This is a genomic window from Liquorilactobacillus hordei DSM 19519 (assembly GCF_019443985.1).
In the GTDB taxonomy this organism is placed as follows: domain Bacteria; phylum Bacillota; class Bacilli; order Lactobacillales; family Lactobacillaceae; genus Liquorilactobacillus; species Liquorilactobacillus hordei.
Window position 1 is genome coordinate 1,211,100 of the sequence record NZ_CP049303.1, and the last position, 57,671, is coordinate 1,268,770.

General features: G+C 36.2%; 51 protein-coding genes, 1 other RNA gene, 2 pseudogenes and 1 other annotated feature (2 of these 55 cut by a window edge). Of the genes and pseudogenes, 37 read left to right on the forward strand and 17 right to left on the reverse strand.

Features of this window, described 5'->3' with window-relative positions:
* The 4 genes in view from G6O70_RS07030 to G6O70_RS07045 are tightly spaced (at most 8 nt apart) and all read left to right on the forward strand, a layout consistent with a single transcriptional unit that may run on beyond the window.
* Positions 1–658, forward strand: the 3' portion of a protein-coding gene (locus tag G6O70_RS07030) for a Firmicu-CTERM sorting domain-containing protein (RefSeq protein WP_057869112.1). 608 nt of this gene lie to the left of the window's left edge; 658 of the gene's 1,266 nt are visible here — the last part of the coding sequence; its start codon lies off the left edge, out of view; it ends in the stop codon at positions 656–658.
* An 8-nt stretch (positions 659–666) separates the two neighbouring features.
* Positions 667–1,287, forward strand: a complete 621-nt coding sequence (xrtG, locus tag G6O70_RS07035) for an exosortase family protein XrtG (RefSeq protein ID WP_057869111.1) — start codon at positions 667–669, stop codon at positions 1,285–1,287.
* Complete coding sequence (locus G6O70_RS07040; RefSeq protein WP_057869110.1) at positions 1,280–2,632, forward strand: TIGR03111 family XrtG-associated glycosyltransferase; 1,353 nt, start codon at positions 1,280–1,282, stop codon at positions 2,630–2,632. Before xrtG ends, G6O70_RS07040 begins: the two co-directional genes overlap by 8 nt.
* Positions 2,625–3,014 (forward strand): 6-carboxytetrahydropterin synthase, encoded by a 390-nt coding sequence (locus G6O70_RS07045; RefSeq protein WP_057869109.1) that lies wholly within the window; start codon positions 2,625–2,627, stop codon positions 3,012–3,014. Before G6O70_RS07040 ends, G6O70_RS07045 begins: the two co-directional genes overlap by 8 nt.
* Before the next feature lie 112 nt (positions 3,015–3,126).
* Here G6O70_RS07045 and G6O70_RS07050 read toward each other — a convergent pair whose 3' ends face one another.
* A complete protein-coding gene (locus tag G6O70_RS07050) occupies positions 3,127–4,674 on the reverse strand; it encodes a TIGR03766 family XrtG-associated glycosyltransferase (RefSeq protein ID WP_057869108.1) in 1,548 nt (515 codons plus the stop codon).
* Positions 4,675–5,069: 395 nt separating this feature from the next.
* Between G6O70_RS07050 and G6O70_RS07055 the strand changes: the two genes are divergently transcribed.
* From G6O70_RS07055 to G6O70_RS07070, 4 genes are all read left to right on the forward strand, one after another.
* Positions 5,070–6,026, forward strand: coding sequence for a GGDEF domain-containing protein (locus tag G6O70_RS07055; RefSeq protein WP_162255353.1), 957 nt, complete (start codon positions 5,070–5,072; stop codon positions 6,024–6,026).
* Between the two features lie 131 nt (positions 6,027–6,157).
* Positions 6,158–8,446, forward strand: coding sequence for a carboxypeptidase-like regulatory domain-containing protein (locus G6O70_RS07060; protein WP_057869106.1), 2,289 nt, complete (start codon positions 6,158–6,160; stop codon positions 8,444–8,446).
* Positions 8,447–8,675: 229 nt separating this feature from the next.
* Positions 8,676–9,890 carry a GGDEF domain-containing protein gene (locus tag G6O70_RS07065; RefSeq protein ID WP_057869105.1) on the forward strand — a complete coding sequence of 405 codons (1,215 nt, stop codon included), beginning with the start codon at positions 8,676–8,678 and terminating at the stop codon, positions 9,888–9,890.
* A 109-nt stretch (positions 9,891–9,999) separates the two neighbouring features.
* Positions 10,000–10,773: a sulfite exporter TauE/SafE family protein gene (locus G6O70_RS07070; protein ID WP_057869104.1), complete on the forward strand. Its 774-nt coding sequence runs from the start codon at positions 10,000–10,002 to the stop codon at positions 10,771–10,773.
* Positions 10,774–10,947: 174 nt separating this feature from the next.
* Here the strand turns inward: G6O70_RS07070 and G6O70_RS07075 are convergent, their stop codons facing one another.
* Together G6O70_RS07075 and G6O70_RS07080 are read right to left on the reverse strand one after the other, a co-directional pair.
* Positions 10,948–11,169, reverse strand: a complete 222-nt coding sequence (locus G6O70_RS07075; protein WP_057869103.1) for a DUF2922 domain-containing protein — start codon at positions 11,167–11,169, stop codon at positions 10,948–10,950.
* A gap of 39 nt (positions 11,170–11,208) precedes the next feature.
* Positions 11,209–11,409 (reverse strand): DUF1659 domain-containing protein, encoded by a 201-nt coding sequence (locus G6O70_RS07080; protein ID WP_057869102.1) that lies wholly within the window; start codon positions 11,407–11,409, stop codon positions 11,209–11,211.
* 430 nt (positions 11,410–11,839) lie between these two features.
* Between G6O70_RS07080 and G6O70_RS07085 the strand changes: the two genes are divergently transcribed.
* The 5 genes from G6O70_RS07085 (at position 11,840) to G6O70_RS07105 (ending at position 18,326) form a co-directional block, all read left to right on the forward strand.
* The gene (locus G6O70_RS07085) at positions 11,840–13,249 is read left to right on the forward strand and encodes an amino acid permease (protein ID WP_057869101.1); all 1,410 of its coding nucleotides are present in this window, start codon (positions 11,840–11,842) and stop codon (positions 13,247–13,249) included.
* A 354-nt stretch (positions 13,250–13,603) separates the two neighbouring features.
* A complete protein-coding gene (locus G6O70_RS07090; RefSeq protein WP_057869100.1) occupies positions 13,604–14,965 on the forward strand; it encodes a cytosine permease in 1,362 nt (453 codons plus the stop codon).
* A complete protein-coding gene (codA, locus tag G6O70_RS07095) occupies positions 14,966–16,204 on the forward strand; it encodes a cytosine deaminase (protein ID WP_057869099.1) in 1,239 nt (412 codons plus the stop codon). It begins immediately after the preceding gene.
* A gap of 110 nt (positions 16,205–16,314) precedes the next feature.
* Positions 16,315–17,349, forward strand: coding sequence for a zinc-binding alcohol dehydrogenase family protein (locus G6O70_RS07100; RefSeq protein WP_057869098.1), 1,035 nt, complete (start codon positions 16,315–16,317; stop codon positions 17,347–17,349).
* A gap of 41 nt (positions 17,350–17,390) precedes the next feature.
* On the forward strand, positions 17,391–18,326 hold the full coding sequence (locus G6O70_RS07105) for an NAD(P)-dependent oxidoreductase (RefSeq protein WP_057869097.1): 936 nt from the start codon (positions 17,391–17,393) through the stop codon (positions 18,324–18,326).
* A gap of 341 nt (positions 18,327–18,667) precedes the next feature.
* Here G6O70_RS07105 and G6O70_RS07110 read toward each other — a convergent pair whose 3' ends face one another.
* A complete protein-coding gene (locus G6O70_RS07110; protein WP_057869096.1) occupies positions 18,668–19,234 on the reverse strand; it encodes an LOG family protein in 567 nt (188 codons plus the stop codon).
* A gap of 257 nt (positions 19,235–19,491) precedes the next feature.
* Between G6O70_RS07110 and G6O70_RS07115 the strand changes: the two genes are divergently transcribed.
* The 7 genes from G6O70_RS07115 to G6O70_RS07145 all read left to right on the forward strand — a co-directional run bounded on the left by G6O70_RS07115 (position 19,492) and on the right by G6O70_RS07145 (position 25,152).
* Positions 19,492–19,881: a fluoride efflux transporter FluC gene (locus G6O70_RS07115; RefSeq protein WP_057869095.1), complete on the forward strand. Its 390-nt coding sequence runs from the start codon at positions 19,492–19,494 to the stop codon at positions 19,879–19,881.
* A complete protein-coding gene (locus G6O70_RS07120; RefSeq protein ID WP_057869094.1) occupies positions 19,878–20,234 on the forward strand; it encodes a fluoride efflux transporter FluC in 357 nt (118 codons plus the stop codon). Before G6O70_RS07115 ends, G6O70_RS07120 begins: the two co-directional genes overlap by 4 nt.
* A gap of 280 nt (positions 20,235–20,514) precedes the next feature.
* Positions 20,515–21,276: an EAL domain-containing protein gene (locus G6O70_RS07125; RefSeq protein ID WP_057869093.1), complete on the forward strand. Its 762-nt coding sequence runs from the start codon at positions 20,515–20,517 to the stop codon at positions 21,274–21,276.
* A gap of 192 nt (positions 21,277–21,468) precedes the next feature.
* On the forward strand, positions 21,469–22,632 hold the full coding sequence (locus G6O70_RS07130; protein WP_057869092.1) for a hydroxymethylglutaryl-CoA synthase: 1,164 nt from the start codon (positions 21,469–21,471) through the stop codon (positions 22,630–22,632).
* A gap of 117 nt (positions 22,633–22,749) precedes the next feature.
* Positions 22,750–23,640: a hypothetical protein gene (locus G6O70_RS07135; protein ID WP_057869091.1), complete on the forward strand. Its 891-nt coding sequence runs from the start codon at positions 22,750–22,752 to the stop codon at positions 23,638–23,640.
* The gene (locus G6O70_RS07140; protein WP_057869090.1) at positions 23,633–24,634 is read left to right on the forward strand and encodes a hypothetical protein; all 1,002 of its coding nucleotides are present in this window, start codon (positions 23,633–23,635) and stop codon (positions 24,632–24,634) included. Before G6O70_RS07135 ends, G6O70_RS07140 begins: the two co-directional genes overlap by 8 nt.
* A gap of 23 nt (positions 24,635–24,657) precedes the next feature.
* On the forward strand, positions 24,658–25,152 hold the full coding sequence (locus tag G6O70_RS07145; protein WP_057869089.1) for a hypothetical protein: 495 nt from the start codon (positions 24,658–24,660) through the stop codon (positions 25,150–25,152).
* Positions 25,153–25,270: 118 nt separating this feature from the next.
* Here the strand turns inward: G6O70_RS07145 and G6O70_RS07150 are convergent, their stop codons facing one another.
* The 3 genes from G6O70_RS07150 to G6O70_RS07160 are packed head-to-tail and all read right to left on the reverse strand — an operon-like array spanning position 25,271 to position 29,866.
* On the reverse strand, positions 25,271–26,197 hold the full coding sequence (locus G6O70_RS07150; protein WP_057869088.1) for a Ppx/GppA phosphatase family protein: 927 nt from the start codon (positions 26,195–26,197) through the stop codon (positions 25,271–25,273).
* Between the two features lie 4 nt (positions 26,198–26,201).
* Positions 26,202–28,361, reverse strand: a complete 2,160-nt coding sequence (locus G6O70_RS07155; RefSeq protein WP_057869087.1) for an RNA degradosome polyphosphate kinase — start codon at positions 28,359–28,361, stop codon at positions 26,202–26,204.
* Positions 28,358–29,866: a hypothetical protein gene (locus G6O70_RS07160; RefSeq protein ID WP_057869086.1), complete on the reverse strand. Its 1,509-nt coding sequence runs from the start codon at positions 29,864–29,866 to the stop codon at positions 28,358–28,360. Before G6O70_RS07160 ends, G6O70_RS07155 begins: the two co-directional genes overlap by 4 nt.
* Positions 29,867–30,224: 358 nt before the next feature.
* Here G6O70_RS07160 and G6O70_RS07165 point away from each other — a divergent pair, with 358 nt between their 5' ends.
* A complete protein-coding gene (locus G6O70_RS07165) occupies positions 30,225–31,352 on the forward strand; it encodes a D-alanine--D-alanine ligase family protein (RefSeq protein ID WP_057869085.1) in 1,128 nt (375 codons plus the stop codon).
* 191 nt (positions 31,353–31,543) lie between these two features.
* Positions 31,544–32,104 (forward strand): DNA-3-methyladenine glycosylase I, encoded by a 561-nt coding sequence (locus tag G6O70_RS07170; RefSeq protein ID WP_057869084.1) that lies wholly within the window; start codon positions 31,544–31,546, stop codon positions 32,102–32,104.
* 137 nt (positions 32,105–32,241) lie between these two features.
* Here the strand turns inward: G6O70_RS07170 and G6O70_RS07175 are convergent, their stop codons facing one another.
* From G6O70_RS07175 to G6O70_RS07200, 6 genes are all read right to left on the reverse strand, one after another.
* Complete coding sequence (locus G6O70_RS07175; RefSeq protein WP_057869083.1) at positions 32,242–32,712, reverse strand: universal stress protein; 471 nt, start codon at positions 32,710–32,712, stop codon at positions 32,242–32,244.
* An 80-nt stretch (positions 32,713–32,792) separates the two neighbouring features.
* Entirely contained in the window at positions 32,793–33,086 is a 294-nt protein-coding gene (locus G6O70_RS07180; RefSeq protein ID WP_083481885.1) for a hypothetical protein, read from the reverse strand.
* 133 nt (positions 33,087–33,219) lie between these two features.
* Positions 33,220–33,409: non-coding RNA, 6S RNA (ssrS, locus tag G6O70_RS07185), on the reverse strand.
* A gap of 44 nt (positions 33,410–33,453) precedes the next feature.
* Positions 33,454–34,737: a replication-associated recombination protein A gene (locus tag G6O70_RS07190; RefSeq protein WP_057869081.1), complete on the reverse strand. Its 1,284-nt coding sequence runs from the start codon at positions 34,735–34,737 to the stop codon at positions 33,454–33,456.
* A gap of 128 nt (positions 34,738–34,865) precedes the next feature.
* Positions 34,866–35,474: a 30S ribosomal protein S4 gene (rpsD, locus tag G6O70_RS07195; protein WP_057829084.1), complete on the reverse strand. Its 609-nt coding sequence runs from the start codon at positions 35,472–35,474 to the stop codon at positions 34,866–34,868.
* Between the two features lie 194 nt (positions 35,475–35,668).
* Positions 35,669–36,130 (reverse strand): GAF domain-containing protein, encoded by a 462-nt coding sequence (locus G6O70_RS07200; RefSeq protein WP_057869080.1) that lies wholly within the window; start codon positions 36,128–36,130, stop codon positions 35,669–35,671.
* A 171-nt stretch (positions 36,131–36,301) separates the two neighbouring features.
* Here G6O70_RS07200 and ezrA point away from each other — a divergent pair, with 171 nt between their 5' ends.
* From ezrA to G6O70_RS07230, 6 genes are all read left to right on the forward strand, one after another.
* Positions 36,302–38,014 carry a septation ring formation regulator EzrA gene (ezrA, locus tag G6O70_RS07205; RefSeq protein ID WP_057869079.1) on the forward strand — a complete coding sequence of 571 codons (1,713 nt, stop codon included), beginning with the start codon at positions 36,302–36,304 and terminating at the stop codon, positions 38,012–38,014.
* A gap of 208 nt (positions 38,015–38,222) precedes the next feature.
* The gene (locus G6O70_RS07210; protein WP_057869078.1) at positions 38,223–39,371 is read left to right on the forward strand and encodes a cysteine desulfurase family protein; all 1,149 of its coding nucleotides are present in this window, start codon (positions 38,223–38,225) and stop codon (positions 39,369–39,371) included.
* A 19-nt stretch (positions 39,372–39,390) separates the two neighbouring features.
* Positions 39,391–40,608 carry a tRNA uracil 4-sulfurtransferase ThiI gene (gene thiI / locus G6O70_RS07215; RefSeq protein WP_057869077.1) on the forward strand — a complete coding sequence of 406 codons (1,218 nt, stop codon included), beginning with the start codon at positions 39,391–39,393 and terminating at the stop codon, positions 40,606–40,608.
* 41 nt (positions 40,609–40,649) lie between these two features.
* Positions 40,650–40,861: a binding site (T-box leader), on the forward strand.
* Positions 40,862–40,908: 47 nt separating this feature from the next.
* Positions 40,909–43,566 (forward strand): valine--tRNA ligase, encoded by a 2,658-nt coding sequence (locus G6O70_RS07220; protein WP_057869162.1) that lies wholly within the window; start codon positions 40,909–40,911, stop codon positions 43,564–43,566.
* A gap of 358 nt (positions 43,567–43,924) precedes the next feature.
* Entirely contained in the window at positions 43,925–44,878 is a 954-nt protein-coding gene (locus G6O70_RS07225) for a glycosyltransferase family 2 protein (protein ID WP_057869076.1), read from the forward strand.
* A 24-nt stretch (positions 44,879–44,902) separates the two neighbouring features.
* A complete protein-coding gene (locus G6O70_RS07230) occupies positions 44,903–46,138 on the forward strand; it encodes a nucleotide sugar dehydrogenase (protein WP_057869075.1) in 1,236 nt (411 codons plus the stop codon).
* A 99-nt stretch (positions 46,139–46,237) separates the two neighbouring features.
* On the opposite strand, the gene G6O70_RS07235 is transcribed toward G6O70_RS07230, so the two are convergent.
* The 3 genes and pseudogenes from G6O70_RS07235 to rlmD all read right to left on the reverse strand — a co-directional run bounded on the left by G6O70_RS07235 (position 46,238) and on the right by rlmD (position 49,240).
* Positions 46,238–47,167, reverse strand: a complete 930-nt coding sequence (locus G6O70_RS07235) for an IS30 family transposase (protein ID WP_219934262.1) — start codon at positions 47,165–47,167, stop codon at positions 46,238–46,240.
* Positions 47,168–47,311: 144 nt separating this feature from the next.
* Entirely contained in the window at positions 47,312–47,755 is a 444-nt protein-coding gene (locus G6O70_RS07240; protein WP_057870439.1) for a hypothetical protein, read from the reverse strand.
* 38 nt (positions 47,756–47,793) lie between these two features.
* Positions 47,794–49,240, reverse strand: a pseudogene (rlmD, locus tag G6O70_RS07245) (23S rRNA (uracil(1939)-C(5))-methyltransferase RlmD).
* Between the two features lie 148 nt (positions 49,241–49,388).
* On the opposite strand from rlmD, the gene G6O70_RS07250 reads away from it, so the two are divergent.
* The 3 genes from G6O70_RS07250 to G6O70_RS12220 all read left to right on the forward strand — a co-directional run bounded on the left by G6O70_RS07250 (position 49,389) and on the right by G6O70_RS12220 (position 51,717).
* The gene (locus G6O70_RS07250) at positions 49,389–50,039 is read left to right on the forward strand and encodes an ABC transporter ATP-binding protein (RefSeq protein WP_010383508.1); all 651 of its coding nucleotides are present in this window, start codon (positions 49,389–49,391) and stop codon (positions 50,037–50,039) included.
* Positions 50,036–50,791, forward strand: a complete 756-nt coding sequence (locus G6O70_RS07255; protein ID WP_057870438.1) for an ABC transporter permease — start codon at positions 50,036–50,038, stop codon at positions 50,789–50,791. Before G6O70_RS07250 ends, G6O70_RS07255 begins: the two co-directional genes overlap by 4 nt.
* A 752-nt stretch (positions 50,792–51,543) precedes the next feature.
* Positions 51,544–51,717: a YdcF family protein gene (locus G6O70_RS12220; RefSeq protein WP_233419204.1), complete on the forward strand. Its 174-nt coding sequence runs from the start codon at positions 51,544–51,546 to the stop codon at positions 51,715–51,717.
* Here the strand turns inward: G6O70_RS12220 and G6O70_RS07265 are convergent.
* Positions 51,714–52,647, reverse strand: a pseudogene (locus tag G6O70_RS07265) (IS30 family transposase). The gene G6O70_RS12220 and the pseudogene G6O70_RS07265 overlap by 4 nt on opposite strands.
* Positions 52,648–52,861: 214 nt before the next feature.
* Between G6O70_RS07265 and G6O70_RS07270 the strand changes: the two are divergent.
* The 6 genes from G6O70_RS07270 to mreC form a co-directional block, all read left to right on the forward strand.
* Positions 52,862–54,172: a bifunctional folylpolyglutamate synthase/dihydrofolate synthase gene (locus G6O70_RS07270; protein WP_057869572.1), complete on the forward strand. Its 1,311-nt coding sequence runs from the start codon at positions 52,862–52,864 to the stop codon at positions 54,170–54,172.
* 15 nt (positions 54,173–54,187) lie between these two features.
* Entirely contained in the window at positions 54,188–54,841 is a 654-nt protein-coding gene (locus G6O70_RS07275) for an HAD family hydrolase (RefSeq protein WP_057869571.1), read from the forward strand.
* Between the two features lie 47 nt (positions 54,842–54,888).
* On the forward strand, positions 54,889–55,560 hold the full coding sequence (gene radC / locus G6O70_RS07280; RefSeq protein ID WP_057869570.1) for a RadC family protein: 672 nt from the start codon (positions 54,889–54,891) through the stop codon (positions 55,558–55,560).
* Positions 55,561–55,649: 89 nt separating this feature from the next.
* Positions 55,650–55,856, forward strand: a complete 207-nt coding sequence (locus G6O70_RS07285) for a cold-shock protein (protein WP_057869569.1) — start codon at positions 55,650–55,652, stop codon at positions 55,854–55,856.
* Between the two features lie 180 nt (positions 55,857–56,036).
* Positions 56,037–57,041 (forward strand): rod shape-determining protein, encoded by a 1,005-nt coding sequence (locus tag G6O70_RS07290; protein ID WP_057869568.1) that lies wholly within the window; start codon positions 56,037–56,039, stop codon positions 57,039–57,041.
* Between the two features lie 94 nt (positions 57,042–57,135).
* Positions 57,136–57,671: the 5' portion of a rod shape-determining protein MreC gene (gene mreC / locus G6O70_RS07295; protein ID WP_057869567.1), read on the forward strand. 313 nt of this gene lie beyond the right edge of the window; 536 of the gene's 849 nt are visible here — the first part of the coding sequence; the start codon lies at positions 57,136–57,138; its stop codon lies beyond the right edge, outside the window.

Genomic DNA, 57,671 nt, shown 5'->3' on the forward strand with positions numbered 1-57,671 from the left:
AAGTTCTTCTGAAAGTAAGAATAGTACAGGTGAGTATACAGTTGGCAATTACAATATTGTAATTGATGGTAGTTTTTCTGATTGGAAGGATATCACTAAGACGGATATTTATTTCAACTATGATCTTTATAACATTAAAGAGGGGGCAATGGTTTCAGACGGAACCTACCTCTATATTTATATCAGGATGGATTACACTGTTACTAATGATGCGTACAGTCATTTACAAGCTTCAGGGTATGTCTTGACAGTTGGGGGGACAAAATATGATCTAACCATTGTTAATCCAGGAACAGGTACTCCAGTTACTAATAATCTGAAAAATGTTGGTGACACCCAAAAAGTGGGCATAGATTTATGGAATGGAGCAAAACAAAAAAATACAATTCCTAGTGACGTTGAAGGTATGGCTGCAAAAGTCTATGGAGATAAGAATGCACCAACTGATGCAGTAGAACTGAAAATACCGTTAAGCGATTTAACAACTTCAAGTCAATCTGGTCAGATTATAACTTTGAAAAATGGGAATTTAGGTGATCAAACTCTTACAATTTCTGGTGGGAGTACGGGCCCTATTATTTTGGCAGTTATTGGTTTGACAATTGCAATAGTAGGTGTTTGGAAGTTTAATGAACGTCGAAATAGAAAAAAGGTTTAGGTGAATAGATGAACCCATTACTTATAATTGGAACTGTCATTTGGCTATACGTCTTGACAGTTCTTAAACGAACACAATTAATGGCCTATTTCTTTATCATTGGAAGTGTAGGTCTCTTCTTTATCTTAATTACTCTTAGCAATCCTTATTGGGTGTGGTTCTTTACACATATGGTAATTCAGGGAGTAAAGGGATTTGGGCTTCTTACAGGAATGTGCACTGTAATGTCTAAATATGGTGCTGTCCATATTGTAAGCGGGGATCTTTCCAGTTTATTGATGACAATTGATTACGAATGTTCAGGCATAATTGAGACTTCTGCTTTTGCAGCATTAGTCCTCTTCTTTCCAGCGTATTCAAAGAAAGAACGACTTTTTTATGTTGTTTTAGGCACACTTTGGATATACCTTGCTAATGTAATTCGGCTCATAATTGTGGTTATTATTGTCCATTATCTTGGATATTCTGCTTTCTTCTTAGCACACACCATAATTGGCAGACTAGTTTTTTATGGGTTAGTAATTGCACTTTACTATAATATATTTACCTATTCTCAATTGTCTCAAGGACTGTACAATAGATTTAAGTCAACTTTTTTAACTAGGAAAGGAAGTGCAGCTCATGATTAGTTACTGGATGGACTTAACTTTCCTTAAAATGGGATTTTGGATTACATGGACGATAATTCCTGTTGTAGTAGAGATTATTCCAGCTTTTTTATCAAGTATTCACTTACTGTTCAGCTACTATAAAAGGCCGAAGTTAATCATGCCTACCAAGTTGCCGGTAATAACGCTAATTGTACCTGTCTATAATTCAGCAGATACACTATTTCAATGTATTGAATCAATCGCGAAGTCAACATATCCGACTGATTTGGTTCAAGTGATTGTAGCTGATAATCAAAGTACAGATGACAGTTTTTCTGTTTTCAGTCATGCTCAGAATGTTTTCAGCGATTTGAATATGCAGATTATCCATACTGACAAGGGTAAGGCACGGGCACTCAATTCAGCTATTTACGGTGCAATTGGAAAGTACGTGATTAATATTGATAGTGATGGAGTTTTAGATGCAAAGGCATTGATGAACATGGTACTTCGTTTTGAAAACAACGAAAATATTGCTGCAATGACCGGCACCATATTATCCAATCGGCAACTTATTAAAAAAATTAAGAGTCCATGGCATAAAATGGTTGCAAAAAATGAATATTATGAGTATGCACAAGCTTTTTTGTCTGGACGGACAATCGAATCATTTCGAAATGAGTTATTTACTATGTCTGGTGCTTTTTCAGCATTTAGAAGAGATGTACTACTCAGAACCTTTATGTATAATGTCTCTACAGTCGGTGAAGATACAGATATGACTTTTCAAGTCAGACAGCGGCTGGGAGAACAAGTTGTATTGTGTCCAGATGCTGTTTTCTATATTGAACCCGTATCCGGAGTGGGGGAATTGTATACACAAAGACAGCGATGGCAACGAGGTCAATTAGAAACTTCAAAGGACTTTTCTGAGAATAAAACAATTGGATTAATGTCATTTTTTAAGAACTTTGTTGTTCGTCGTTTAATTATTGATCATACATTTATGTTTCCCAAGATGATATGGTTCTTTGCGACTTTTGTATTGCTATTTTTCAGGTATTCACCAGTGATATTGCTTGTTTCATATCTATTAATTTATATCTTATATGTCCTAGTATGTATCTTGAATTATGTGTGTGTTCGAATTTTGTTACGTCCTTTTCCGGATGAACGAATCTATTATCGGAAACTCTGGTGGGTTGTTTTTACTTTTCCATGGTATAACTTGATTTGTTCGATTATTAGATTTATCGGGGCGATTAATACGATTACAAGACCAACCAATTGGAACTCTGAGAAGTTCTCTGTTGAGGCTAAACGTGTTGTTACACGAATGAAAGATGATGTTAAAAATCTGAGGAGGGATAAGAAGAATGAGTAAATTGTACAGAACCTATAGGATTCGCTCATACGTTAATGCTAGCCACGCTATGAGATGGGAGAATGGTACTGGTGAAAAGCACAATCATACATGGGAATTAATTTGTGAAATTGGAATCAATGACGAGAAAATGATTATTTTCAATGATATTGATAAGGTAATAGATGGAGTTACATCATATTTTTCGGGGAAGTTTCTCAATGATTTACCAGAATTTGAAGATAAGAATCCATCGTTAGAAAATTTAACAGAAATTCTTTTTAAGTTATTTGAAGCACCTTTACATGAAATAAATGCGAGTTTAATCAAGCTCGAAGTTGGTGAGTCACCAACCCGGTTTTATGCGATTACAAGTTCATTATTTTTCGGAGAAAAGCAATGATTCTTTATTAGGCAACACAACAGCCTTTGAGCATTAATAAATTAGGGGCTGTAACAAAACCTTGGTTTTGTAGCAGCCCCTAATTATTTTTTTTTCGTTTGTGAACAAGAGCTTATTTTCTTCTTGCCCAATCTGCAATCCTTCTTGCTCGTGCAACAGCCGGTGCAAATGATGTTGTTGCCAATAGTAATATGACAGGTAAATACTGGATGATATAGCGACTTCTTCCGCCTTCAAAAAGTAAGAGGAAGATAAATCCTCCTACAAGCGAGAGCTTCAAGAAGTCTCTAAATTTCCAATTTTCATAACCCAATGCAATAATGCTGAGGATACATATCCACCATGCTTGAGCCATGAAGCGAAAATCCGCAATATTGTTTCCATATAGATAGATGAAATTTTTTAATTTGCCACTGATTGTTTTTGTCGTTGGTTTTTGGTTTTCTCTGAAGAAATGACCTTCTTTCAACCAGCCGAAAGTCCCATCTGCAGTGTTATTGCTCTGTTTTTTAACAATGAACTTGAGATATCCAAAGGCACCAAGTTGCTTTAAGCGTCTAAAAAGCATTTTCTTTGAATACTCGGTCTTTTGTTTTTTTGTTGGTAATACAGCCATTTCAAGGGCCTGATTTGCATCATATCCACCATCACCATACACTCCCATTGACATGAAGTGAATAGCAGGAATTGAACGCCAAGCTTGAATCTTTATGTATCGCTGTTCATCGATGGCGTTACCTGTTATCTTGTAGGTTGAAAGAGCTGATCCACTAATTATACTTAATAATATAACTATTTGAACTAGTCGTAGAATGGAAAAGTGTTCTTTTCGAACTGTCAAACTTAATAGTTCAATCAGGATCATTGCAATCACAGGAATTATTGCTGAAGGTTTTATGAAATAGGCGCAAATAATTGTTAAACCAAATAGTATAGCAGCAAGTGTTTTAAAAATAAAGTGTAGATTTTTCTTTATCATGATGCAATAGCATAGAATGAATAAAGAAACCAAGGGCAATGACCAAGCATCAGTATACGGCATGATGATGCTTGGGAAGAATAAAAGCCAAGCGCAATGCATGTAGATTGCAGTTCCTAGTGCTTTACGTCTTATAAGGGCAACACATAAAATATTGAGGATGGCTGATAGATCGACTAAGATTAGAGTAATGTAATCAAAAAATATCCATGAAGAGTATCCAGTCTGAACTATGATCCAGCGCATTAGCAAAGTAATTGGTAGATTGTTGCGGTTCAAGCTATAATAAGCAGCAACATTTGGTTCGAGAACATGTTTTGGGTTAACTGCTGCATAGTGCAACATACCAGCATCGAATCCACTGACTGGATGCACATAATATACGAACAAGATTTGTAAAATAATAATTAAAAGGAAAAACAATGGAGCAGTAATATATTGTTTCCTTAAGAAAATAAAAGAAAAGCTGTTCTTTACCTTTGGAAAAACTATAATAGAAACAATTAATGCAATTATAATGATAATTGCATAAGTAGTTAACCAGGTTGTACTTGTTCCAAAAGTTGAATTATCACCGAGAATGATGTTTGGCGATGTCCATGCAAAATACAGAGTCATTGCAAATAGAATTCTCCAGAAAATATTAATAATTTTATATCCTAGATTATGTATAGTATTCAAAGAAGTGCCTCCAGAATAAGTTTTTTAAAATTCATGGTCATTAGAAAGATTCTTCTTAATTATAATTGCTAGACATAAGATTAGTGAAGATAATTTTTTGTTTTTCATCAAACTGTTACATTTAGTACAGATAGAGTGGGAATTTAATTAGTAATTATTGTGATGTTTTATTAGACTTTTCTGTTAGACGGGTTATCATTAATACATTTAAGAATTTTTGGGTGGTTGAATATAAAATGTTAGAGATACTTATTTTAGGATTTATAGTTCCACTTATTACAATCTGTTTTTTATTTTGTAAATATTATTTTTTTAAAATATACGTGGTTTCCTTAGAACATCAGGTTTGGGCTTATGTCATCTTTTATTTTTTCTTGGGAGCCTTTTATTTCGTCGTGGGAAGTCTTACTTATTTCTATCTTGAAATTATTTGTTTTCAATATGTGGTTGGTATTACTGCATTTTTTCTTGATGGAAGATATCGAGGATATATGGCATTTGTCTTGGTACCACTAGTATTAATAGCTGTAGAGTATGTCAATGGAGTATACTCAGCAGCCACAGTTGAATATTTTTTCTGGTTAATGATTGCTTCTATTGCATTTTGCGAGTTAATCAATTTTCTGAATGATATTGATTTGTTTTCGAAGTATGCAGCTTCATTAGTTGTGACAAATATTGTTTCTCCAATTCTAATAAGTTCTGAGTGGAGGACTTATTTTGGAATGAGTACAGATAATGTCTATCTGCCTATTCTAATTGGATCAGTTATTATTTTGTGGTTTGTTTATGGCTATTCTGCTGCATTGCAACGAAAAGAGGTTCAAATACTAGAACTTAGATATGAGGCGACTTATGATGGTTTAACTGATTTACTGAATTATAATTCCTTTTCTGATTATGTGTCATCTGCTGATAATAAAAAACCAGAGCATCACGTGGCAGTTATGATGGATATTGATAATTTTAAGCAAATTAATGATAGTTATGGCCATTTAGAAGGGAATAATGTCATTAGATTTTTTTCAACCAGTTTAAAAATTTTCTTTAACAAAAACTTTCCTCAAAATGCTGAAGTCTATCGTTTTGGAGGAGAAGAGTTCTGTGTCTTATTCAAAGAAAAAGATATCAGAGAATGTTTTGAATTAATGTTGCGTTTTCAAGAAGATTTGGCATCAAAGAGTTTTGTAACAGATAAAAATGAAATAGTAAAAGTTACCTTCTCTGGGGGAGTTACCGAAGCGGATGAATTTACTGAGATTAAAAAAGCGGTAAAAAAAGCTGATATGGCACTCTATTTGGCCAAAAAAACTGGTCGTGGTCAGATTGTCTGTCCAGATTGTGAAATTTAATGATGATCTCAATAAAATGAGAATCGCTAAAGTGTTAAATTGAACTGAATTTTAAATTTAGCTTGTACTATTGGTAGTGCTCAAATTATAATGTTTAAAGGGTAGAATGTTTAGTTAAAGGGGATTAACGATTGAAAAGATGGGGTTTGGGGATAATAGTTATCCTGTTTGGTTCGTTGTACGCACTATTGGCGACTAACCAGCAAAATAAACGACCAGCCAATGGACAACAAGCTAATAATTCAACTATTGTGGCCAAAAAGAAGCTGGAAAACCATAGTGCAGTTCTTCCTGTACAAAGTGGTAATAAATTGGCAACACAATCCGCTATAATTAGTAATGGACAATCAAGTGCAGATAAGTTGGTAAGTAGTGTGGCAGATCAAGGTGACAGAACAACAGTTGCTGGTCTGTTGCTACAAAAAACAGGAGAAGTTTTGCGCAAGCAAATAGTGTACGCTAAAAATTCGGTTGAAGATATCAAGCTTTCTACAGATGAAGAAGGCGATTTTTTTGCACACTTGTTAAACAATCAGAAATACACATTGTTTACTTCTGATGGAGTACAGCTTGGGAGTATTACGATAGGTGACACACAGCAGGTTGATAATGATGAAGGCATAATTGAACTTGGTAGAACATTTAGCGGTCAATCTTCATCAAATTATGTTCAACTTAAATCAGATACTATCTACTTTTTAGAATCTGAAGTTTTTGGAGCGACTGCTAATCAAGTTATTGTTAAAGGTAGCCAAGATGTTTATGTTGGTGATGTAGTACTCGCAGATCAAGGACAAAATCATTCGGGTGCAATTGCTATAAAGGTAACTAGTGTACAACATGAGAATGATAGAACAATTTTAAATGGTACAAGCATAACCATGACTTCACTGTTTCAAGAGATTCATTCTGGAAGTTATGGAGTTTTTGGTACAATGAGAATTTCGCCAAATACACAGATTGCAAAATTTAATCAGAGTAGTGACAGTTTAGCAGTCAATGATGATCAAGGCAATAATTTCAATGTAACGTTAGATATGATCCCTTCTTTGGCTGTTAATTATTCAAATGCGCACGGTATGAAGCAAGTAGCGGCATCATTTAGGATAAATGCTAAGATTCAAGGAAGTATTAGGGGAAATGGTGCTCATTTTGCAACTTATAATCTTGGGGATGCAACCATCTCGACTGATATTCCTTTTATCACAGTGAATGTACCGCTAACTTTAACTTTAGGAATCCAAGCAAATAACAGTACCACTGTGAATGTTATGGCTCAATATAATTCCAGCATGAACTTGCAAATGAATGCCGGTGAGTTGACAAAGTCTGCTAGTCATAGCGTGACTACTGATTTGTCTGGAGGTACTCCTCAAAGTATCAGTTTAGGTGTAGGTGTTGCTCCAGCTATCTCAATTGCAGGGGATAATCTACTTACTGTAAAAAACAATTTGGGTTTTAATGACAAAATAGATGCTGATTCAAATGAAACACAAGATAGTTATTTTAATGCTGAGATTGGCAGCTCACTCTTAGACAAGACATATAGCTTTAATGAGGGAGAACCACTTTTCAGAACTGCTAGAATGCAGGTTAATACAGATACTTCTGCAGCAGTGAACGAGCTAACCTTGGAACCAGGTGAAACAAAGATATTATATCTTCCAGAGTATGATAAAGAAACGGATGCGGTAATCTTTGAGAAACAGGGACCGATTACAGTTACCAAATTATCAAGTGGAGCATATAAGGTAACTGTAGAAAAAAATGCAACTGCTGGAAATACAGCTAACCTAACATTTATGTCTTCTGCTAATGGTCATCTCTTCGATAGTAAAGCAAAAATTGCTGTTAATGTTGCTCAAGCAGCTAACGGCAGTATTAGTGGTTATATATCAGATGTTTCGCAAAAAGTAGGAATAAAAAACGCAAGAATAACATTGGTTAGTTCAACAACAGGTGCGACTTATACCGCGATTTCTGATGATAATGGCAAGTACACAATTACACTTCCAGAAGGAAATTATCAAAGCATGGTTGTTACAGCAAGTGGCTATAAGACGGTGAGTGCGAAGACAGTTAACATTGATGCAGGTGAAACAATAACTAATATTGAACTTTCTGTGGATGATATCATTCTTCATGGAATTATTAAGAATTCAGTGTCCGGAGAGAATATTGCCGAAACAAAATTGTATTTTAGGCAAGGAGATAATAATCCAACAGGAGAATTGGTTGAAAGTGCAACGACTGCTGCAGATGGCACGTATAGTCTTAATCTGCCTGTAGGAGATTACACGGTTGAAATAACAAAAGATGGTTTCGTGACAAGCTTTAAAAACATTACCATTACTGCGGGAAATGAAAACATAGAATTTGATGGATCATTATCTTCAAATGAAAGTATATCCAGTTCCTAAATGGTTGATCGAAAGAATTTGAGTACTAATTCGAAGTTACAAGGAGAACTTTGAATTATGGAACACATTTATACGGAATAAATAGAGAGGTTGAGTCAAAATTTGACTTTTGGTCACCTTCATTTTGATGAACCTATGTTTTGTTGAAAAAAGTAGTATAAGAAAAAATTAAATTTATAGAATTGCTTAATATTTGTTTATGTAAATTTATAAAAGATGTATAATCTTATTGAAAAATAATCAGCTTATGATTTTTTGGGGCCGTGTAAAGGGTGTGGTAGCGGAAATGGTTAGTTCTTTGTTTGTCTTGATATCAATTTCTACATTGATTGTTGGTTTTATATACGAACTATATGTACTGAGTGAAAGTGAAGATATGAAGAAGGTTAATTCATTTTTCAAGTATGGGACAGTAATTTTTTTATTTGTCGTACAAGAGTATTTTATTGTCTACATAACGTATAATGCGGTCGGTTTTGTTTGCTTTCAATATGCAATATGGATCGCAACCTTCATGATTTCGCGAAAATGTGCATTGATTACAGGAATATTTACACCAATTGTTATCAATTTGTTTTTATATAATATTGGTGAGTTTTCAATTATATTTTGTGTATTAAGTGTCTTGTCTGTATTGACTATCTTTTTATTGATGGGCGCTTTCTTAAACAAATCTTTTACTATTCAATTCTATCGTTATAGTGGGACTTTGCTTTTTATTAGTTTATTAACCATGAATCCAGCAACAAAAGATTTTGATATTCACTTTTACACTATAGCCAATGTGTTGAAGGTATTAATGGGATGTTTATTGATAATCTGGTTTTCATATATTTTTTTTAGGGAGATTAAGCAGAAGAAACGAAGAATAAGTGAGCTAGAATATATGAAGTCTCACGATAAATTAACCGGTCTTTATAACTATCGGGAGTTCACAAAAAATTTAAATATTATAAATGAAAGTTCTGAGAAAAACTATATAACGATAATGTTGGATATTGACGACTTTAAGAAATTCAATGATGAATTTGGACATAATGAAGGAAATGGTATTCTTCAAAGTTTCTCTAAAAGGTTGCATGAATATATAATAAATAATGAAACCAATGCGGCACTCTATCGTTTTGGTGGTGAGGAATTCTGTATCTTGGTTAAGGATAAGCCACTTGATCAAGTGAATGCAAAACTAGATAATTTCATTAATGGTTTACGAGAAGATAGATATAAAACAGAATCGGGAAAAGAGATCTGTGTCTCTTGTTCTGCTGGAATTTCGGATAATAATAAATTTTCGACAATTTACGAAACAGTTAGAGCGGCAGATGCGGCACTCTATCAAGCTAAAAAAGAAGGTAAAGGGCGAGTTGTTATTAATACGGGAGATAACTTTACGACAAGAGGAGTGTCAGTGAGTTCTGTGCAAGAAGAGTTATTCAGAGTATAATATTTCACAACTAGCAATTTCGGTATTAATAATAGCGAATTGTTGTAATGAGAGGCTGATTTTATGACACAGGTCTCTTACATGTGAGAGAGAAGGGCGAGAATTTATTATGCTTTGGATTATTATATTTTTAGTAGTTGCTGGTTTTTTAGCCGGTTTAATGCAATCTGTTGCGGGATTAGCATCATTAGTATCTTATCCGGCATTGCTAATCGTTGGTGTGCCACCAGTAATTGCGAATGTTACCAATACAACAGCCTTGATTTTTTCGGGAATTGGGTCATTGATTTCTTCATCCAAGGAATTGAAGGGACACTGTAAGAGATTATCATTCTTTATTGCTTTATCGCTAATTGGTAGTTTAGGTGGAAGTTATCTGTTATTACATTTACCTTCAGCATCTTTTGAAAAGGTAGTTCCTTTTTTTATCTTTGGTGCAGGTATTTTGCTGTTACCGTCTAGTCGTAAGAAAAGATTGGTTAGTGGTAGTGAGTTAAGGCAAGAAAGGGATTTGCAAAGTCCACTGAAATTGATTGCCAGTTCAATTTGCATCATTTTAGTTGGGGGATACACGGGCTATTTTGGTGCTGCAGGGGGTGTTTTATTTCTTGCAATTCTCTCGGCAATTACAGATGAAGAATTTCATATTGTTAATGCAATGAAGAATGTGATAACCTTTGCAGGGAATTTAACTGCAACATGTATTTTCATCTTTAAGTCACATATTGCATGGCACTATGTGATTCCAATGGGGGTAGGATTGTTGGCTGGGGGCTATGTGGGTCCGGTTATTGTGCGGCATGTCAATATTCATTTACTAAGAACGCTAATTGCATTTGCGGCGTTTGGACTAGCTCTTTACTTGCTGGTTGAAGCATACTGAGGATTTTGGAAGTAATGCCATAAGCCGGGAAAAATTGATTATTAATTTGAATTCTAACATAGCAGAAATATTGACTTACGAAATACATTTATTCGTGATAAATAAAGAGGCTGAATCAATTAATCTTTGATTCAGCCTTTTTTGTAATATTCTTATATGTCAGCTCTTATATGATTATTCGAAGATTGGTGTATTTGTTGTTTCAACATATTTTGCAGAGATCGGTGTTGTATAGAGTTCTTCACCGTTTTTATTAACAAAAATTCCAAGTTCTGCCAAATCGTTCATCGCTTTTTTAATGACTTCCTTGTCTAAATCGTTGTTAGCATAACTAAGACGAAAATGGTTCTTTGTCTTACCAGATTGACTTCCAAAAACCATGTCTAATTGCTTCATCCGAATTCCCCCTAATTTTTAGTTGCGATAGCTTCAAAGTTATTTTGTAACTGTTTCGATGGTAGTGAGTTTTGTTTCTGAGATTTTATCAGCTAATAAAGTATTCAAAATTGCGGTAAAAGTGGTGATTTTCTCCTCTGTTAGCCCCTCTTTCAAGTTGTTGAAAGAATGCTTGATCTCGGAGCCATCTTCACTAACGCCTGTGACTGCGATATTTGATTTAACCCATGCTTTACTCATGTAAAACACCTCCAGTTTTATTTTGTAAGTGCTGCAGCTGCTTACACCTATATAAACGAAATGAGCGGTGAAAGTGTCAACTTAATTTTATTCTTCTTAATATGGAAGGTAGCGAACCTTCGAAGAATATTGCTAGATTAGCAATTGAATGATGCTTTACTTCTAACCTAGTCTTGTTAGAAAAGTAGAATGAAAATAGAAGTTAATCTAGTTTTTAAAAATAAAATTAAATTTCTTGAAAGCAAGAAAGCGTGGCGCTTACATTGATAAAATGTATAAAAAAAGGATAATTAACTTTTGAAAACAAAATAAAAAATGTAAAACAACATTGATATGTCATAAAATCGTACATGAAATGTAGTTATAAAATTGACATTCTAAGAATATGATTATAAAATCATTAATACATCAAATGAAAGGTGATGTTTATATGAGTAGTATTTTTAGAAAAAAGAGTGTAGCGGAGCTTACAAGTGGAGCAACACCCCTTAGACGTACACTGCGCACTATGGATCTAACTTTTCTAGGAATTGGTGCCATTATTGGTACTGGGATTTTTGTTTTAACAGGTAAAGGTGCTCTAACAGCAGGGCCTGCATTGTCTCTATCATTTTTAATTGCTGCTATCTGTTGTGGATTTGCTGGTTTGTGTTATGCAGAGTTTGCATCGATTGCTCCTGTTGCTGGATCAGCATATACATATTCTTACGTAGCATTTGGTGAAGTTATTGCCTTTATTATTGGTTGGGATTTGATTTTGGAATATGCATTGGGTGCTGCAACAGTTTCAGTTGGTTGGTCAGGCTACTTTGTTAACTTGTTGGATAATATGGGAATTCATATACCAACAGTTTTGACGGCTGCTGCAGGAACAACTCCGGGTGTCAACACAGTATTCAACTTACCAGCCTTTTTGATAGTTATCTTGATTACATGGATTATCTCAATTGGGATTAATTCAACCAAACGTGTTAATGACACAATGGTTATTTTGAAGCTTGCTGTTATTGTATTATTCATTATCTGTACTGTTTGGTTTATTAAACCACATAACTGGGTACCATTTTCACCATATGGTTGGTTCTCAACACATGCAGGGACCAAGGCCGGAATTATTCCAGCTGCATCAATCGTATTTTTTGCTTTTATTGGCTTTGATTCAGTTGCATCAAGTGCTGAAGAAACAATTAATCCAAGTAAGACTCTACCACGCGGCATTTTGTTGTCACTTTTGATTTCTACAGTACTTTATATTATCATGACATTGATTATGACTGGGGTTGTTAAGTACACTGTATTCAACAAGTTCCTTAATGCTCCAATCTTGGCAGTCCTTGCTTCAACTGGTCAAACATGGTTATCAGTGATTGTAAGTATTGGTGCTATCTTAGGTATGACAACTGTTATCTTGGTTCAGCTCTATGGTCAATCAAGAATTACTTATTCAATGTCACGTGACGGATTATTTCCTAAGTTCTTTGGAGAAGTTAGTGATAAGTATAAGACTCCATTTAAGGGAACATGGTTCTTTGGTGTCATCACAGCTATTGCTGGAGGTTTTATCAACCTTAATATTTTGTCAGAACTTGTAAACATTGGTACTTTGACAGCCTTTATTCTTGTTTCCGCAGGGGTTCTGTGGATGCGTAAAACACAACCAGATCTTCATCGTGGGTTCCGCGCGCCAGGGGTTCCTGTGACACCAATTATTGCTATCATCTTTTGTTTAGTTTTAATTGCAGGGCTTAACTGGGAGACTTGGGTAAGATTCCTTGTCTGGTTTGCAATTGGTATGGTACTTTACTTCTTATATGGTCGCAAACATTCATTAATGAATTAAATATTATAGAGATAGAAAAGTAAAGCACATTAGCATATCCAATTTTTTTAAGGTACTTTGCTATGAACAATTCAAAGTTAGACGGAGAGTTTTGACCTATGGAACATGTTTATACGAAATAATTATAGAAGAGATTGGATCAAAATTTAGTTTTGGCTAATCTCTTTTTATATTGTTATGAATAAAGGAATTTGATAAGTCAAAATTATCACTATATAGCATACTTTCGTTGTTCATGACCTAATGAGACTTAGTAGGGAAATGAAATAATTAGGTATCTACACAAAAAATCTTCTCTAACTAAGAATATTATAATATACTTTAATATTAGATTGAGAAAGAGGAGAGAGTGGAATGAATAAAGACAAAGAAAAGATCTTGAGTGTTTCTATCGAGGAACGCCGAACATCATCGTGGGATATGTTTGCAACCTGGGTAGGTGCCAATGCAAACAATGGTACTTGGTATATTGGGGGAGTTCTTGCTGCGTGTGGCTTCTTTGCTGCAATGAATGTTTTAGTATTCTCATCAGCCCTATCATATGTTTTCTTATCATTGATAGGATTTATTGGATATAAAACTGGAGTTTCAACAATGGGAATCAGTCGCGCATCGTTTGGAATTCGCGGAAGTTTCTTGCCATCATTGATTAATTTTACACAATTTATTGGATGGACTGCAGTTAACACCTTTATTGCGGCTACATCTGTCAGTTATCTTTTACATGATTTAATTGGGTTGCCTCTATTCGGTCAACCTGGTGGAAACACAGGGATGTTCTTGGGAATTGCAGTAATGAGTGTTTTACATATTATCAGTATTGCAAGTGGTTCTCGTTCTGTGCAACTGATTGAACGTGTCGGAATAATTCTTGTCTTTATTTTTGTTTTTTGGGAATCAATTGTTGTTTTCAAGACTGTCTCACTTGAACAGATTGCTGCGTGGGATGTGCCAAGCAAATTCAGGATGAATGGCGGATCAGCAATTGATACAGTTGCAGCTTTTAACCTTGCGTGGGTAACGGCAGGAGCCGATTTCACACGTTTTACGAAGAAGAAAAGTGATTCAACGGTAGTTCCTTTTGCTGGAGCATTGGTGGGAGTTCTTTGGTTTGCCTTTATTGGTCTAGTTGCAACAATCAGTATTGCTGTTTCTTCAGGCGCATATGATCCGAATAATTCTGATCCAAGTGCTATCGCAAGTAAGTTAGGCCTCGGAATTATTGCATTACTTGTTATTATTTTAACCAGTATGACCGCAAATGCAGTTAATCTGATGGCAGCAGGTTCTGCACTTTCTAATGTTTTTCCTAAACTAAGTCTAAAAGTTTCTCTATGGATTGTTGCGTTGTTAGCCACAATTGTAACTTTCATTCCAATGATTTTGGGGAGTTTTTTGAATGCCTTCACTGTTTTTCTTGATTATATTGGAATGGTACTTGGACCGATTATTAGCATCATTATAGTAGATTTCTATCTTTTGAAGAAAAAAGAATATAAGGTAACTGAACTGACAAAGCAAAATGGAATATATTGGTATCGTGGTGGAATTAACTGGATTGCGGTAATCACATGGGTAATCGGAGCAGGCTTATTTTTTGTTTTACAGAAAATTAACTTTTTAAGTATCACGGTTGGAGCAACATTTATCGACATGCTGCTTAGTGCAGTATTATACTTTGCCTTAATGAAGGTTATTGAGAAAGGGAGAGATTAGATGCTAATTAGTAACGTTCATATTGATAATGAGCAGGAATTAAAAAGTATCCGAATTGAAGATGGCAAATTCACTGAAATTGATGCAAATCTAAAGCCAAAATTAGATGAAGAAGTAATTGATGGGGGAGGTCATCTTCTGTTACCTCCTTTTATTGATTCACACATTCATTTGGATGCGACGCTAACAGCAGGTCAGCCAGAATGGAACCAGACGGGAACCCTTTTTGATGGAATTAGAATTTGGTCTGAGCGCAAAAAAAGTTTGACGATTCAAGATGTTAAGGAACGCGCCCGAAAAACAATCTATCGTCAGATTAAATTCGGGATTCAACATGTTCGTAGCCATGTGGATACTACAGATCCCAACTTAATTGCCCTACAAGCATTATTAGAACTTAGGGAAGAATTAAAAGATGTTGTTAACTTGCAATTAGTCGCCTTTCCACAAGAGGGAATCTTGTCATTTCCTAATGGAAAAGAATTGTTGGAACAGGCTCTTAAAGAAGGAGCAGATGTTGTTGGTGGAATCCCTCATTATGAATTCAACCATTTTTATGGGGCTGACTCGCTCAAGTATCTAGTTAGTCTGGCAGAGAAGTATGGGACTTTGATTGATGTTCATTGTGATGAGATTGATGACCCAGCAACGCGCAATCTTGAAGTTCTCGCAACTTTAGCATATGAGTCAGGTTTAAAAAATCGTGTAACTGCAAGCCATACAACGGCCATGGGCTCTTACAATGATGCATATACTTATAAGTTGTTCAGATTATTGAAGATGGCAGACATGAACTTTGTTTCCAATCCATTAGTTAATATGCATCTAGGTGGCCGTTTTGATACATATCCGAAACGACGTGGTCTAACACGCGTGAAGGAATTATCAGAAGCAGGGATTAATGTGTCTTTTGGTGAAGATGATGTCCAAGATCCATGGAGTCCTCTAGGTGATGGAAATATGTTAGATCCAGTCCACATGGGTGTATATGCTGCACAATTAATGGGGTACGAGCAACTGCAAGCGTCCTATAATTATGTAACGTATAATGCAGCTAAAACATTGAATATCAGCGAAAAATATGGGATAAAAGTAGGATTGCCAGCGAACTGTATTTTATTAAATGGAGCGGACTTTTACAATGTGTTAAACAAGCATTCTGAGGTTCTCTATAATATTAGGGGTGGCAAAATTTTGGCAAAAACTATTCCAGCACAATCAGAGTTGTTTATCAAATGACGGAGCATTGAAAAGTTCTTTTGTTAAAAACTCATGCAATTAAAGTTGCCAAATTGTAGTCAAAGTTGCACTATAAGGGTATAGTTACTGAAAAGGAAGTGCAGATAGTTATGGTTGAGATGATGAATGCTGTTGGATATACAGAACATTTACCAATATCTGAAGAGAAGAGTCTGTTTGATTTTAAAACGGTTAAGCCAACTCCTACGGGGCACGACTTATTAGTTAAGATAGAAGCAATTGCTGTAAATCCAGTTGATATTAGTACTCGTAAAAATGAAAAAGAACAGATAGATCAGAATAATCCCAAAATTCTTGGGTGGGATGCATTGGGCGAAGTTGTTGATTGTGGTGATGAAGTTCGTTTGTTCGAAAAGGGTGAACGCGTTTTTTATGCTGGAGCAATTGATCGTCCAGGTTCTAATGCAGACTATCAGTTAATTGATGAGCGGCTTGTAGCACTTGCACCAAAAAAGTTAACACAACAACAAAGTGTGGCGATGCCCCTGACATCATTAACGGCTTGGGAAGCACTGTTTGAGAAACTCCAGATATCAAGGACTAACAAAATTGAAAACGCAAAGAAAACAATTTTGATTATCAATGGTGCTGGCGGAGTTGGATCAATTGCTACTCAACTTGCCGCTTGGGCGGGACTTAAAGTTATCGCCACAGCCTCAAGGGAGGAGACAGTGCATTGGACATTGGCACATGGTGCAGTTGACACAATCAATCATAGAATTGATATGCCAACACAATTAAAGGCAAAGGGCATCGAAGGCGTTGATTATATCCTGCAACTTAGTGATATAGATGGACACTGGACAGAGATGGCAGAAATGATTAAACCTAATGGGCGAATTACATCAATTACTGGTAATCAAAAACCACTGGACTTAGGGTTGCTAAAGCCAAAAAGTGTGACTTTTTCATGGGAATGGATGTATACCAAGTCTTTCTATCAATTACCCGAGATGATTTCACAACATGAGATCCTTGAGAAAATTTCAAGAATGCTAAATGATGGTGTTCTAAAATCAACCGTGACAGAAGTATTGCATACCGTTAATGCTGCCACGTTACGTAAGGCACATAAAATGATTGAAACTAACCACACAATTGGGAAAATTGTTATATGCAATTAATATAATTGTGCAGTGCAAAATAATGCTTGGAGGGACTTTTAATGAAAAAGGCGCTTATACTGCTGAGTTTAAAAGACACTCAATTAGAATATTTGCGAACTAAATATCCAAATGTCGAATTTACAACCGATTCTAGCGACTACATGGATGCTGAAATTATTCTCGGATGGAAGATTTCTCAGGCAGATGAATTATTAAAAAGCACAAAACTTAAGTGGGTTCAATCAAAATCAGCAGGTGTTGATTATTTTCCGTTAACTGAGTTTGCAAAACGCAAAATTAAATTGACAACTGCTTCTGGGTTGCATTCTCGCTATATCGCTGAGACTGTTGCAGCATATTTATTGATGGAAAACAGAGGGTTAAGACCTGTTATTAAGAATCCAGGTGTCTGGGATGAACCAGAAGTTTATGAGACTTCCGAGCAGACAGCATTGATTTTTGGAACAGGTAATATCGGTAAGGAGATAGCACGTTACTGTCACTTTTTTGGAATGAAAACAATTGGGGTAAACCGGCATGGGATGGATAATAGCCTAGTAACTGATTTTGATGAAGTTATCAGCATAGCTGAGTTTGAATCAGCTAAAGATAAGTATGTTGCAGATTATGTTATTAATATTATGCCAGGAACTCGAGCTACCAACGGTTTTTTTAACAGAGAGCGAATGGAAAAAATTGACTCAGGTTATTCTTTTATTAATGTCGGACGTGGCACTTCTGTAGTTACTTCAGATTTAAAAAAATTATTGGCTGATAACTATATTAAGAGCGCATATCTAGATGTTTTTGAAGAAGAACCACTTAACCCAGATTCATCGTTGTGGCATTCATCTAAGATTATAGCGACTCCACATATTTCAGGGTTAATGGCACATTTTAAGGATAATTTTCTTCCTTTATTTGATGATAATCTTGAAAAATATCTGGCGAATGAAGAATTACACAACCTTGTTGATCTGAGTACGGGGTATTAGAAGCAATCAATATTGATTTTACTAACTATTTATTGTAAAATCACATCATTCTTAATATTGACTGTGAGAGAATGAGTAATCTTCGGATTTTCACAAGAGAGTCGTGGTAGCTGCAAAGCGATGCTAGTCTGAAGGCGAATAATGGTTCTTTAGAAGTCTGAGATGGTGAGTTAGTTGCATAGAAGCAAGCCATTATCCGGTTGATACCCGTTATTAATTGATATCTTAGATATTTTTAAGGGACCAGTATGGTCTGAAGAATGGTGGTACCGCGCTCAAGCGCCCTTTCAGTTGAAGGGGCGCTTTTTTTATTTTAGAAGAATTTTAAAAGTAAGATTGAGTTATTGATAACTGCGTAATTTTGGAGGAGAGTATGTATCGATAAATTCGGTGACCTCACTCAATGTTTCTGCAAAGCATAACTTATTCAGGTGTGCAGTACTTAAAAAATTCGTAGTTACCATCTGATTGAAGAATTGTTCAAGCAAGTCATAGTAATGATTAATATTCAATAATATGCAAGGACTTGAATTATCACCGATACGAGTCCATGAATAGGCCTCAACAATTTCTTCAAGAGTACCAACTCCACCAGGAAGAGCAATGCAAACGTCTGCTAATTCAATCATTCTCTTTTTACGTAAGGCCATGTCTGCAACGACTTCTAATTTTGTGATACCAGATAAAGCAACATTGCGATCAAATAAGTTTTGCGGTAATATACCAGTGACTCTTCCGCCATTTTCTAAGACAGAGTTAGCTAAAATACCCATCAGTCCGTATTTTCCACCACCATAGATTAGTTCGTAGTTGTTTGAAACAATCCATTTGCCAAGTTCAAAGGCAGCTTTCTTAAAATGTGGATCTTCGCCCGTTGACGCTCCACAGTATACTGCAATTTTTTTCAAATTATATCACCTCATGTGGCTGTGCCAAAAATTGAATTTTGACCCAGTCTCGCTAATTATTTCGTATAAGCGTGTTCCATAAGACAAAATTCTCCGTCTACTCATAGCAAAGTACTCGCTCTGATTGTAATTTCGAGTTGTGACTCAAGTTTTTCCAACTTATGTTACACTATTTTATTGTAGCACGTAATATGATTGTCATAGCAATAACAAAGTTTAACGATTAATTTTATTTTACCCGTAAGGAGATAGTAATAATGAATTTTAAAAATATTATAAGTGTAGCTTTTTTTGGATTTATTGGTGGAATCCTTCGTTATTTGCTTGGAGTTTGGTTTGATTTTAATGGCACAATCATCGTTAATATATTAGGGTGTTTCTTGTTAGCATTTCTTACATATTTCTTATTAGAATCAGAAACACCAGCTTCTTGGATTACACTTGGTTTGGGAACAGGACTTATTGGTTCTTTTACAACTTTTTCAAGTTTTTGCTTGGATACTGTTAAAATTACGGAAATACATGCACATACATATTTATTAATTTATTTAATAATAAGCGTAGTTGGCGGCTATTTAAGCACATTTTTCGGAATGAAGTTAGGCAGGTTAAGCGGACGCAATATTAAGAGGGGGAATCGCATGTGATTTATTTTGTAGGACTTGGAGCGGCATTGGGTTCGATTTTACGATATTTAGTTACTACAGCAATTAAAAAGAAGTCACAGACAATTTGGCCAACTGCAACACTATTAATTAATTTATCGGGTTCATTTTTGCTAGGAATGTTATATGGGTTAGCTACCATCAAAGTTGCGTACTTAATAATAGGTGTTGGTATCCTTGGTGGGTTTACAACTTTTTCAACAATGAATACGGAAATCTTGGGACTAGTTAGAAGTCGAAAATGTATATATGCATGGTGGTATGCAGGAACAAGTTATTTAGTTGGAATTGCTTTATCTTTCTTAGGGGTTATTCTGGGCAATATAATTAAGTAAAGTTGAGGTTGCTGTAGATATAATTTATTACAGATAATCATTCTTAAGGTATTTAAAATTTTATTTTACTTCCGATAGTAAATAAAGCGACTTAAATGTTTATCTGACTTTAAATTAATAATTATTCATCTGGATGAATTTATGTATATAATACTATTATGTAAGGAATACCTTTTCAATTTTTAAAAGCAAATAGGTTGTACAGATTTTTAGTGAGATAACAATAAAAGTTACGCTGGACCGCTGATTTTATAATTATATCTCTTAAAGGAATGGTCAAATGACAGAATATGATGTTTGTATAGTAGACGAATTGAAACAGTTTTATTTAGTTTGTCAACCTATTATAAGAATTCAAACAAACGAATTGATTGAATCGGTTGTTGACTATGAAGTTTTGATTCGTTCTAGAAGAAATGATAGGTTCCCTTTTGACGCTTTTAGAAAGTTGATCGAATATGAGGGTTACAATGATATTTTTATTGAGTGGTTCGAAAAAGAATTTAGGTACCTGTTACAGAAGTTCCCGGATTATAAATTTGATATCAATATTGATCCGCAACAGTTTAAGTACGCAAAAACTTGGATGTTCATAAATAGCATTTCAAATGAATGTAATAGAATTGGCATTGAGATTACTGAATCAATTCCACTCAACGATGAATTTGCAACCCAAGACGAGTTTTTTAAGAAAACACCACTTTCTGTGTTGAAAAAAATGGGTTTTAAGACGGTTGTTGATGATATCGGTACTGGACAAAATTCGTTGCAATTTGTGGCTAACAATCTACAAGATATTGACAGGTTGAAGATTTCTTTAGTTGCTTTTAGAGGATTAAGAAGCGATGTAACCTACAAGTTTTTAGAGGCATGGTTTAATCTGGCTAGAAAATATGATTTTGAGTTCGTTGTTGAGGGGATTGACAATGAGATTACTGCCAAGGATCTGGTATCTAGTGGTCTTATTATGCAACAAGGATTTTTCTGGCAAAAGCCACATATATTGAAAGATGTTACCAAGAGGTTAAATAAAATTTACTGAGCACACAAAAAAGTAGAATATTTGTTGCCTGAGTTTGAATTATTAGTAGAGAATCTCTTTAACTATTGTAATGTTTTTGAAAAATGCGCTACAGATAATTTTTATAGAAGTTTCTAATGGAATTTCACCATTAGAAGCTTCTTTTCGTGTATCATTGAGTTAATAGCTATCAGAAAGCAAGGAGTGGAACTAATGAAAATTGGGATTGATAAAATTGGTTTTGCCACATCTGATTTATATCTAGACATGGTGGATTTAGCAAATGCGCGGCAAGAAGATCCTAACAAATATCTGATTGGAATCGGGCAAGCTAAAATGGCGGTAATTAGACCTACGCAAGATGTGGTAACAATGGCTGCGACCGCAGCAAAAAGAATTATTAGCGAGGAAGATAAAAAAAACATAAGCTATGTTATTTTTGCAACAGAATCTGGGATAGATAATTCAAAAAGTGCGGCAGTATATTTAGCCGATTTGTTAGGAATTCTGCCAAATGTGCGAACAATTGAAGTGAAGCAAGCTTGTTATGGGGCAACTGCTGCATTACAACTGGCTAAGGGGTATATAGCCCTAAACCCTGAGAGTAAGGTTCTAGTAATTGGGGCTGACAATGCACGCTATGGGATTAAGACTCCGGGCGAACCAACACAGGGCGGTGGAGCGATTGCAATGCTTGTTAGCAGTAATCCAAAGATTCTTGAATTAGAAAATCCGACTGCTGCCTACGCGGAAAACATTATGGACTTTTGGCGGCCACTTGGACATTCAAAAGCTTTGGTAGACGGAAAATATTCTTCAGGAATATATCTTGATTTCTTAAGAAATGTCTGGGATGAGCAATTCAAAAAAACAGGATTTAAATTACAAGATTATGGTGCGTTACTTTTCCATCTGCCATATACCAAGATGGGGCTAAAAGGACTTAGACAAATTCTTCAAGATGCCTCAGTTGATGATAGTACGCGTCTAACCAGAGAATTTGAATATGCAAGGCAGTTCAACCGTGAAGTTGGAAACCTCTATACAGGGTCCCTTTATTTGAGTTTCTTGTCATTGATTGTTAATAGTGATTCTATTAGAAGTGGACAAAGAATTGGATTATTCAGTTATGGTTCAGGGGCACAAGCTGAGTTTTTTACGGGCATTTTACAACCTAATTATCAAGAGGGGCTTGCGGGAGTTGATTATCAGTCAATATTAAATAAGCGGCAAGCAGTCTCAGTTTCAGAATATGAAAAATTCTTTGAGAGTCATATTTTTGATATAGAGAATATTGAACTTGATTATCAAGAAGATAATTCTGACTTTTTGTTAATGGGTGTTCAAGATTATAAGCGAAAATATTTAGGTCGATGAACCCCATATGTTGGGGGATTTATCATTAGAATGCTATAATGAACTTGTTTGATTTTATTAAAACTAATGAACAATATGAATTATAAACAGAAATTATAAGTATAAGGGGAGATTATTTTGGAAACTAGTAAGACAGTGAGTGACGGAGAGTACGTGCAAGCAAAACAAGAACTCTCAAAGGCTCTTGCTAATAAGATTAGATATTTACAAACGTTAGCAACAGCGATAGATAATAAAGATGATCGCTTAGTATACCAATTAATTGATGGTGATCGCTATTCAGAGCAAATTATCAAAGCAAGACATGGCAGTGCGGATACTGACAATGAGAAACTTGTAAGTGACATCGCAGCTAAATTAAGTCAATATTTGAGCACCAACCTGTTAGCTTTCTTGGCAGAAACCTATCCTTTTTTTTACTTCGAACAAATTGATCTAGGAAAATTTCAGTTTTATTTTGGTAACTGGTGGGATCGTCGGCTTTTTGGTGAATTGGACGTTATTAAGGTCAAATTCAATTTTGATGACATTGAATATGAAAAATTAAGACGGGCGTTTGAACTAGACGGACAAAGTAAACGATTGAATAGTGATAAAATCAGTATGTTATCAAGTCAAGCCGATCAGTTACAAGCACTGATTGATTCTCAGGCTCAAAGGGATGAAGAAAAAGAGAAAACCAGATTGCAGTTGAAGAAATCTGCACAGGAAAAGGTAATGCCTTGGGAAGCTTCAAAAGCAAAAGAAGCCAAACAACAACTCATTAATCAACTTTCTAACTTGACTGAGCAGGATGAAAAAGCACAGGATGCATATCGGTTAATCAAAGATAACGAGAAGAAGGTACTTGAGTTATCAAAGGAAGATACATTGATTGGTTATGAAAAGCAAAGTATCATTGCTAAATTTGGTAGTTTTGATGCTTTTGAAGCATGCTGTGAATCCTTGTATCGTGATTATATTGCTGATTTAATAGCGACAAACGGGAGGATGAATACGAATGAGTAAAGAGTATGAAAAACCAACCGAAGTTTTTAAACCACATAATAATTCAGATATTGAACCAACCGAGAGTGCTACAACCTTGAGTACAGCAGGTCGGTTAATATCTTATAATAATCAACTAAAAGATGGTCTTGAGAATGGGTATAGTTTTACTAAGTTACTAGATCAATTGATTACGACAACCCATGCTGATGAATTATTTGCATCAGCCCGGGCGTTGAGTACATATCAATTGGATACTGCATATCTAACTTTCCCACAACAGTATAGTCAATCTGATTTTTATTTAATCTTCATTAATCGTCTAATGGCATTACATGACAGAGAACGTGTGATTTTACAGTCTTCTGATCAATATAAAGAACTTTACCATGAGTTTCCAGGAATTAATTCAGCTGGATATTTTATTTTTAAATTAGAGAGTACTGTTCAAGGTGGTGCCTACTACACAGAAAAAACAACTGGTGAAGCGTTATTTTATCTGAATTTGGAGAAACACGTTCTGAGATTCAATAGTAGGGCAGTAACACAATTATTACTAGTTGAGTATCATGATAGAATTGGACAAGATTCCATTAAAGGCTTCGAGAATTACTTACTGGATATTGGTAATTTTTTGAAGAAGGATTACGGCTTCGATGTTGACCTTACACTACTTGATCCCTCAAATAGCGCCGTTTACCAATTGGCAGATTCAAATCTTCCAAGTTCGATTATTGATCGATTATTTGTTGAAGCTGCGAATGGTGGTAGAATGCTTGAATTAGGAGAGAACAGTTCACCTATTCTTAGACTTGATAATGGAATTGTTATTGAATTATTCGAACAACACAATTATGAAGAGAATCTTGATTTGGGCTGGGTTATCCAAGTTTATGACCAACAACATGAAGTCGCTTGGTTTGATGTATTGTTAAGGTATGAATTCTTGAGAACATGGTATCTTGAGAATTTAAATGCATTAGAAATACAATCGGATGTACTTTATTTTAATTAGATAAATATGAGGTTTTTTAAAAAATGGATATTAAAAAATTAACGGATACAGTACGTTTCCGTGAAATCGATCAGGGTTATCGGATGGAGCAAAGAATTCCTCCTAATAAGCTAATGAATGCCTATTTGGAACTGAATTATTGCGCAAGTCTTCTTTTTAAGAAGGCTGTTACTATCGACAAGATTGATGACAATTCCGATGAAATCTTAACTTTGTATTGTAAAGCATTGATTCCTTTTTTTCAGATTGCCAATGATAAAAAATGGACATATCTGTTATTAATCTCTGATGAAAAATTGCATGAACTTGAAGATAAGTGGAAAACACAGTCATTTGCGAAAATTTATTTAATTTTGCAAAAATTACTTAATCAAAGCTATTTTGAACATCAATCCAGCTCGTTTCAACATGCTTGGCATATTTTCTTGAAATTTGGTGTTGTTGAATTACATCTATCTTCTAAGCAGATTGAGGAGCGTTTTCTTGTTCTTTGTGAAAAAAAGAGTGCTGATTCTTAATTGAATCGATGAGATAAAGTTAGTCATTGAGGGAAAACAAGCGACACCCAATAGTTAGATTTTTAATCTAATTATTGGGTGTCGCTAGTTTTAATATATATCAAAAATAAAAATATTATTATTGCTGTTTATCCATAAAATCGAAAAGTGCACCCTCACGTAGTCCATGATTTGAAAATAATATTTGAGGAATATGTAGTGTTCGCATAATTATAGAAATTGGTGTAAGTCCACCTACAATAACATCGGCACGAGCCTTTGCAAGTCCAGGAATCTTTTCACGCTCACTTTTATCCAAATCTACAAGTTCGGCAAAAATATCAAAGGCAGCATCACTGCTTAGTGTAAATCCATGGATATCTGGCGGATTTTCAGCATCAATTTTGCGACGAGCAATCTTTGCTAGGGTACGATTGCTTCCACCTAAAACCACAAGCTTAGTCTTGTGAGCATCTACAAGCCAATCAATATCGGTTAGGGCTTTTTCCACATCAGTCATTGCAAGAAACAAATCGGACGCTTTGATCTTGTCATCAAGGTTGAAAGCTTGAGAAATAGTTACAGAACCGAGCGGTAAACTTATTAAGTGAGATACCTGATTTTGTTTTACTAAAATTAATTCAGTACTTGCACCACCGGTATCCATAATTAGACATTCTTCACCTACATCAAGAGTTCGAGTTACTCCCAAAAAATCGAGGTAAGCTTCACGTTCACCAGTGATTACTTCAAAATCAATGCCAACCTTCTTTTTTACAAGCTGTAAGAATTCAGCTTGATTAGTTGCAGCCCTTACAGCGGCTGTTGCTAAAGCTTCAATATGGAGATGAGGGAGGTTTTCATAGACTTCCTCGAAATTTTTGAGTGCCTCAAGGGTTCGCTTGATAGGTTCTTCTTGCAGAACTTTTTCTGCACCCATATCTTCGGAAAGACGTACCATCTCTTTTAATTGATGAGTAACCTTGGTTGTACCATCATCTTTGATTTGAGTGATAGTCATTCTAACCGAATTAGATCCAAGATCAATCACCGCAAAGTTAATCATTTCTTTATTCCTCCTTGTCACTACCAGGAAGTCGTGGAGAATCGTCATGATGAGTCATCGGAATAAAAGTTGAAGCATTTCTTTTTTCTGCACGTTGTCGATCTAGTAGTAGTTGATTTTTTTGTTCTGCTTCTGTTACAAAATACTCTTGGACATCCAGACGTGTATGACCGCGACGGTCTAAATGTGTAAAAATGTCACCTTGCAGTATTCGCGTCTTCATATTATCATCCCACATCGTCCCAAAAATTGAAATGATTTTGTGTTTAATCTTGTCATCTAGTGCTGGAAATAACAACTCAACTCTTCGATTAAGATTTCTTGTCATCATATCGGCACTGGAAAGATAAACATCTTCATTTCCTTCGTTATAGAAGTAATAAATGCGGCTATGTTCAAGAAAACGGCCAACAATTGAATGGACTTCAATGTTGTCGCTGACACCTGGAATGTCTGTTTTTAGACAACATATTCCCCGAATAATTAATTGAATCTTAACTCCAGCAGCTGAAGCTTCATATAGATGTTCAATAATTTTTTGATCAGATAAGGAGTTCATCTTCATTTTGATAACAGCTTTGTGACCAGCTTTTGCGGCCATGATTTCATTATCAATTTTCTTATCAATAAAAGAACGGATACGTTTGGGAGAAATATGCAATTTATGGAAATAGGGTGGTTCTGAATATCCTGAAAGCATGTTAAATAAATTAGAAGCATCAATTCCGATGTCCCCATCAGCTGTGATAATCCCCATATCGGTGTAGAAATTTGCTGTTACATCATTGTAGTTACCGGTACCAAGGTGAATGTATCTACGGATACCATCGTCATCATGACGAATGACTAGGGCAATCTTGCAATGCGTCTTTAATCCGACAAGTCCATAAATAACATGGCACCCCATTTTTTCAAGTTGTTTAGCCCAACGAACATTGTTTTCTTCATCAAAACGAGCTTTTACCTCAACGAGAACAGTGACTTGCTTACCATGTTGTGCGGCTAGTCCAAGATAATTGATAATTGGAGATTTGCCAGAAACACGATAGAGAGTCATTTTGATTGCCAATACATTTGGATCAGTTGCAGCCTGACCAATGAAGTTCACGACAGAACTGAAAGAATCATAGGGATGGTGCATGAAGAAATCTTTTTTTCTAATTTGTGTAAAGAAGTTTTTGTTATTTGCTAGAGCAGGATCAACAAATGGTTTGAATTTTGAATATCTCAATTCTGGATGGCCTTCAATTAATCCAGGTAATTTTTTTAAGAATGTCAGGTCAATTGGACCATTAATTTCGTAAACCGCTTTTTTGTCGACATCCAAAGTTTCAATTAATCTTGATTTTAGACGATTGTGCATTGAGCTTTCGATTTCTAAGCGCATGACGCCTCCGTGCTCACGTTTCTTTAATTGTTTTTGAACTTCCCGAAGTAAGTCAGAAGTATCCTCCTCGGCAACATCTAAGTCCATATCACGAATGACACGATAAGTTGCAGCATCACTGACCTTATACCCAATGAAAAGAGTGCCAATGAATTCTTTAATAATATCTTCAAGTAGAATAAATGAATTCTCTTCATATGGGAGTCGGATAATTCTTGTAAAAACATCAGGAATTCTGACCGTTGCGAAGCGTCGATTTTTTTTGTTATCCGTCTCATGAAGACGTACGGCAATGTTCAGCGAATTATTGCTGATGAAGGGAAATGGGCGTGAAGAATCATCAGCCAAAGGTGTTAGTACGGGATATAATTCGTCATTAAAATAACGATGAATAAATTTATATTGTTCCTCAGTAGTTTCAGAAGCTGTGATTAGTTTAATATTATTTTTCTCTAGTTGTGGAATAATTGAGCGATTGTATGTCGTATAGCGTCGTATAACCATTTCTTGTTCTTTTTCGTTGATCTTATCAATTTGTTCTTTAGGTGTCATTCCAGAAGCATCAGTAGTTTCAATATTTACAGAATACATTTTATTCAGTGAAGCAACTCTAACCATGAAGAACTCATCAACATTGCTTTGTGTAATCCCAAGAAAATTTGCACGTTCAAGTAATGGATTTTCTGGTTCACGCGCTTCTTCAAGTACGCGCTCATTAAATTCCAACCAGCTTAATTCACGATTTTTAAAATAATCTTGCTTGTCAAATTTACTCATTGTAATTGCCTCCGTTGTTTTAGTATTGCTTTTAGACCAAATACTTTTTCAAAAAGTTCGGCTTTGTTGGTGAAGGACCATTGTTCCAAGGCAATATTTTGGTTTGAATATGCAAAAATAATCAATTCCGTTTCGCGTAGTGATATTGATATTTTTTGAATTTTTTCTTCGCGTGAATCATCTAAAGAATCAGCAATGCGCAAAAAAGAAGATAATTTTGCAACTTTCATTTGAACTTCTGGATCTAGTTGTTTGAAATGAGTTGCACTTGAAGATGGTGATTCACTACTATGATAACGTGCAATTTCAGCGATAATCAAGTTTTCAGTATTTGATAGACCGAGTACTTTTGTAGATTGTAAAATATATGCAGAATGGTTATAGTGTCCTTGCTGGTTAATGTAATTACCAATATCGGCAAGGATGCAGGATACTTGCAGTAAGAGACGCTCTCTTTTACCAAGATGATGTAATTTTTTTAATTGATCAAAAAGATGTAAAGCAATCATAGTAACATTTTCTCTATGTGATTTACTTGTAAGATAACGTGTAGCCATATTTTCTGCTGTAGTTAGGATCAATTCATCGAAATTCTGTTTTTTTAATCCCGTCCTTTGGGCACGATCAATTGCAAGTCCATCAGAAACTGTGATATCAGTTAAAATAATATTTTGTGCTTTAATTAATCTAATGATTTTGTTTAACAGCAAGAAATATGAGGTAATACTTGTTATCTCATTTTCATCAACTTTAAAAAAATCCATTAAAAATTGGTCAGAAGCATTGGTGACTTTTTGATAAAGTTTTTTGAACTCTTCAAGCGGCATGGCATATGAAGTCTGATCAACTGGAATGAACTTTTTATTAATGATCAATGAATCTTGTAAAATTAAATTAGAAGATATTTTTTGGTTTGCGAAAACATGTTTAAGATGTTCAAGCTTACTGTCGATATAATCGTCAAGGACAGTCATTGAACTATTCGTGGTAGGCTTTAATGTCCTATTAACATCATAGAGTTGAGCAGATCCTAGATCGACATTCCAAGTAGAGGCGAATTTTTGATTATTGAATTGAGATAGGGAAACACGTTCTGAACCAAGACTTAACAAGAATGTTAGGGACGAACTAATTTTTTTAAAATTATCTAAGTGTGTCACAATTGCTACAGCCTTATAGTAGGTTAATTGGCTTGTATTTAGCCAATGAATTCGCAAGGTTGTTCGAACATAGATTTGTTCACCTAAGTAACGTGCACTAATTTCATCTAAGGGTTGTTGATTACCCCAAAAGCGGTAATTTTTAACACCGTATTCTTTTAGAATAAGTAAGAAACCATTAAGGGATTTTGTAATGGCTTGTATATTATGTTGATATTCATAAGTGTGGTTACTGTAAAAGTTAGATGTGACTTCTTCTATAACTGAGAAGTCATTTAAATCCACAATAGAGAGCTTAGTTTGTCTGGGAGTCATATAAATGATGCCGTATAGTTTTTTTGCCACAAGATTCACCTCAATATTTAGTTTCTTATTTAATATTAACAATTTTTTACTTTTTTTTAAAGAAAGGTTGTGTAAATAATAGGTAATTAAAAATCTTTTTACGAGAAAAAAAATAGCCAGTAAAATTAGATGAAAATACTTTTTGCTTATTTTTAAGCAGTATTGAGGTGAGATTTTCAGCGCGTACTTTTGTTAAAAAAATATTTTTAAGTGATGAATTGATGTTTTCAACTGACAAAACGAGCTAATCATGGTAATATTTTATAAGATATTAAAGCATTTTCAATATCATAAGTTTTATAACATCGTATGATAGAAAACCGTATAATAAGATAACTGAATAGGAATGGGAATTTTCATGGAAAAAAAGAAATTACACATTGCATTGTTTTTTGGAGGTAACTCATCAGAGCATGCTGTTTCAAAGCGCTCAGCACATAACATTTATGACGGAATGGATAAAGATAAGTATGATGTATCTGTATTTATGTTCACAAAAAATGGCTATCTTTTAGGAAACAAAGATTCAATGAGAATTTTTGATGGGGAAGATGAAGATACAGTTGTTGCAGAAGCAACTGCGAATATTGATTTTTCTAACCCACTTGCAAATATTCAAAATATTTCTGAAGTTAAAAATATTGATGTTTTCTACCCAGTTATTCATGGCAATATGGGAGAAGATGGTACAGTGCAAGGCTTATTTAGATTATTGAACAAGCCTTGGATTGGTAGCGGAGTTGCATCTTCAGGTGTTTCTTTTGATAAAGATTTGACGAAGCAATTATTGACTCTTCATGGTATCCGCAATACAAAGTATGTTGTAGTTACTCCAGAAAATCAAACTCAATATACTTATGAGAACTGTAGCAAGAAGCTTGGAACAACAATGTTTGTTAAGCCAGCTCGTCAAGGTTCTTCAGTTGGAATTTATAAAGTTGAGAACAAAGATGAATTTGATAAGGCTGTTAAAGAAGGATTCCATTATGATTTTAAGTTGCTCGTTGAAGAAGCAATTGATCATCCGCGCGAAGTAGAATGTTCAGTATTAGGTAATCGTAATGCAAAGGCTTCAAAACTTGGAGCAATTAAGATACCTGATGATGATGTCTTCTATGACTATAACAATAAGTTTGTGGATGCCTCAGGTGTTGAGTTTGAGATGCCAGTAGAATTACCAGAGGACTTAACAGCAGAAATCAAGCAAATGTCATTAGATGCTTTTCGTGTGTTGGGTAATCGTGGTCTAGCAAGAATGGATTTCTTGGTTGACAGTAATAACGTACCCTATTTTGGTGAAGTTAATACCTTACCTGGCTTCACGAACATTTCGTTGTATCCACAATTATGGGCCGTATCAGGAATTGACTATAGTGATTTGATTGACCAGCTAATTGAATTAGCAATTACTGAATTTAATGATAATGCAAAACTTCATTATGATTTTGTAGATCTTGGTGAAGAAAAATTACCTGAAAAGAAGTAGATATTACTAATAAATAGTTTATTATGGAAAATGATCAGATGATTCATAACCAATATTAGTGACTATTTTTAATAGAATAAGCTGATTAAAGGGGTGTACCAAAAAATTTATTTTGGAACATCTCTTTTAATTTTATGTTAAGGGTAATAAATTTTTTGCGTATATTATTTACATAATAAAGGAGGAGTTTGATGAGATGTTCATGGGCAATGGGGAACGACTTGTTGATGGCGTATCATGATAAGGAGTGGGGCGTGCCAAAAAAAGAAGAGAGAATCCTTTTTGAGATGCTTTCACTTGAAATAATGCAGGCTGGGCTGAAGTGGGAAGTTATTCTAAAAAAACGGGCAGGTTTTAAAACTGCTTTTTATGATTTTGAAGTAAAAAAAATTGCAGAAATGACAGAAGCGGATGTTCAAAACTTAATGAGCAACAAAGAAATTATTCGTAATCAACGAAAAATTCGGGCAATTATAAGAAATGCTCAAACTTTGCTTGAATTAAAGAAAAACACAGAATTCGACTTTGGCGAATACCTATGGAATTTTATCGGGAATAAACAAATTGTTAATCATTGGGAATTTGGTGAACAAGTACCAGCACAAACAGCGCTCTCGCAAAAAATTGCAAAGGATATGAAAAAACTTGGTTTTGCCTTTGTCGGACCAACGATAGTTTATTCATTTATGCAGTCTATAGGGATGGTTGATGACCATTTAACAAATTGTGAGATAAAAAAGAGTCGGGGGTAAGCAAAGTTTCTTAGTAAAGCTATGACTATTTAAGTGAGAAGGTTTTAACTTATGAAACACGTTTATTCGTAATAAAGAGAGGGCCTAGATCAAAATTTAACTTTGACCCAGGTCCTCTCTTTTTCAACTAATTAACTTTATTCTTCAGGTTGCTTATTGTCCAAATCTGTCCGAACAACAAGAACATCACAACTTGCAGTTCTCGTAACATACTCTGTAACTGAGCCCAAAAGTAAACGTTCAACTGTATTCAAACCAGTAGCACCAATCATAATTAAATCAGTTTCTAATTCGGTAGGTTTGTCCTTAGCGATAATTGTTTTTGGTGCACCATATTCGATCGAATAAGATATATTTTCAACACCGTCAGCTTTAGCCTCATTGATATAACTTTCGATCTTTTTCTTGGCAGTCTCAACAACTTCGTCTACCATGCTGGCATCATAACTCGAAATATTTTGGAAGGCACGTGTATCAACAACATGAAGTAACTCTAAGTGTGCTTCTTTACCATTTCTCTTTGCAACAGCGACGGCTTTTTTGAATGCCAATTCAGCTTCTTTTGATCCGTCGACAGGTACTAGAATATTTTTATATTGTTGTAACATACAAATCACCCTTTCATCTTTCACTTACATTTTACTGCATTTTTTTAGAATTTTAAAGAAAAATGATGAATAATAGTGAATTATTTCTCAATATAGCTTAACATCAAAACGGGTAGAATTGGAATGATTGCTACATCAAGAATTAGGATAATTGATAAGAATAATTGATTATTGAGTAGGAGACTTACAAAGGTTAAAAAGGCGAGAAATATTAACGTTGTCCCAGTGATTTGAATAATAATTCTTAAATCTCTATGTTTCTCGGGATGAAAAAGCATAAATGGTTTGTTCTTGTGTTTTAACAAGTACAAGCCAATAAAAAGAAGCAATATTCCAAGTAAGAATACGAATAAACTTATGATTGTATTTATCATCACAATTCCTCACAGAACAATAATATTGTGTACTGTCAATTTTCTTAGTCTTAAGGAAATTGACAAGCATAAATGGAAAGGGCTGCACCAAAACAAATGTCTCAGTACAACCCTTCCGTCCAAAGAATAAACTTTGGAATCCGTCTAATGCCGTTAATCGTCTCTGTAGTTGAACCCGCAAACAAGCAGGTGGTTTTTGATAATTTAGCTTCTAACTTCCTACTTAAAATAGGCATGTTATCCACAAAATATTTCAAAAGCCAAGGTATATAAGTGTTCGGTCAACCTTACATTATGAGACAACGCGTACATTTCAGATTATGTTTACATCTTAGCATACTATTCTGCTTTTTTCAAATGTTAACGGTTACTTTTTGCTTTTTTGCATCTTTTTTAAACGTGCATACTGTTCCTTTAACACGGTTTCATAGCGCCCATTATCTTTTGGCTCATAGTAGCTCTTATTCTTGATTGGATTTGGTAGATATTGTTGTGGAATCCAATCGTGAGGATAATCATGAGGATACAGATAATCAGTTCCATGACCAAGTATTTTAGCACCTTGATAATGTGCATCTTTTAGGTGTGCCGGAACATCACCATAGCCACCGCGATTAATGTCTGCGAGTGCTCCGTCAATGGCGTTTATCGCAGAATTGGATTTAGGTGATAGACAAAGATCAATTACTGCAACCGCTAAAGGAATTCGAGCTTCAGGCAAGCCAATTTTTTCAGCTGCAGTCACAGCATCAACAGTTCTTGCAGCTGCAGGAGGATTCGCTAGTCCAATGTCTTCATATGCAATTGTTAAGAGCCTGCGATTAACACTGATTAAGTCACCGGAAGCTAGCAAACGTGCAAGGTAATGAAGTGCGGCGTCCGTATCAGAACCACGAATGGATTTTTGAAAGGCGGAGATTACATCGTAATGCGCATCTCCATCTTTATCTTGTACGAGAGCTTTGTGCTGTAAGCATTCCTCAATAATGGGTAAAGAAATCTTTATTTCTTGACTTCCATTTTCTGGCGTAGTTGATCTAACAGCTAATTCGAGGGCATTTAAAGCACTACGCAGATCTCCGTTTGTAGCACGACAAAGGTGAGTCGATGCATCAGAAGTTAAGGCCACATTATATGATCCTAGACCGTTAGTTTTATCGGATAATGCACGCTCAATGGCAATCTTAATGTCATCTTCTGTTAGAGGTTTAACCTCAAATATTTGTGTACGGCTTCTTATGGCCGGGTTGATTGCGATATAAGGATTTTCTGTTGTTGCACCAATTAAGATAATCCGGCCACTTTCAAGATGAGGTAATAAAAAATCCTGTTTTGGTTTAGTAAGACGATGAATTTCGTCAAGTAAGAGGATAACTGTACCACTCATCTTTGCTTCTTCAGCGACCACTTCTAATTCTTTTTTTGAATCAGTCGCGGCATTAAGCATTCTAAAAGCATATTTTGTTGAACCAGCGATAGCACTGGCAATACTCGTTTTTCCTGTTCCAGGGGGGCCGTAGAGAATCATTGAAGAGAGCAATTTGGCATCGACCATTCGTCTGATGATTTTACCTGGACCAACTAGATTTTGTTGACCGACAACTTCTTCAATATTCTTAGGGCGCATGCGGTAGGCTAGGGGCTTTAGCATAAGCTATCTCCTTTCATACATTTTATAAATAAAGTATAACATTGTATCATGTTTCGGTTACTGTTTTGAAGGGATTAAAAAAACCAGATTCATAAAAGAATCTGGCTAAACTGACAAGAAGTCGGTTATTAAAGTTTGTTGTAGTATTCAACGATAAGAGCTTCATCAACTTCAGCTTCAAGTTCTTCACGTTCTGGTAAACGAACTAATGAACCTTCAAGCTTGTTCTCATCAAAAGTTACAAATTGTGGACGACCAACAATTGCTTCAAGAGCGTCTTTAACAATTTGCAAGTTCTTTGATTTTTCACGCAATGAAATTACATCACCTACAGAAACTTCGTATGAAGGAATATCAACACGCTTGCCATTAACTGTAATGTGACCATGGTTTACCAACTGACGTGATTGACGACGAGTTGTAGCTAAACCTAAACGGTAAACAACATTATCCAAACGTTGTTCCAACAAAATCATGAAGTTGTCACCATGACGACCTTGACGAATCTTGCCAGCACGCTTGAAAAGGTTTGAGAATTGACGTTCTGAAAGGCCATAAATCATGCGAAGCTTTTGTTTTTCGCGTAATTGCAAACCATATTCAGATAATTTACGACGGTTGTTTTGACCGTGTTGTCCTGGAGCATATGGACGACGTGCTAATTCTTTACCTGTACCAGTCAATGAAATACCTAAACGACGTGATACTTTCCAACTTGGACCTGTATAACGAGACATAAAAAAGTTCCTCCAATAATTTTTTTGGAGTAAAATAGGCTGTCTACTTAGTATTCGTGCAGTTTGTTTTGCAGCGTTCACTCTTGCAGCCGAAGAGGTACTGACTGAACCAAATAGGGCAACGAACTGTTGACGAGCTTACCGCAGACTGCTGCATATTTTACACAGGAAACAGTATATCTAAAAATCGATCATTAGTCAAGTAAGTCACAATGATCAAGTAAGGTGGTAACTAAAGAATTTAATGTCAAGCGGTCAGCTTCTGTAAAACGATTTTCATTAGGAGAATCAATATCTAGTACCCCAATTTTTTTACCATTCTTAATTAGTGGAACAACTATTTCTGAACGACTCGCTGCGTCACAGGCAATGTGACCTGGAAATTCCAAGACATTGGCAACCACTAAGGTTTTTCCTTCTTGGAAGGCTGTTCCACAGACACCTTTACCAATTGAGATGTGCATGCATGCAACTTTTCCTTGAAATGGTCCAAGAACCAATTCGTCATTCTTTTGTTCATAGAGATAAAAGCCAGCCCAGTTAATGTTGGGAAAACTTTCGAAGATTAAAGCAGATGTATTTGCTAAATTGGCAACAAAATTTGTTTCATTTTTTAATAATGAATCCAATTGTTGAATTAAAAGTGTATTTTTCATTTTTAAACTCCTATTCAAGTATACTATTTCTGTGTAAGTTGATATAACTATGATATAATTAAATAGATTTTAGATTGAAACGATTAATTAGGCAAGTTTTTAATAGGTGGTAAAATATTAGTTCTTGCCGATAGAAGACAAAAAGTGTATTTACATAGGAGTGAGGACTTGATGACGTTAGTTTTGAGCGCAATTGTAATAGTCGCAGTGGTGGTCTATTTTTCCTTTTTTTATTTGCAACGGAAAAATGCCTCCGAAATTGCGGTGAAGAAGGAGCAAGTCAATAAGCTTGTTGAGTCTTCGGTACATAAAGAGATCCTCAGCACAGAAAAAATCAAGTTATCTGGTGAGTCGCTCACACAGTTTGAGGAGACGAAGCAAAATTATTTATATATGGTCAATCATAAATTGCCTCAGATATCCGAACATTTGACAGAATTGGTAGACGCGAATGGACATTATCGCTTTTTTGAAGTTAGAAGAGAGTTAAATTTACTTAATACTAAACTTGAGACTGCAACTAAATTAGAAAAAGAAACAAAGCAAAATTTGCAAGAGTTTAAGAAAAGTAATTTAGAACACCAAAAGAGAATAAAGCAATTAGAGCAAAAATATCAAAATATTCGTAAAACACTACTTGCAAAGAACTTTTCCTATGGTCCTAGTATTGACAAGTTAGAGGAAGATTTAGCAAAAATTGAAAAGACTTTTGACAGCTATAGCCAAACAACTAAACAGGGAGATTATGTAAAATCAACTGAGATATTGAAAGTATTAAAAAAGGAGACTGCTTTGCTGGAAAAAGCAATAAAGGTTATTCCTTCGCTGTATCGAAGTGTGAAGAATGTTTATCCGGAACAGATTACTGAAATAAAGGAAGCATATGATAAATTATCAGCTACAAAATATGGTTTCGTGACTGACTTTGATAAGAAAATTTCTGATATTCAGACGTTGATTGCAACAAATATTGTTAATTTGAGCGAATTAGCATTGGACGATGGAGAACAAACAGATCAGAAAATTGATCAGGAAATTAATGAAGCATACGATGAATTGGAATCTGAATTGAAAGCAAGAAGTGAAGTTGAGGTTAAGATTGAAACTTTCAAAAAGTTTGTTGCACACGCAAGAAAAAATCAACGTGAATTATTAGCGGAGCTTGATCGACTGAGTCAAAATTACACATTCAATCATGATGAAATGGAAAATGCAAAGCAACTTGATGAAGATCTAAAGGAGATTGAGCAAGAGCTTGCAAATTATCAAGAAAAAGTTGATGGTAAGAAACCGATAGTATATTCTGTTTTGAAAGAGCAACAGACTAAACAGATTGAAACGCTCAAAAAGATTGAAGAAAAGCAAGCTAAGATTGGTGACAGTGTGCAAACGCTGTGGAATGATGAACAAGAGGCACATAAGGCAGTTCGACTTTTTGACTTTGACATTCATAGTGTGAAGCGTGATCTTGAAAAGTTGAACTTGCCTGGATTGTCCAAAGAATATTTAGATTATTTTTATTCTGTAAATGCCGAAATTGATGATTTAGCTGATAAATTAAATCAGGTTAAGATTGACATGGATGAAATAACTAAACTGATGATTGATACTCAGTCTGACTTAGACGTTCTAACTGAAAAAACAAACGATATAATAGATAGTGCATCTTTGACGGAGCGTTTATTACAATATGCTAATCGGTACCGTTTACGCTTTCCAGAGGTGGCACAAGCATCGGATGAAGCATATCATCTCTTCAATCAAAATTATGATTATGCAGGTAGTTTAGAACGGATTGCAACTGCGATTGATAAAGTCGAAACCGGGGCATATAAAAAAATTGAAGATGAGTATTATGCAAGTAAGACTACCACTAACAAATAACTATTGTAGCTGGATCAAAAATTATATTTTGACTCAGCTTTTTTTTAGTTTTTGAATTTTTCTTAGTATTCAAGCGTTAAATGATACCAAAAGCACTCAGATCTTTAAATTTCTAAAAATTAACTTTGTTTTTAGCAACATATATTGTAAAATAATTTGCGAGTTTTATTTTTAATAAAAATAAGTTTTCGGTATGGGAAGGATAAAAATGATTTATTTTGATAATAGTGCAACAACTAAAGTTGCACCTCAGGCATTGGAAACCTACATCAAGGTTAGTAATCAGATTTGGGGAAACCCATCCTCACTTCATGCTGCAGGTGAACACGCATTTGGATTATTAGAGCAAGCGAGATTGCAGATTGCTAATCTGATGGGTGTTGAACAAGATGAAATTTTTTTTACAAGCGGTGGAACTGAAGGCGATAATTGGGTTGTTAAGGGCACGGCTATTGAAAAAAGAATACATGGTAAACACTTAATTACTTCAAGTGTTGAACATCCCGCAGTGTTAAATTCGATGGTTCAGTTAGAGAAACTAGGTTTTGAAGTAACATATCTGCCAGTCAATGAGAATGGACAGGTTTCTGTTCAAGATTTAAAGGATGCGATTCGGCCAGATACGATTCTAGTTTCAATCATGGCTGTTAATAACGAGATTGGAACTATTCAGCCAGTTGATAAGATTGCTGAGATATTAAAGAATTATCCCAAAATTCATTTTCATATTGATGCAGTTCAGGGTATAGGCAAAGGAATTCAGCAAATTATTATGAACAATCGCGTTGATTTTGTAACTTTTTCTGGGCATAAGTTCCATGCACCAAGAGGCATTGGGTTCATGTTTAAGCGCCGAGGCCGTAAATTAGCGCCATTAATGAGCGGTGGAGGACAGGAGAAAAATTTGCGTAGTGGAACGGAGAATCTTCCTGCGATAGCTGCTATGGCTAAATCTTTGAGACTACTATTAGAAGAGGAAAAAACCAAAGTTGCGAAACAACTTGAAATAAAAAAATTTATTTATGATTATGTCACTAAATTTCCTAAAGTTACGATGTTTTCACAAATGACATCAGAATTTGCACCCCATATTCTTTGCTTTACGATTGATGGTGTCAGGGGTGAGACAATTGTGCATGCCTTTGAGGAACATGGGATTTATATTTCAACAACAAGTGCATGTTCCTCTAAAAAACATGTTGTCTCAGGAACATTAAATGCAATGAATATTCCTGAAAAGGTTGCAACATCTGCGATTCGTGTTAGTCTAGATGAACATAATAGTTTGGCAGAGGCTCAAACATTTGTCGATGTGTTTGAACAATTATATCATCAATTTGAAAAGATTAATTCGTAAAAATGAAAGGAAGTAAAGTGTGCAATATACAGAAATAATGGTTCGCTATGGCGAATTATCAACTAAAGGTAAAAATAGAAAAAACTTTATTGATCGGTTAGCTTTTAATACAAGAGAGAGTCTACATTCTTTTTCCAAACTCATCATCAAGGCTAATAGAGATAGAATGCATATCCAATTAAATGGTGAGGACAGTGCTGCTGTGATGAAGCGCTTGGGACAGGTTTTTGGCATTCAGAACTTTTCACCATCGGTTAAGGTTAAACGTGATATTGAACTTGTGAAGCAAACGGCTGTTGCAATGATCAAAGAACAGTTTACTGAGGGTACGACTTTTAAAATCAATACCCGCCGTTCAGACCATGATTTTGAATTAGACACCAACGAGATGAATGATTTACTTGGTGGATATGTGCTCGATAGTATTCCAGAAATTAAGGTTCAGATGAAAAAACCAGACATTACCTTACGAGTTGAGATTAGAAGTAATGGAATCTTTTTATCAAGCCAGACAATTAATGGTGCTGGTGGTCTTCCAGTTGGAACAGCTGGAAAGGGAATGTTAATGTTGTCAGGTGGAATTGATTCACCTGTGGCGGGTTATCTTGCAATGAAACGTGGAGTGGCAATTGAAATGGTTCATTTCTTTAGCCCACCTTATACCAGTGAGCAAGCTTTGAATAAGGCTAAAGAGCTGACTTCTAAACTTGCACCATTTGTTGGAAGTATCAAATTTATTCAAGTCCCATTTACGGAAATCCAAGAAACGGTTAAGCATGATGTTCCATCAGGTTATTTGATGACCGTTCAAAGACGTTTTATGTTACGTCTTACGGCTTTGATTGCTCAAAAACGAGATGGACTTGCTATTTTCAACGGGGAAGCACTTGGACAGGTGGCTTCACAAACACTTGAAAGTATGGTCGCAATAAATGATGTGACAACTCTGCCAGTGTTACGTCCAGTAGTTTCGATGGATAAAAATGAGATCATTGAGATTGCACAAAAAATTGATACATTTGATTTATCGATCATGCCTTTTGAAGATTGTTGTACTATTTTTGCACCACCGGCACCTAAAACAAGACCACGCCTAGATAAGGCGAGAATCTATGAATCACGCTTAGATGTTGATGGAATGATAGAAAGAGCAATGGATGGAATTGAAATCACGGAAATTAAGAGTGATCAGAAATTTCTAGCTGAAACCAATGATAGTTTTGCGGAACTTCTATAATTTAAGCTTGACGGTATTATATATTCAAGCTATTATATAGGGCATAAGCGAAGAACAAGAGGGTTTTGCAGACATTGGTTTTCAGAGAAGAGGTTGTGTGCTGAAAGATCTCTAGCCAGTCTCAAGATTGTAGCTTGTAAGCTGTTGGACTGAACTGAATTACGTAAGTCTGACCGGACATGTTCGTTATCATGGAATTAAGAGGGGTTAAAAGCCCAACTTAGGTGGTACCACGGTGAAAGTCGTCCTAATTTTTTTAGGATGGCTTTTTTGTTTTATAAAAAAGAAAGGACTGAAAGTATGACAAAAGAGATTGAGATGTCAACGAAATATGACCCACAACAAGTTGAACCGGGTCGCTATGAAAAATGGCTGGAACAAGGAGTATTTAAACCAAATGGAGACAAAAAGGCAAAGCCGTATTCAATTGTTATCCCGCCACCAAATGTCACAGGTAAGTTGCACTTAGGACATGCGTGGGATACTACATTGCAAGATATGATTATTCGTCAAAAAAGAATGCAGGGTTTTGATACTTTATGGCTTCCGGGGATGGACCATGCAGGAATTGCGACACAAGCTAAGGTTGAAGCCCGCCTCGCAGAACAAGGTATCTCTCGTTATGACTTAGGTCGTAAGAAGTTTATCGAAACTGTCTGGGAATGGAAAGATGAATATGCGGATATTATTCATCAGCAATGGAAGAAACTCGGATTGTCTTTAGATTATGATCGTGAAAGATTTACACTTGATGATGGGTTGTCTAAAGCTGTACGGAAAGTATTTGTGACATTGTATAAAAAAGGCTTAATTTACCGTGGTGAATATATCATCAACTGGGACCCAAAGGCTAGAACAGCATTGTCTGATATTGAAGTTATTCATAAGGATGTAAAGGGTGCCTTTTATCATGTCAAGTATCCATTTGCTGATGAGACAAAGTTCAATGGTAAGAACTATATTGAAATTGCAACGACTCGTCCTGAAACGATGATGGGTGATGTTGCAGTTGCAGTTCATCCTAGCGATGAACGATACAAGGAGATTGTTGGAAAGACGTTAATCCTACCGTTGCAAGGACGTAAAATTAAAATAATTGCGGATGAGTATGTTGATCCAGAATTTGGAACAGGAATGGTTAAGATTACACCCGCACATGATCCTAATGACTTTGCGGTTGGTAATCGTCATGATTTAGAAAGAATCAATACCATGAATGAAGATGCATCAATGAATGCCAATGCCGGTAAATATGAAGGAATGGATCGCTTTGAGGCACGTAAAGCGATTGTGGCTGATCTTGATGCCGAGGGTTATTTATTGCGGATTGAACCAATCACACATAGTGTTGGTCATTCTGAACGTACGGGCGTACAAGTTGAAGCACGTTTATCAACTCAATGGTTTGTCAAGATGAAACCATTGGCAAAAGTTGCATTGGAGAATCAAAATTCAGAACAAAGAGTGAATTTTGTACCTGGGCGTTTCGAAAATACTTTTACGCAGTGGATGGAAAATGTTCATGACTGGGTAATTTCACGACAATTGTGGTGGGGACATCAGATACCTGCGTGGTACCATAAAAAAACCGGCGAAATCTATGTTGGTGAAGAAGCACCACAAGACATTGAGAACTGGATTCAAGATGAAGATGTATTAGATACTTGGTTTTCAAGTGCCTTATGGCCATTTTCTACAATGGGTTGGCCAGACGAGAACGCGGCCGACTTCAAGCGTTACTTCCCAACAGATACCTTAGTTACAGGTTATGATATTATTTTCTTCTGGGTTTCGAGAATGATTTTCCAAAGTCTTGAATTCACAGAAGAGCGTCCATTTAAGCATGTACTTATTCACGGCTTGATACGTGATGAGAATGGTGTCAAAATGAGTAAATCATTGGGAAATGGAATTGACCCAATGGATGTAATTGACAAGTATGGTTCAGATGCATTACGCTGGTTCTTATCCAATGGCTCTGCCCCTGGACAAGATGTACGCTTCAGTTACACAAAGATGGATGCTGCATGGAATTTCATCAATAAAATCTGGAATGCTAGCCGGTTCGTTATTATGAACCTTGATGACGAGACAAAGGCACAATTACCTACAAAACAAGAATGGAAATTATCAGATAAATGGATTATTAGTCGCTTGAATGAGACTATTGGTGAAGTTACACGTTTGTTTGATAGCTTCGAATTCGGTGAAGCTGGCAGGGCACTTTACAACTTTATCTGGAATGATTTTTGCGATTGGTATATTGAGATGTCAAAAGAAGATTTGAATGGAACAGACGAACAGGCGAAGAAGGATACACAGAATATTTTGTGTTATGTTCTTGACCAGACTTTAAGACTGTTACATCCAATCATGCCATTTGTTACTGAAAAAATTTGGTTGGAAATGCCACACGATGGTGAATCATTAGTGACTGCAAAGTACCCTGAATATAATGCTGCTGATGTAGATGAGGTTGCACAAGGAGAAATGGAGAATTTGATTGAATTGATCAAGGCTGTTCGTAATAGCCGTGCTGAGGTTAATGCACCAATGTCAAGTGCAATTGAAATCTTAATTAAAACTTCAAGCGAAAAAACAAAGAAAATTTTTGAATCTAACATTGACTATATTGAACGTTTCTGTCATCCTAAGAAACTCGAAATTAGTACGGATGTTATTGCCCCAGATTTGGCAATGACTTCTGTTATTACAGGTGCTGAGGTATATTTGCCACTCGCAGACTTAATCAATATTGATGAGGAGATTGCAAGACTTCAAAAAGAAGTTAAGAAATTGGAAAACGAAGTCACTCGTGGGGAAAAGAAATTGGGTAATGAACGTTTCGTTTCTAATGCTCCTGCGGAAGTTGTTGCTCAAGAAAAAGAGAAACTTAGTGACTACAAAGCAAAACTAGAAGCAACTAAAGAAAGAATTATAACTTTAAAGAAAAACTAGTTTAGTGTGTTAATAAGAATGATTTTACTAACAAAGGATTGAGAATCCGTATAAAAGGGATTAGATCAAAATTAATTTTGGTCTAATCCTTTTTTGTGTATTGACGATTTATGTAGTTCAGATTAATTCAGAAATTATAGGATATATATTAAATTATTTATAAGATAAAAGTGATGCTTTTTTATAGCAGAACATGTTTTAGTGGAATTGGTGGAATATAAAACATAAAATTATAGAGTTATTCACATTTTTTTTGTTGTTACTTCACATAATATTCAAAAAAGAACTTTAGAATTAAAAGAATAAAATAGCGGTATTTTTTGAGAGATTTTTTTAATATAAAGGAGATTTTCATATTATGAGTTTAAAAAAGGCACTGCATTGCAGTATTAGAAGAACTCAAACTTTTATTGATTTACCATACGAAAAGAAAATGGGAAAAGAGCTCAAAAAAAGTGAATTAAAAGTAGCGATTAATGGAGCGGCAAAGTTACTTAAATTGTGGATGAAACGAAATGATTATTCACAAGTGAAGTATGGACTTTCAATGACGATAATTTTGAAAAATGAAGCGCCTTATATTAGGGAATGGCTAGCGTATTATATTTCAATTGGAGTAGAACATTTTTATATCTATGATAATGACAGTCAAGATGATCTAAAGAAAGTATTAGTAGAATTTAACGATAAGGTGACCTATGTAATGTTTAGTGGAACTGCAAGACAAATGGATGCTTATAATGATGCTTTAAATAAATACGGTAGTTACTCGAGATACATGGGATTTTTGGACGCGGATGAGTTCATCTATTTAAAGGATGGAAAACTAAGCTTTTTTAATTTATTAAAAAATTATTTTACTGATTCACATGTTGGTGGTTTTGTAATCAACTGGCAAATATTTGGTTCTTCTTTTTTGAAAAAAAAACCACAAGGACTACTAACTGACAATTTTGTATATCGTGCGCAGAAGAATTTTGAGAAGAACTTCCACGTCAAATCAATCGTGGATCCCAGAAAAGTAGTTGGATTTTTGAATGATCCACATGGAGCTTTTTATTTACCTGGATATTATGCAGTAAATGAGAAAAGTCAAATAGTGGATGGCCCATTCTCCCAGGATGTAGAGACAGATAAGATTCAGATTAATCATTATTTTACTAAATCAGAAGAGGAATTCCTGCAAAAAAAAGCAAGGGGACGTGCAACTAAAAACTCGCAAAGAACAATGCAAGATTTTAAAGATCATGATAGAAATGATCTTTTTGATGACTCGATGAGAGCTTACAATCAAAAAAATAAGCTTGATTAATTTTTAGAAAAGAGGGTTCATGTTATGAGAGAAAGTAACAAGCTAAAAATAGCAGTTGCCGGAACGGGTTATGTTGGATTAAGCATTTCGATTTTACTGGCACAGCATAATCAAGTCTTTGCAGTTGATATTGATGAAGAAAAAATCGAATTGCTGAAGAAGAAAGTCTCACCAATTGCAGATAAAGAGATTGTAGAATACCTTACGACCCATGAGTTGGACTTAATTCCAACGACTAATGCAGAATTGGCTTATAAAGAGGCTGACCTTGTGATTATAGCAACACCGACGAATTATGATAGTGAAAAGCAATTTTTTGATACTTCTTCTGTTGAACAGGTTATAGAATTAGTAAGAAAATACAATAAGGAAACGGTGATCGTTGTTAAGTCGACGGTACCTGTAGGATTCACAAAAAAAATTAAAAATAAGCTAAATTTAGAAAACATAATTTTTAATCCTGAATTTTTACGTGAAAGTAAAGCTTTATATGACAATCTTCATCCCTCAAGAATTATTGTTGGTACTGATTTGGCAGATAAAAAAGAGAAAAAGAATGCACAATATTTTGCAAGTTTGTTAAAAAGGGGGGCTCTTGAGCAAAATGTAGATACGCTCGTGATGGGTTACACCGAAGCAGAGGCTGTAAAATTATTTTCAAATACGTATTTAGCATTAAGAGTCAGCTATTTTAACGAACTTGATACTTACGCAGAGTCAAAGGGGCTTAATACACAGCAAATTATTGCTGGTGTTGGCTTAGATCCACGGATTGGTAAAGGATATAATAATCCATCATTTGGCTATGGTGGATATTGTTTGCCCAAGGATACAAAGCAATTACTGTCGAATTATAAGGACGTTCCACAAAATCTGATAGAAGCAATTGTCAAGTCTAATGATACTCGAAAAGAGTTCATTGCAGACCAGATTGTCAACTTGATTGCTAAGACTGACTCTGATGAGAATAGGGCTAGAGTTGGTGTCTATAGATTAACAATGAAAAAAAATAGTGATAACTTTCGCGAAAGTTCAATTCAAGGTGTTATTAAAGCGTTACAAAAGATTAAGCCAGATATCAAAATTGTAATTTATGAGCCAATGTTAAAGGGACACTCTAGTTTTCAAGGATACAAAATCGAAAATGATTTGGAAGAATTCAAAAAAATAAGTAGTATCATTGTTGCAAATCGATTTAATGATGAATTAGCAGATGTGCGTACAAAAATATATACAAGAGATTTATTTCATTTGGATTAAGAATAAAAGAATTGCTATCTAAAATTATGGTTTCTCCAAAAAATTGTCAAGATTTGGCTATGGGAGAAACCTTTTATATGAATAAGGTAGATTGCAAATTTAATCCGAATTTTTGGACAAATTTGTCAGCATAGCCTGATACGATGTTTGCCAGTCGAGTATTTTAAGCGGTCGCTGGTTAATTTGGAGTAACGTCGTCGTTAAATCTTGAGCACTAATGTGCTCAAAACGAGTCCCTTTAGGATAAAAATAACGTAAATTCCGATTAAAGCGTTCATTACTACCACGTTCAGCTGGAGTATAAGCATGGCAGTAATAGGTCTTAATACCATATTGTGATTCAAGTGATACTAGCCCACTAAACTCAGTGACACGGTCCACAGTAAAGCTGTGCACCGGACCATTAAAAGTGGTTAGGAACTTAGTTAGTGCTTCATTAACAGTCGCTGTCGTCCAATCTTTTAACCGGTATGCCCAAGGGAACCGTGATTTTCGATCGATTAAAGTTAATAAAAATGCCTTACTATGCCCACGAGGACCAACGACTGTATCTAGTTCAAAATCGCCGATGCGATTACGTTGATTAATCATCATGGGACGCTGTTCAATTGATCGCCCCAAAGATTGATTATATTTGGATCGTTGGTCAACGTTACGCCGTTGGCGTACGCCATGTTCAGGTAGATCATTCAAGGAGAAACCAATTCTCCCCTGATTTAGCCAATTATAAATAGATTTAGTGGCTAGTTTAAATTCGTGAGCAATCATTCCTGGTGACCAGCTTAGACGTAAATGGTTGAGAATTTTTTGCTTTAACTCATCGCTCAGCTTAGTTTTCCGACCACATCGTGATCGCTTGTATTCGGCATCTGTTTGTGCTAATTCAGCCTGATAAGGTTGACATCGAGATAATTCATAAGAAATTGTTGACGGTGATCGGTTCAGCCGAACGCCCATTTGGATATTGGACAGCCCTAGTTCACAAAAGGTTTCGATTTTAATTCGTTCGGAATAGGTTATACTAGACAAAAGATCAGCTCCTAAAAGATGGGTTTGTGGTAAACACCATTTTAAAGGAAGCTGATCTTTTTTGTCCGAACAGCGTTCGGATTAATTTTACAATCTACCTTATCTAATCCTAATTTATAAAAGTCAGCGATAAATGGTGGCGTGTTACTTATTATTCAACGACGTCAAAATTCGCTTTGATGCCTGTCCGTTGAAGTCATTGGTTTGTAGCCGTTCAAAAACGTCTTTCATAATGTGCATTAATTGTTGATCGGACAAACCTTGGGCAGATAATGTATTGAGCATGACTTGCAGCAAGTCGATTGGCAGGACCGGTCGCTGTTCAGGATGCGCACTGAAGAATTCCTGAACGGCTTGGTCGTGTAAGCGCCAGTAAACTGGGTTTTGGACATCATCAAAAATCGTTTTTAGTTGCTCTAGGGCCGGTGATAGCGGAATGTTTTTGGCAATAATCGTCGTTAGCATCCCATCACGAGCCGGGATACGAACATCCGCCACGTAATCTTTTAATAGTAAGAAATGAGTCTTGAATGGTGGCCGTAACGTAAAGGTCATCGTTAATGCAATTTGACTATCAGTAGCTGCCATGATGATTCCCCCTAATATGATTGGCAGTGAGTGGCAAATTAATGACGCTTCGTGAAGCGGACGACGGCTTCGCAACGAGCTGTTTGCGGGAACATGTCGATCGATTGAATATAGTCGACTTGATATCTGCGGGTAAGTGCTTGTAAATCCTGAGCAAGCGTCGATGGGTTACATGAAATGTAGACGAGTTTTTCCGGTGCGCTTTGCAAGATGGCATCAATTAAGACATTATCTAAACCAGTACGGGGTGGATCAATGACCATTGCATCGGGCACAAAACCGCTCGCTAACCATTGCGGTAACAAGACTTCCGCCTCACCAACTTCGTAATGAGCATTAGTGATCTGATTGCGTTGGGCGTTGGCATTGGCATCTGCGACGGCTGCCGGAATGGTATCCATTCCCCGAACTTTCTTAGCCACGTCGGCTAGTGATAAACCAATCATTCCGACACCTGAATAAGCGTCGACTAGCGTCTCATTAGGTGATAAGTTCAAAGCTTCGCGTGCTAAGCGATAGAGTTTCTTGGTTTGCTGCGGGTTCAATTGGAAGAAGGCCAGAGCAGATAAATCGAAGACTAGGCCGTCTAGTTCCTCCGTAATAGTTGGTTTGCCGGCCAGTAATGTTGTTTGGTCACCCCAGATCAATGAAGTTTTACCAGCATTGATATTTTGCATGACCGACACGACCATTGGCAGTTTTTCAGCGATTTTCATCAATAATTGATGCTTTTTCGGTAACTTGGGTGTATTTGTGATGAAGACCAGCTGAATTTCACCAGTGGCGGCCGCTTCACGCACAACGATCGTCTTGACGATGCCAGAATTATGTTCTTCATCGTAAATCGGTACTTGGAGTTCCTCCAGCCAAGCCATGACTTGACGCATGACCGTCATTGTCGCCGGCATTTGCACCGAACAGGTCGGTAAGTCGACTAGGTCATGACTATTTTCTTTATATAAGCCAGCAGCGACGTGCCCATCAATTAAACGAACTTGAAATTGGGCTTTGTTGCGGTATTCATAAGGATTAGTCATCCCAATGGTGGGCCGGAACATCATAGTGTCGATAACCAGCTGGGCGGTATTTTTCGAGTGCTTGACGAATTAAATCTTGCTTAAAGGCTAATTGGGCCGGGTAGTCGAGGTGTTCTAATTCAAAACCACCGACTTCGCCCGCATAGGCATCGCGGGGATCGACCCGGTCAGGACTAGGCTTGCGAATACTACGAATCTTAGCTTCTAGGTAACGTGGGTGCACGGCGGTTACTTCAGCAACAACGACTTCTTCAGGAAGGACGCCCTTGACGAAGGTGATGACGTGTTTGTAATAGCCAATACCTTCACCGTTAATGCCTAAACGCCGAATGGTCAGTGGAAAACGCTGGCCGATGTTAACGGTCGCTTGCACTTTTTCATCCGGCTGTTGTCGGCGCCGATCATTGTGCGATCGGGATTGGTGCGAATAATGATTAGATTGTGGCATAAGTTTGATTTTGACCTCGTTTTTCTGTGAACTGTGTTAATCTCCATTATAGCATGTGGAAAGACACAGGATAACTGAGGAGGATTGTTTGAAAGTCGCCTAACAGTCAGGTTATAATGATTCTAAATTAATAATCGGGGGTGGGCATATGAATTCATTGATTAGTTTAGAAAAAGTTAATTATCAAATCGCTGATCAACATATTTTACATGATGTTGATTGGCAGATTCCAGCTGGGGCTCATATTACATTGACGGGACCATCCGGTGGTGGGAAAAGTACGTTATTACGGATCATTGCGGCCATGATTTCTAAAACAAGTGGGACCTTGATTTTTGATGGGCAGCCGATTGAAAGTTATGACCCAATCATGTATCGGCGGCAAGTCTCATATTGTTTCCAACAACCGACGTTATTTGGTGAGACGGTGGCAGATAACTTAGCTTTCCCGTACCAAATTCGTAAGCAAGTCATGGATACGCAACGAGTGGTAACGGCGTTAAATAATGTTGGGCTGTCCGAACGAACCCTGCATCAGCCGATTATCGAGCTTTCCGGTGGTGAACGGCAGCGGGTCGCGCTGATTCGCAACATCTTATTCTTACCAAAAGTGTTGTTATTAGATGAGGTGACAGCTGGTTTGGATGAAAATAATAAGCAAATCGTGCACGCCTGGTTACGACAGTTAAATGAGCAGGATCACGTGACAACGATCATGATTACTCATGACGCGACAGAGATTGCTGCGGCAGATCAATTAGCGAAAGTGGTTGCTGGCAGATTGGAGGTACACGCATGAATTTAGCAGTTAATAATACGTCGCTATTTTTGGCGGCAATGTTAGTGCTCGTCGCGTTAGGAATTAGTTTGTGGCAGAAACTTGGCTTGGATAGGGACATCGTCATTGGTGTCGTGCGGGCTGTTGTACAACTATTTATCGTGGGTTACTTGCTAAAGTATATTTTCCGAGTCAACAATTTGTGGCTAACGCTGGCGATGATGGGCTTCATTATCTTCAATGCGTCTTGGAATGCGAAAAAACGGGGGCCGGGGATTGACCATGCATTAGCCATTTCGTTATTAGCCATTTTTGTTAGTACGGGGGTAACACTCGGCGTCCTCGTGCTATCTGGTGCGATTAAGTTTGTGCCATCGCAAATGATTCCCATTTCTGGTATGATTGCGTCGAATTCAATGGTCGCAATTGGGCTGGCTTATCGCAGCCTCAATAGTCAGTTTCATGACCAGCGGCAAGGTGTGCTTGAACGGTTGGCGTTAGGGGCTGGTCTACTTGATGCTTCGATTGCCATCGTGCGTGAGGCGATTCGTACGGGGATGTCACCAACCATTGATTCGGCAAAGACTGTGGGTCTAGTCAGTCTGCCAGGGATGATGTCCGGTTTGATCTTTGCAGGGGTCGATCCAGTACGGGCCATTAAGTATCAAATTATGGTCACGTTCATGCTCTTATCAGCGACTAGTTTGGGGTCAATCATTGCGTGCTATTTAGCTTACCGTAATTTCTATAATGAACAAAAACAGTTGAAGTAATGACTCCAGATTGCAGTCCCGCGGGGAGTCCTTTATGATGGAAGCTGAAATAAAACTTAATGCGGGGGTATTGATGTGAATGACGCAGCGGTTTGGGTTCCAGTTCCAGCAATGTTTTACTGGGGCTGGTTAGTACCACTCATATTTGGAACCATTTTTGGTTGGCGTTATCATCGCGATAAGGTTCGCCGAGGTAACGGTATTTGGTTTTCGCTATTTTTCTATTCGTTTTTAACCATGCTGGCGATTACAATTTTAGGTAGCAATATCCACTGGTTGATCATTATCAGTGGGACGTTGTTTGTGTTGCTGATCCTGTTGATTGGGCTGATTTTTACCTTACAAGCTTTCTTGCTCATATGGAATGCGTGGATCATGTGGCGTCATGAGAGTCATACGTTGGCGAATATGCTGACCTTGTACTTGGGACTGGCCATTCTGATTTTGCCATTTTTAGGCAATCTGTTGAGTAGTCATGTGCCGCAGCCCGTGAGTTATTTTTTGACGGTATTTCCGAATCTGGTCATTTTTTACCTTGGTTTTTGGTTTTATAACTATCTGACGATTTATCAATTCAATTGGCCCCGTCTGCGACAAGATTATATTATTGTGCTTGGGGCTGGCTTGTTAGATGGAGACCGTGTCTCGCCATTGCTAGGGCAACGAATCATGCGTGGACTGCGCTTTTATCAGAAGCAACAACGCAAGACGCATCATCGGGCCGTGATGAAACGGTTCCGGAAGGCCAAGCCATGCTGGAATACGCCATTGTGCATGGCCTTCCTGCAACGGATGGCTGGGCGGAGACGCAATCGAAGACGACCTTGCAAAATATGCAGTTTAGTAAGCAATTGATTGCACAGGGACCTGTTAAAAATCCACGCACGATTTTTGTTACAAATAATTACGGTAGATTGCAAATTTAATCCGAATTTTTTGACAATTTGGTCAGCATGACCTGATAAGGTGTTTGCCAGTCAAGTATTTTAAGTGGTCTCTGATTAATTTCGAGTAAGGTGGTTTTCAAGCCTTGAGCACTAATGTTCTCAAAACGAGTCCCTTTAGGATAAAAATAACGTAAATTCCGATTAAAGCGTTCATTACTACCACGTTCAGCTGGAGTATAAGCATGGCAGTAATAGGTCTTAATACCATATTGTGATTCAAGTGATACTAGCCCACTAAACTCAGTGCCACGGTCCACAGTAAAGCTGTGCACCGACCGGACCATTAAAAGTGGTTAGGAACTTAGTTAGTGCTTCATTAACAGTCGCTGTCGTCCGATCTTTTAACCGGTATGCCCAAAGGAACCGTGATTTTCGATCGATTAAAGTTAATAAAACTGCCTTACTATGCCCACGAGGACCAACGACTGTATCTAGTTCAAAATCGCCGATGCGATTACGTTGATTAATCATCATGGGACGCTGTTCAATTGATCGCCCCAAAGATTGATTATATTTGGATCGTTGGTCAACGTTACGCCGTTGGCGTACGCCATGTTCAGGTAGATCATTCAAGGAGAAACCAATTCTCCCCTGATTTAGCCAATTATAAATAGATTTAGTAGCTAGTTTAAATTCGTGAGCAATCATTCCTGGTGACCAGCTTAGACGTAAATGGTTGAGAATTTTTTGCTTTAACTCATCGCTCAGCTTAGTTTTCCGACCACATCGTGATCGCTTGTATTCGGCATCTGTTTGTGCTAATTCAGCCTGATAAGGTTGACATCGAGATAATTCATAAGAAATTGTTGACGGTGATCGGTTCAGCCGAACGCCCATTTGGATATTGGACAGCCCTAGTTCACAAAAGGTTTCGATTTTAATTCGTTCGGAATAGGTTATACTAGACAAAAGATCAGCTCCTAAAAGATGGGTTTGTGGTAAACACCATTTTAAAGGAAGCTGATCTTTTTTGTCCGAACAGCGTTCGGATTAATTTTACAATCTACCATAAAAATAAAAAATTTGAGATGAACATCATTTTTTTGTGAATGAAGTAAAAGTTGTTTGTTCTGATAAGCCCTTTAATGTACAATGAATTTGAGAGTAAGAAGGGTTGAAAATAATGGCATTTGATGACTACGAACAGGCAATTTCTTTTATTCATGGAAGAACGAAATTTAAGAAAATTCCAACTTTAGCTAGGATGAAGTTGTTTCTAGAACTTCTGGGTAATCCTGAATCTGCTTTAGAACTAATTCATGTAACAGGTACGAATGGTAAAGGATCAACTGTAGCTTTTTTAAGGGAGCTACTACAAGAACAAGGGTTAAAAGTGGGAACTTTTACCTCACCATTTATTGTCAAGTTCAATGAACGTATTCAGATTAACAAGCAGATGATTCCTGATGACAAGTTAGTTGAACTTGTCAATTATATAAAACCAGTTGTTGCACAAATGGATCATGATTTAAGCGAAACTGAAGGAGGACCAACTGAGTTTGAGATTGTTACAGCTTTAATGTTTCTATATTTTTCGCAGGAGAAAGTTGATATTGCAGTAATCGAGGTTGGGATTGGAGGAACATTTGATTCAACTAATGTAATAAAAAAGCCGCTTGTTTCAGTAATAACGACAGTTGCACATGATCATGCGAAATTATTGGGTAACTCGTTGAAACAAATTGCTGGACATAAAGCAGGGATAATCAAGGAAGGTTGCCCAGTTGTGGTTGGAAATATTCCTGAAGAGGCGCTTGAGGTAATTAAGACAAGGTCTGCAAAAAAGAATGCGAGATTGTTTATTCTCAACGAGGATTATTTTTTCAAAGAGGCACAAAAAAAGATTTCATGGGGAGAAGTCATTGATTATAAAGGGTTGGGTTTTAAAATTGACGGCCTGCAGACTTCCCTTATGGGTGAATTTCAACGTGAGAATGCAGCTGTTGCACTCAGTGCTTTTTTAGTTGTCGCACTACAAAAAAAATGGCAGATAGGAAATAAAGAAGTTCGTTTAGCTATAAAAAAAGCAACTTGGCCAGGGAGATTTGAAGCGGTAAGTGAAAATCCTCTAGTTGTCCTTGATGGAGCACACAACATTGCGGCGATTGATATGATTACCAAAACAATCAATAAAAGATTCAAGCAGCAACATGTTTACATAATTGCTGCAGTGTTGGCGGATAAACAACCACGGGAGATGTTTGCACAGTTGAACAGACTTCGAAATACAACAATATACGCAACAACATTTGCAGGCCCACGACCGGTAGCGAAAGTGGAAGATGTTACTGAAAAAATTGAAACGATCAAATATTCCGAGAATTGGCAAAAAGCCTTAGTTGAAATTGTTGCGCAAATGTCAGAAGAAGATATGATTTTGATTACTGGATCTTTGTACTTTGTTTCTGAAGTAAGACACTATTTTTTAGATTAGGTGGGGACGTTGAAGATGAATTTAAAGTTAGTAATTTTTGATATGGATGGCTTAGTAGTTGACTCTGAAAAAATATATTTTGCAGCTAATCAAAGAGCAGCTAAAAAATTAGGCATGCAATATTCGATGGATTATTATCAACGCTTTATTGGTTCAGGAAATGATTTGATGTATTCAGAGATGAGCCGTGACTATGGAAGTAAAGAATTAATTTCTGAGTTTATTAGACTGAGTAAACAACAAGTTTTTAATGTGGTCAAAGAAGAGGGAATCCCGCTCAAAAAAGGATTTTTAGAATTAGCAGCTTATTTGCGGGATGCCAAAATACCTAGCATTTTAGCATCAAGTAATGATCGAATTGCGATTGATTATTTTTTAGAAACTGCTAGTATTGGACAATACTTTTCAAAAATAGTCTCAGCTAATGATGTAACTAATGCTAAACCCAATCCTGAAATCTTTGAACATGCATGGAAAGCTTCAGGTTTAAGTAGCAAGAATGAAACGGTGATCCTTGAAGATTCATATAATGGTGTTTACGCGGCAAATAATGCGCATATTCCTGTAATTATGGTCCCAGATTTAATACAGCCGACAAAAGAAGTCGCTGCGAGAACACAAGCAGTTTTAGGAAATCTAAATGAAGTAAAAAGCTACCTTGAAAAATGAGAAGAATCCCTTTTGTTTACGTAATTAAAAACGAAAGGGGTTTTTTTATGTTGACATGTCGATACAATAAAGAAGAAATAATACAAAGATTGTCCAAGTATAAAGCAGAAAGCTTAAGTGAACGTGAACTTTTATTTATATTTATTTGTGGCTTCTTAGGAAATGAAAAAGCAACCAAAAAGGTTAATAATTTCTTTTTACAATATACGGATTTACGGCAATTAAAAGATTTGTCTGAGATAGAATTAATGGAAATTGTTGAAAGTGAAAATGGTGTTCAGATGTGCAAGGCACTTTGCGAATTTGCAAAAAGGCTTAATAAAAGACCAAAACTAACCTTAGGGAAAGTCTATAGCAGTCAAGAAATAGGGGAGGAAATGGTACTTGAGATAGGTCTAAAATTACAAGAAGTACTTCTTGTAATTTTGCTAGATACAAAAAATCAAGTAATTGCCAAAAAAGTTATTTTTCAAGGAACTTTGGATACAGCAACAGTACATCCGCGCGAAATTTTTCGTTTTGCAGTGCAGTATGCAGCAGCTAGAATTATGATCGTTCATAATCATCCAAGTGGCGATACTGTCCCTTCAAAAAATGATTTGCAGTTGACCAAAAGAATTGAAGCATGTGGTGATATGATAGGAATTGGATTACTCGATCATATTGTCGTAGGATCATCAAAGTATTTGAGTATGCGTGAAGAAAAAATTCTTTCTTAAAATTGGCCTTTTACCCTTTGAATTCCTTGTTCAAGTGCGATGAATATGCTAAACTTTTTATTAGCTAATTATGCAAGGGATGTGTTTATTTGCTTACAGGTACAGTTCATTTTTTTGAAAAAGACGAAGGATACGGATTTATTACCCCAGATGATGACGGGCAGGATATTTTTGTTCACTTTTCAGCAATTAAGACTGAAGGTTATAAGACTTTGGTTGAAGGTCAAAGGGTCGAGTTTGTCGTTGCTATCGGTAAACGAGGGCCACAAGCAGTTAATGTGCATATATTACAATAAATAATTGTATAAATAATGATTAAGAATATTGAGAATTAGATACATTTTGATTTTCATTTAGTATGCTGGTTAAGTAATCAAGTTTTAGTAAACGACATTTAATTCTTATGGTATAATTAAGCTACTATTGAAGAACTGCGTTATTTGATAAAATGAAGCAATGTGAAGGGATGAAATATAGTGTTCGGAATCGGGACTAAGAATATTGGTATAGATTTAGGTACAGCAAATACAATTGTGTATGCTGAAGGTAAAGGAATCGTATTACGTGAACCTTCAGTTGTAGCTAAAAATACAAAAACAGGCGAAGTGGTTTCAGTTGGATCTGAGGCACGAGACATGATTGGACGTACACCAGCAAGTATTGTTGCGATTCGTCCAATGAAAGATGGAGTTATTGCTGACTATGATACAACAGTTGCAATGATGAAATATTACATTCAAAAAGCTGTAGGTCACAAAACAGGTAAACCATATGTGATGGTTTGTGTTCCTAGTGGAGTAACTGAAGTAGAAAAAAGAGCTGTGATTGATGCTACTCGTGTTGCAGGTGCACGAGATGCATATGTCATTGAGGAACCATTTGCTGCAGCTATCGGAGCAGGACTTCCAGTTATGGATCCCACAGGTAGCATGGTTGTTGATATTGGTGGTGGAACAACAGATGTTGCAACCATTTCTTTAGGTGGGATTGTTTCTAGTCGTTCAATTAGAATGGCCGGAGATAAGATTGACGACTCTATCATTTACTATGTACGCCAACACCATAATTTACTGATTGGTGAGAGAACTGCTGAGCAATTGAAAATGGATGTTGCATCTGCTTCAGTTGAATCTGCAAAAGAGTTAGACAGTCAGACAATTCGTGGACGTGATTTGTTGAGTGGACTTCCAAAGACAATTGATATCGAGGCCGTTGATGTTGCACAGGCGATTCAAGAGGTTGTTCAAGAGATTATTTCTGCAATTAAAGAAACATTGGAAGAAACTTCTCCTGAGATTGCTGCTGATGTAATTGATCATGGAATTGTTTTAACTGGTGGTGGTGCACAGCTACGTCATCTTCCAGAAGTAATTGCAGATGCAACTAAGGTACCTGTGTTCATTGCATCGGAGCCATTAGATTGTGTGGCTATTGGTACAGGTGAGTCACTTAAGAGTATTGAGGTAATGAAAAAAAGATAATATAGACGATTGAAGCGTGTCATGTTGGGAGGTTGGGAGTATTCGTCCAACCTCTTAATTTTTGGATATGTCTTTAAGTTTAGTGGAGGAAATAATGCAAAGATTTTTTTTCAATAAAAGACTTATCATAGTACTTGTTACAGTGATTATCGGATTTGTATTAGTCGCATTTTCAGTTACTGTTAGAAATAATAAGTCAACACCACCGATTATTCAGCAATTTGGCAATGATGTTGCTGGTCTGGTTGATAGAGTTGTTAGTTATCCTGTTAGTGCTGTAGGGAATGCTGGTGGAGCAGTTGAAAATCTACTTAATACTTATCAAGAAAATCAAAAATTAAAAAAACAAGTTGATAATTTGGCTTCTGAAAAAGTTTCTAATCAGACAATTCGTAAAGAAAATGCAGCCTTGAAAAAGCAATTGAAGTTGAATAAGTCATTGACAAATTATACTGCAGTAACATCTTATGTCATTGCGAGAACACCTTCTTCATGGCAGAATCAGATAATTATCAGTAAAGGCTCATTGGCAGGGGTTAAAAAAAATGCGTCAGTATTGTCTGACAAGGGATTGATTGGTCGAGTTACAGAAGTTAATAAGACAAATAGTAAGGTTGAACTGATTAGTAC

What these genes read in the sequence shown, in the direction of transcription:
- xrtG (WP_057869111.1), top strand. Translation starts at nt 667, where the DNA reads ATGAACCCATTACTTATAATTGGAACTGTCATTTGGCTATACGTCTTG.
- G6O70_RS07040 (WP_057869110.1), top strand. Translation starts at nt 1,280, where the DNA reads ATGATTAGTTACTGGATGGACTTAACTTTCCTTAAAATGGGATTTTGG.
- G6O70_RS07045 (WP_057869109.1), top strand. Translation starts at nt 2,625, where the DNA reads ATGAGTAAATTGTACAGAACCTATAGGATTCGCTCATACGTTAATGCT.
- G6O70_RS07070 (WP_057869104.1), top strand. Translation starts at nt 10,000, where the DNA reads ATGCTTTGGATTATTATATTTTTAGTAGTTGCTGGTTTTTTAGCCGGT.
- G6O70_RS07075 (WP_057869103.1), bottom strand. Translation starts at nt 11,169, where the DNA reads ATGAAGCAATTAGACATGGTTTTTGGAAGTCAATCTGGTAAGACAAAG.
- G6O70_RS07080 (WP_057869102.1), bottom strand. Translation starts at nt 11,409, where the DNA reads ATGAGTAAAGCATGGGTTAAATCAAATATCGCAGTCACAGGCGTTAGT.
- G6O70_RS07085 (WP_057869101.1), top strand. Translation starts at nt 11,840, where the DNA reads ATGAGTAGTATTTTTAGAAAAAAGAGTGTAGCGGAGCTTACAAGTGGA.
- G6O70_RS07090 (WP_057869100.1), top strand. Translation starts at nt 13,604, where the DNA reads ATGAATAAAGACAAAGAAAAGATCTTGAGTGTTTCTATCGAGGAACGC.
- codA (WP_057869099.1), top strand. Translation starts at nt 14,966, where the DNA reads ATGCTAATTAGTAACGTTCATATTGATAATGAGCAGGAATTAAAAAGT.
- G6O70_RS07100 (WP_057869098.1), top strand. Translation starts at nt 16,315, where the DNA reads ATGGTTGAGATGATGAATGCTGTTGGATATACAGAACATTTACCAATA.
- G6O70_RS07105 (WP_057869097.1), top strand. Translation starts at nt 17,391, where the DNA reads ATGAAAAAGGCGCTTATACTGCTGAGTTTAAAAGACACTCAATTAGAA.
- G6O70_RS07115 (WP_057869095.1), top strand. Translation starts at nt 19,492, where the DNA reads ATGAATTTTAAAAATATTATAAGTGTAGCTTTTTTTGGATTTATTGGT.
- G6O70_RS07125 (WP_057869093.1), top strand. Translation starts at nt 20,515, where the DNA reads ATGACAGAATATGATGTTTGTATAGTAGACGAATTGAAACAGTTTTAT.
- G6O70_RS07130 (WP_057869092.1), top strand. Translation starts at nt 21,469, where the DNA reads ATGAAAATTGGGATTGATAAAATTGGTTTTGCCACATCTGATTTATAT.
- G6O70_RS07140 (WP_057869090.1), top strand. Translation starts at nt 23,633, where the DNA reads ATGAGTAAAGAGTATGAAAAACCAACCGAAGTTTTTAAACCACATAAT.
- G6O70_RS07145 (WP_057869089.1), top strand. Translation starts at nt 24,658, where the DNA reads ATGGATATTAAAAAATTAACGGATACAGTACGTTTCCGTGAAATCGAT.
- G6O70_RS07150 (WP_057869088.1), bottom strand. Translation starts at nt 26,197, where the DNA reads ATGATTAACTTTGCGGTGATTGATCTTGGATCTAATTCGGTTAGAATG.
- G6O70_RS07155 (WP_057869087.1), bottom strand. Translation starts at nt 28,361, where the DNA reads ATGAGTAAATTTGACAAGCAAGATTATTTTAAAAATCGTGAATTAAGC.
- G6O70_RS07165 (WP_057869085.1), top strand. Translation starts at nt 30,225, where the DNA reads ATGGAAAAAAAGAAATTACACATTGCATTGTTTTTTGGAGGTAACTCA.
- G6O70_RS07170 (WP_057869084.1), top strand. Translation starts at nt 31,544, where the DNA reads ATGAGATGTTCATGGGCAATGGGGAACGACTTGTTGATGGCGTATCAT.
- G6O70_RS07175 (WP_057869083.1), bottom strand. Translation starts at nt 32,712, where the DNA reads ATGTTACAACAATATAAAAATATTCTAGTACCTGTCGACGGATCAAAA.
- G6O70_RS07180 (WP_083481885.1), bottom strand. Translation starts at nt 33,086, where the DNA reads ATGATAAATACAATCATAAGTTTATTCGTATTCTTACTTGGAATATTG.
- G6O70_RS07190 (WP_057869081.1), bottom strand. Translation starts at nt 34,737, where the DNA reads ATGCTAAAGCCCCTAGCCTACCGCATGCGCCCTAAGAATATTGAAGAA.
- rpsD (WP_057829084.1), bottom strand. Translation starts at nt 35,474, where the DNA reads ATGTCTCGTTATACAGGTCCAAGTTGGAAAGTATCACGTCGTTTAGGT.
- G6O70_RS07200 (WP_057869080.1), bottom strand. Translation starts at nt 36,130, where the DNA reads ATGAAAAATACACTTTTAATTCAACAATTGGATTCATTATTAAAAAAT.
- ezrA (WP_057869079.1), top strand. Translation starts at nt 36,302, where the DNA reads ATGACGTTAGTTTTGAGCGCAATTGTAATAGTCGCAGTGGTGGTCTAT.
- G6O70_RS07210 (WP_057869078.1), top strand. Translation starts at nt 38,223, where the DNA reads ATGATTTATTTTGATAATAGTGCAACAACTAAAGTTGCACCTCAGGCA.
- G6O70_RS07220 (WP_057869162.1), top strand. Translation starts at nt 40,909, where the DNA reads ATGACAAAAGAGATTGAGATGTCAACGAAATATGACCCACAACAAGTT.
- G6O70_RS07225 (WP_057869076.1), top strand. Translation starts at nt 43,925, where the DNA reads ATGAGTTTAAAAAAGGCACTGCATTGCAGTATTAGAAGAACTCAAACT.
- G6O70_RS07230 (WP_057869075.1), top strand. Translation starts at nt 44,903, where the DNA reads ATGAGAGAAAGTAACAAGCTAAAAATAGCAGTTGCCGGAACGGGTTAT.
- G6O70_RS07240 (WP_057870439.1), bottom strand. Translation starts at nt 47,755, where the DNA reads ATGGCAGCTACTGATAGTCAAATTGCATTAACGATGACCTTTACGTTA.
- G6O70_RS07250 (WP_010383508.1), top strand. Translation starts at nt 49,389, where the DNA reads ATGAATTCATTGATTAGTTTAGAAAAAGTTAATTATCAAATCGCTGAT.
- G6O70_RS07255 (WP_057870438.1), top strand. Translation starts at nt 50,036, where the DNA reads ATGAATTTAGCAGTTAATAATACGTCGCTATTTTTGGCGGCAATGTTA.
- G6O70_RS12220 (WP_233419204.1), top strand. Translation starts at nt 51,544, where the DNA reads ATGCTGGAATACGCCATTGTGCATGGCCTTCCTGCAACGGATGGCTGG.
- G6O70_RS07270 (WP_057869572.1), top strand. Translation starts at nt 52,862, where the DNA reads ATGGCATTTGATGACTACGAACAGGCAATTTCTTTTATTCATGGAAGA.
- G6O70_RS07275 (WP_057869571.1), top strand. Translation starts at nt 54,188, where the DNA reads ATGAATTTAAAGTTAGTAATTTTTGATATGGATGGCTTAGTAGTTGAC.
- radC (WP_057869570.1), top strand. Translation starts at nt 54,889, where the DNA reads ATGTTGACATGTCGATACAATAAAGAAGAAATAATACAAAGATTGTCC.